This is a genomic window from Microbacterium sp. Cr-K20, assembly GCF_000708325.1.
In the GTDB taxonomy this organism is placed as follows: domain Bacteria; phylum Actinomycetota; class Actinomycetes; order Actinomycetales; family Microbacteriaceae; genus Microbacterium.
Window position 1 is genome coordinate 1 of sequence record NZ_JARE01000064.1, and the last position, 53,258, is coordinate 53,258.

General features: G+C 68.8%; 64 protein-coding genes and 1 tRNA gene (1 of these 65 running past the window's edge). 17 read left to right on the plus strand and 48 right to left on the minus strand.

Annotated features, from left to right (window positions below; translation table 11 throughout):
* The coding region (locus tag GZ67_RS0115375; RefSeq protein ID WP_029273939.1) for an LLM class flavin-dependent oxidoreductase at positions 1-495 on the minus strand (495 nt) is incomplete at its 3' end.
* Between the two features lie 177 nt (positions 496-672).
* Here GZ67_RS0115375 and GZ67_RS0115380 point away from each other — a divergent pair.
* Complete coding sequence (locus tag GZ67_RS0115380) at positions 673-1,071, plus strand: VOC family protein (RefSeq protein WP_029262386.1); 399 nt, start codon at positions 673-675, stop codon at positions 1,069-1,071.
* Between the two features lie 4 nt (positions 1,072-1,075).
* Positions 1,076-1,378: a hypothetical protein gene (locus GZ67_RS0115385; RefSeq protein WP_029262387.1), complete on the plus strand. Its 303-nt coding sequence runs from the start codon at positions 1,076-1,078 to the stop codon at positions 1,376-1,378.
* Between the two features lie 12 nt (positions 1,379-1,390).
* Here the strand turns inward: GZ67_RS0115385 and GZ67_RS0115390 are convergent, their stop codons facing one another.
* The 3 genes from GZ67_RS0115390 to GZ67_RS0115400 are packed head-to-tail and all read right to left on the minus strand — an operon-like array spanning position 1,391 to position 2,846.
* Positions 1,391-1,852 (minus strand): SRPBCC domain-containing protein, encoded by a 462-nt coding sequence (locus tag GZ67_RS0115390; protein WP_029262388.1) that lies wholly within the window; start codon positions 1,850-1,852, stop codon positions 1,391-1,393.
* 9 nt (positions 1,853-1,861) lie between these two features.
* Positions 1,862-2,506 carry a dihydrofolate reductase family protein gene (locus GZ67_RS0115395; RefSeq protein WP_029262389.1) on the minus strand — a complete coding sequence of 215 codons (645 nt, stop codon included), beginning with the start codon at positions 2,504-2,506 and terminating at the stop codon, positions 1,862-1,864.
* Position 2,507: 1 nt separating this feature from the next.
* Positions 2,508-2,846 (minus strand): ArsR/SmtB family transcription factor, encoded by a 339-nt coding sequence (locus GZ67_RS0115400; RefSeq protein ID WP_029262390.1) that lies wholly within the window; start codon positions 2,844-2,846, stop codon positions 2,508-2,510.
* 62 nt (positions 2,847-2,908) lie between these two features.
* On the opposite strand from GZ67_RS0115400, the gene GZ67_RS0115405 reads away from it, so the two are divergent.
* Complete coding sequence (locus GZ67_RS0115405) at positions 2,909-3,274, plus strand: cupin domain-containing protein (protein WP_029262391.1); 366 nt, start codon at positions 2,909-2,911, stop codon at positions 3,272-3,274.
* Between the two features lie 14 nt (positions 3,275-3,288).
* Here the strand turns inward: GZ67_RS0115405 and GZ67_RS0115410 are convergent, their stop codons facing one another.
* The 6 genes from GZ67_RS0115410 to GZ67_RS0115430 all read right to left on the minus strand — a co-directional run bounded on the left by GZ67_RS0115410 (position 3,289) and on the right by GZ67_RS0115430 (position 7,651).
* A complete protein-coding gene (locus tag GZ67_RS0115410) occupies positions 3,289-4,521 on the minus strand; it encodes an ATP-binding protein (protein ID WP_029262392.1) in 1,233 nt (410 codons plus the stop codon).
* Positions 4,522-4,656: 135 nt separating this feature from the next.
* Positions 4,657-5,463, minus strand: coding sequence for a hypothetical protein (locus GZ67_RS0115415; RefSeq protein WP_029262393.1), 807 nt, complete (start codon positions 5,461-5,463; stop codon positions 4,657-4,659).
* Positions 5,464-5,511: 48 nt separating this feature from the next.
* Entirely contained in the window at positions 5,512-5,970 is a 459-nt protein-coding gene (locus tag GZ67_RS0115420) for an anthrone oxygenase family protein (protein WP_029262394.1), read from the minus strand.
* A 10-nt stretch (positions 5,971-5,980) separates the two neighbouring features.
* Positions 5,981-6,091 (minus strand): CGNR zinc finger domain-containing protein, encoded by a 111-nt coding sequence (locus tag GZ67_RS21235; RefSeq protein ID WP_197021053.1) that lies wholly within the window; start codon positions 6,089-6,091, stop codon positions 5,981-5,983.
* A 37-nt stretch (positions 6,092-6,128) separates the two neighbouring features.
* Entirely contained in the window at positions 6,129-6,848 is a 720-nt protein-coding gene (locus tag GZ67_RS0115425; RefSeq protein ID WP_051662567.1) for a GOLPH3/VPS74 family protein, read from the minus strand.
* The gene (locus tag GZ67_RS0115430; protein WP_051662568.1) at positions 6,848-7,651 is read right to left on the minus strand and encodes a helix-turn-helix domain-containing protein; all 804 of its coding nucleotides are present in this window, start codon (positions 7,649-7,651) and stop codon (positions 6,848-6,850) included. The genes GZ67_RS0115425 and GZ67_RS0115430 overlap by 1 nt, the downstream gene beginning before the upstream one ends.
* 202 nt (positions 7,652-7,853) lie before the next feature.
* On the opposite strand from GZ67_RS0115430, the gene GZ67_RS0115435 reads away from it, so the two are divergent.
* Positions 7,854-8,444, plus strand: a complete 591-nt coding sequence (locus GZ67_RS0115435) for a hypothetical protein (RefSeq protein WP_029262397.1) — start codon at positions 7,854-7,856, stop codon at positions 8,442-8,444.
* Here the strand turns inward: GZ67_RS0115435 and GZ67_RS0115440 are convergent, their stop codons facing one another.
* From GZ67_RS0115440 to GZ67_RS0115465, 6 genes are read right to left on the minus strand one after another with little or no spacing between them, the layout of a single operon-like run.
* Positions 8,445-9,305 (minus strand): MurR/RpiR family transcriptional regulator, encoded by an 861-nt coding sequence (locus GZ67_RS0115440; protein ID WP_029262398.1) that lies wholly within the window; start codon positions 9,303-9,305, stop codon positions 8,445-8,447.
* Positions 9,286-10,158 (minus strand): phosphonate ABC transporter, permease protein PhnE, encoded by an 873-nt coding sequence (gene phnE, locus GZ67_RS0115445; RefSeq protein WP_051662569.1) that lies wholly within the window; start codon positions 10,156-10,158, stop codon positions 9,286-9,288. Before phnE (GZ67_RS0115445) ends, GZ67_RS0115440 begins: the two co-directional genes overlap by 20 nt.
* On the minus strand, positions 10,155-10,964 hold the full coding sequence (gene phnE, locus GZ67_RS0115450; protein WP_029262400.1) for a phosphonate ABC transporter, permease protein PhnE: 810 nt from the start codon (positions 10,962-10,964) through the stop codon (positions 10,155-10,157). Before phnE (GZ67_RS0115450) ends, phnE (GZ67_RS0115445) begins: the two co-directional genes overlap by 4 nt.
* Positions 10,961-11,785, minus strand: a complete 825-nt coding sequence (gene phnC / locus GZ67_RS0115455; protein WP_029262401.1) for a phosphonate ABC transporter ATP-binding protein — start codon at positions 11,783-11,785, stop codon at positions 10,961-10,963. The genes phnE (GZ67_RS0115450) and phnC overlap by 4 nt, the downstream gene beginning before the upstream one ends.
* 17 nt (positions 11,786-11,802) lie before the next feature.
* Positions 11,803-12,813 carry a phosphate/phosphite/phosphonate ABC transporter substrate-binding protein gene (gene phnD, locus GZ67_RS0115460; RefSeq protein WP_029262402.1) on the minus strand — a complete coding sequence of 337 codons (1,011 nt, stop codon included), beginning with the start codon at positions 12,811-12,813 and terminating at the stop codon, positions 11,803-11,805.
* Positions 12,806-13,516, minus strand: coding sequence for a hypothetical protein (locus GZ67_RS0115465; RefSeq protein ID WP_051662570.1), 711 nt, complete (start codon positions 13,514-13,516; stop codon positions 12,806-12,808). The genes phnD and GZ67_RS0115465 overlap by 8 nt, the downstream gene beginning before the upstream one ends.
* Before the next feature lie 131 nt (positions 13,517-13,647).
* On the opposite strand from GZ67_RS0115465, the gene GZ67_RS0115470 reads away from it, so the two are divergent.
* The gene (locus GZ67_RS0115470; RefSeq protein WP_231481826.1) at positions 13,648-14,280 is read left to right on the plus strand and encodes an amino acid deaminase; all 633 of its coding nucleotides are present in this window, start codon (positions 13,648-13,650) and stop codon (positions 14,278-14,280) included.
* 12 nt (positions 14,281-14,292) lie between these two features.
* Here GZ67_RS0115470 and GZ67_RS0115475 read toward each other — a convergent pair whose 3' ends face one another.
* From GZ67_RS0115475 to GZ67_RS0115490, 4 genes are all read right to left on the minus strand, one after another.
* The gene (locus tag GZ67_RS0115475) at positions 14,293-14,586 is read right to left on the minus strand and encodes a DUF7882 family protein (protein WP_029262405.1); all 294 of its coding nucleotides are present in this window, start codon (positions 14,584-14,586) and stop codon (positions 14,293-14,295) included.
* Between the two features lie 21 nt (positions 14,587-14,607).
* Positions 14,608-14,934 (minus strand): hypothetical protein, encoded by a 327-nt coding sequence (locus GZ67_RS0115480; protein WP_029262406.1) that lies wholly within the window; start codon positions 14,932-14,934, stop codon positions 14,608-14,610.
* Positions 14,935-15,026: 92 nt separating this feature from the next.
* Positions 15,027-16,064, minus strand: a complete 1,038-nt coding sequence (locus GZ67_RS0115485; protein ID WP_029262407.1) for a methionine synthase — start codon at positions 16,062-16,064, stop codon at positions 15,027-15,029.
* 20 nt (positions 16,065-16,084) lie between these two features.
* The gene (locus GZ67_RS0115490) at positions 16,085-17,086 is read right to left on the minus strand and encodes a DUF1852 domain-containing protein (protein ID WP_029262408.1); all 1,002 of its coding nucleotides are present in this window, start codon (positions 17,084-17,086) and stop codon (positions 16,085-16,087) included.
* Positions 17,087-17,211: 125 nt separating this feature from the next.
* Between GZ67_RS0115490 and GZ67_RS0115495 the strand changes: the two genes are divergently transcribed.
* Positions 17,212-18,153: a LysR family transcriptional regulator gene (locus GZ67_RS0115495; protein ID WP_029262409.1), complete on the plus strand. Its 942-nt coding sequence runs from the start codon at positions 17,212-17,214 to the stop codon at positions 18,151-18,153.
* Between the two features lie 82 nt (positions 18,154-18,235).
* The gene (locus GZ67_RS0115500) at positions 18,236-19,021 is read left to right on the plus strand and encodes a CPBP family intramembrane glutamic endopeptidase (RefSeq protein WP_051662572.1); all 786 of its coding nucleotides are present in this window, start codon (positions 18,236-18,238) and stop codon (positions 19,019-19,021) included.
* A 105-nt stretch (positions 19,022-19,126) separates the two neighbouring features.
* Here the strand turns inward: GZ67_RS0115500 and GZ67_RS0115505 are convergent, their stop codons facing one another.
* Positions 19,127-19,705, minus strand: coding sequence for an ankyrin repeat domain-containing protein (locus tag GZ67_RS0115505; RefSeq protein WP_029262411.1), 579 nt, complete (start codon positions 19,703-19,705; stop codon positions 19,127-19,129).
* Positions 19,706-19,753: 48 nt separating this feature from the next.
* On the opposite strand from GZ67_RS0115505, the gene GZ67_RS21170 reads away from it, so the two are divergent.
* On the plus strand, positions 19,754-19,882 hold the full coding sequence (locus tag GZ67_RS21170) for a hypothetical protein (RefSeq protein WP_269319689.1): 129 nt from the start codon (positions 19,754-19,756) through the stop codon (positions 19,880-19,882).
* 19 nt (positions 19,883-19,901) lie between these two features.
* Here GZ67_RS21170 and GZ67_RS21175 read toward each other — a convergent pair whose 3' ends face one another.
* From GZ67_RS21175 to GZ67_RS0115525, 3 genes are all read right to left on the minus strand, one after another.
* A complete protein-coding gene (locus GZ67_RS21175) occupies positions 19,902-20,036 on the minus strand; it encodes a hypothetical protein (RefSeq protein ID WP_269319690.1) in 135 nt (44 codons plus the stop codon).
* Positions 20,037-20,156: 120 nt separating this feature from the next.
* Positions 20,157-20,510: a cupin domain-containing protein gene (locus GZ67_RS0115520; protein WP_029262412.1), complete on the minus strand. Its 354-nt coding sequence runs from the start codon at positions 20,508-20,510 to the stop codon at positions 20,157-20,159.
* A gap of 22 nt (positions 20,511-20,532) precedes the next feature.
* Positions 20,533-20,952: a rhodanese-like domain-containing protein gene (locus tag GZ67_RS0115525; protein ID WP_029262413.1), complete on the minus strand. Its 420-nt coding sequence runs from the start codon at positions 20,950-20,952 to the stop codon at positions 20,533-20,535.
* Between the two features lie 93 nt (positions 20,953-21,045).
* On the opposite strand from GZ67_RS0115525, the gene GZ67_RS0115530 reads away from it, so the two are divergent.
* Positions 21,046-21,504 carry an Lrp/AsnC family transcriptional regulator gene (locus tag GZ67_RS0115530; RefSeq protein ID WP_029262414.1) on the plus strand — a complete coding sequence of 153 codons (459 nt, stop codon included), beginning with the start codon at positions 21,046-21,048 and terminating at the stop codon, positions 21,502-21,504.
* A 93-nt stretch (positions 21,505-21,597) separates the two neighbouring features.
* On the opposite strand, the gene GZ67_RS0115535 is transcribed toward GZ67_RS0115530, so the two are convergent.
* Positions 21,598-21,688, minus strand: a tRNA-Ser gene (locus GZ67_RS0115535).
* 51 nt (positions 21,689-21,739) lie between these two features.
* Positions 21,740-22,786, minus strand: a complete 1,047-nt coding sequence (locus GZ67_RS0115540) for a hypothetical protein (protein ID WP_029262415.1) — start codon at positions 22,784-22,786, stop codon at positions 21,740-21,742.
* 142 nt (positions 22,787-22,928) lie between these two features.
* On the opposite strand from GZ67_RS0115540, the gene GZ67_RS0115545 reads away from it, so the two are divergent.
* From GZ67_RS0115545 to GZ67_RS0115555, 3 genes are read left to right on the plus strand one after another with little or no spacing between them, the layout of a single operon-like run.
* On the plus strand, positions 22,929-23,705 hold the full coding sequence (locus GZ67_RS0115545; protein WP_029262416.1) for a hypothetical protein: 777 nt from the start codon (positions 22,929-22,931) through the stop codon (positions 23,703-23,705).
* Positions 23,706-23,743: 38 nt separating this feature from the next.
* The gene (locus GZ67_RS0115550) at positions 23,744-24,220 is read left to right on the plus strand and encodes a MogA/MoaB family molybdenum cofactor biosynthesis protein (RefSeq protein WP_029262417.1); all 477 of its coding nucleotides are present in this window, start codon (positions 23,744-23,746) and stop codon (positions 24,218-24,220) included.
* Positions 24,217-24,651 carry a molybdenum cofactor biosynthesis protein MoaE gene (locus GZ67_RS0115555; RefSeq protein WP_029262418.1) on the plus strand — a complete coding sequence of 145 codons (435 nt, stop codon included), beginning with the start codon at positions 24,217-24,219 and terminating at the stop codon, positions 24,649-24,651. Before GZ67_RS0115550 ends, GZ67_RS0115555 begins: the two co-directional genes overlap by 4 nt.
* A gap of 2 nt (positions 24,652-24,653) precedes the next feature.
* Here the strand turns inward: GZ67_RS0115555 and GZ67_RS0115560 are convergent, their stop codons facing one another.
* Genes GZ67_RS0115560 through GZ67_RS0115585 form a run of 6 tightly spaced genes read right to left on the minus strand, consistent with a single transcriptional unit; the run spans position 24,654 to position 28,572 of the window.
* Positions 24,654-24,887 carry a MoaD/ThiS family protein gene (locus GZ67_RS0115560; protein WP_029262419.1) on the minus strand — a complete coding sequence of 78 codons (234 nt, stop codon included), beginning with the start codon at positions 24,885-24,887 and terminating at the stop codon, positions 24,654-24,656.
* Complete coding sequence (locus GZ67_RS19880) at positions 24,887-25,168, minus strand: DUF6457 domain-containing protein (protein WP_036303578.1); 282 nt, start codon at positions 25,166-25,168, stop codon at positions 24,887-24,889. Before GZ67_RS19880 ends, GZ67_RS0115560 begins: the two co-directional genes overlap by 1 nt.
* On the minus strand, positions 25,165-25,773 hold the full coding sequence (mobA, locus tag GZ67_RS0115570) for a molybdenum cofactor guanylyltransferase (protein WP_029262421.1): 609 nt from the start codon (positions 25,771-25,773) through the stop codon (positions 25,165-25,167). The genes GZ67_RS19880 and mobA overlap by 4 nt, the downstream gene beginning before the upstream one ends.
* Complete coding sequence (gene moaC / locus GZ67_RS0115575; RefSeq protein WP_029262422.1) at positions 25,770-26,243, minus strand: cyclic pyranopterin monophosphate synthase MoaC; 474 nt, start codon at positions 26,241-26,243, stop codon at positions 25,770-25,772. Before moaC ends, mobA begins: the two co-directional genes overlap by 4 nt.
* Positions 26,240-27,466, minus strand: coding sequence for a molybdopterin molybdotransferase MoeA (locus GZ67_RS0115580; protein WP_029262423.1), 1,227 nt, complete (start codon positions 27,464-27,466; stop codon positions 26,240-26,242). The genes moaC and GZ67_RS0115580 overlap by 4 nt, the downstream gene beginning before the upstream one ends.
* Complete coding sequence (locus tag GZ67_RS0115585; protein WP_029262424.1) at positions 27,463-28,572, minus strand: HesA/MoeB/ThiF family protein; 1,110 nt, start codon at positions 28,570-28,572, stop codon at positions 27,463-27,465. Before GZ67_RS0115585 ends, GZ67_RS0115580 begins: the two co-directional genes overlap by 4 nt.
* Before the next feature lie 155 nt (positions 28,573-28,727).
* Between GZ67_RS0115585 and GZ67_RS20865 the strand changes: the two genes are divergently transcribed.
* Genes GZ67_RS20865 through GZ67_RS0115605 form a run of 4 tightly spaced genes read left to right on the plus strand, consistent with a single transcriptional unit; the run spans position 28,728 to position 31,472 of the window.
* Positions 28,728-29,117 (plus strand): TOBE domain-containing protein, encoded by a 390-nt coding sequence (locus tag GZ67_RS20865; RefSeq protein WP_029262425.1) that lies wholly within the window; start codon positions 28,728-28,730, stop codon positions 29,115-29,117.
* The gene (gene modA / locus GZ67_RS20870) at positions 29,114-29,884 is read left to right on the plus strand and encodes a molybdate ABC transporter substrate-binding protein (RefSeq protein WP_029262426.1); all 771 of its coding nucleotides are present in this window, start codon (positions 29,114-29,116) and stop codon (positions 29,882-29,884) included. The genes GZ67_RS20865 and modA overlap by 4 nt, the downstream gene beginning before the upstream one ends.
* 50 nt (positions 29,885-29,934) lie before the next feature.
* Positions 29,935-30,744, plus strand: a complete 810-nt coding sequence (locus GZ67_RS0115600) for an ABC transporter permease (RefSeq protein ID WP_051662576.1) — start codon at positions 29,935-29,937, stop codon at positions 30,742-30,744.
* Positions 30,741-31,472, plus strand: a complete 732-nt coding sequence (locus tag GZ67_RS0115605) for a sulfate/molybdate ABC transporter ATP-binding protein (protein ID WP_136025618.1) — start codon at positions 30,741-30,743, stop codon at positions 31,470-31,472. The genes GZ67_RS0115600 and GZ67_RS0115605 overlap by 4 nt, the downstream gene beginning before the upstream one ends.
* A gap of 43 nt (positions 31,473-31,515) precedes the next feature.
* Here the strand turns inward: GZ67_RS0115605 and moaA are convergent, their stop codons facing one another.
* The 12 genes from moaA to GZ67_RS0115665 form a co-directional block, all read right to left on the minus strand.
* Positions 31,516-32,532, minus strand: a complete 1,017-nt coding sequence (gene moaA / locus GZ67_RS0115610; RefSeq protein WP_081860024.1) for a GTP 3',8-cyclase MoaA — start codon at positions 32,530-32,532, stop codon at positions 31,516-31,518.
* Positions 32,533-32,635: 103 nt separating this feature from the next.
* Positions 32,636-33,940, minus strand: coding sequence for an MFS transporter (locus tag GZ67_RS0115615; RefSeq protein WP_029262430.1), 1,305 nt, complete (start codon positions 33,938-33,940; stop codon positions 32,636-32,638).
* Positions 33,941-33,961: 21 nt separating this feature from the next.
* Entirely contained in the window at positions 33,962-34,720 is a 759-nt protein-coding gene (gene narI / locus GZ67_RS0115620; protein WP_029262431.1) for a respiratory nitrate reductase subunit gamma, read from the minus strand.
* Positions 34,717-35,421, minus strand: a complete 705-nt coding sequence (gene narJ, locus GZ67_RS0115625; RefSeq protein WP_029262432.1) for a nitrate reductase molybdenum cofactor assembly chaperone — start codon at positions 35,419-35,421, stop codon at positions 34,717-34,719. Before narJ ends, narI begins: the two co-directional genes overlap by 4 nt.
* Entirely contained in the window at positions 35,418-37,103 is a 1,686-nt protein-coding gene (gene narH / locus GZ67_RS0115630) for a nitrate reductase subunit beta (RefSeq protein ID WP_029262433.1), read from the minus strand. Before narH ends, narJ begins: the two co-directional genes overlap by 4 nt.
* Positions 37,103-40,849, minus strand: a complete 3,747-nt coding sequence (locus GZ67_RS0115635) for a nitrate reductase subunit alpha (RefSeq protein ID WP_029262434.1) — start codon at positions 40,847-40,849, stop codon at positions 37,103-37,105. Before GZ67_RS0115635 ends, narH begins: the two co-directional genes overlap by 1 nt.
* Before the next feature lie 23 nt (positions 40,850-40,872).
* Positions 40,873-42,183 (minus strand): MFS transporter, encoded by a 1,311-nt coding sequence (locus tag GZ67_RS0115640; protein ID WP_051662577.1) that lies wholly within the window; start codon positions 42,181-42,183, stop codon positions 40,873-40,875.
* A gap of 226 nt (positions 42,184-42,409) precedes the next feature.
* Positions 42,410-44,077 (minus strand): thiol reductant ABC exporter subunit CydC, encoded by a 1,668-nt coding sequence (gene cydC, locus GZ67_RS0115645; RefSeq protein WP_029262436.1) that lies wholly within the window; start codon positions 44,075-44,077, stop codon positions 42,410-42,412.
* Entirely contained in the window at positions 44,074-45,741 is a 1,668-nt protein-coding gene (cydD, locus tag GZ67_RS0115650; protein ID WP_029262437.1) for a thiol reductant ABC exporter subunit CydD, read from the minus strand. Before cydD ends, cydC begins: the two co-directional genes overlap by 4 nt.
* Positions 45,738-46,766, minus strand: coding sequence for a cytochrome d ubiquinol oxidase subunit II (cydB, locus tag GZ67_RS0115655; RefSeq protein ID WP_029262438.1), 1,029 nt, complete (start codon positions 46,764-46,766; stop codon positions 45,738-45,740). Before cydB ends, cydD begins: the two co-directional genes overlap by 4 nt.
* Positions 46,767-46,780: 14 nt before the next feature.
* Complete coding sequence (locus GZ67_RS0115660) at positions 46,781-48,196, minus strand: cytochrome ubiquinol oxidase subunit I (protein ID WP_029262439.1); 1,416 nt, start codon at positions 48,194-48,196, stop codon at positions 46,781-46,783.
* Positions 48,183-48,851, minus strand: coding sequence for a helix-turn-helix domain-containing protein (locus tag GZ67_RS0115665; RefSeq protein ID WP_231481828.1), 669 nt, complete (start codon positions 48,849-48,851; stop codon positions 48,183-48,185). Before GZ67_RS0115665 ends, GZ67_RS0115660 begins: the two co-directional genes overlap by 14 nt.
* 148 nt (positions 48,852-48,999) lie before the next feature.
* Here GZ67_RS0115665 and radA point away from each other — a divergent pair, with 148 nt between their 5' ends.
* The gene (radA, locus tag GZ67_RS0115670; RefSeq protein WP_029262441.1) at positions 49,000-50,367 is read left to right on the plus strand and encodes a DNA repair protein RadA; all 1,368 of its coding nucleotides are present in this window, start codon (positions 49,000-49,002) and stop codon (positions 50,365-50,367) included.
* Positions 50,368-50,409: 42 nt separating this feature from the next.
* Here radA and GZ67_RS0115675 read toward each other — a convergent pair whose 3' ends face one another.
* The 4 genes from GZ67_RS0115675 to GZ67_RS0115690 form a co-directional block, all read right to left on the minus strand.
* A complete protein-coding gene (locus GZ67_RS0115675) occupies positions 50,410-50,820 on the minus strand; it encodes a hypothetical protein (protein WP_029273937.1) in 411 nt (136 codons plus the stop codon).
* A gap of 341 nt (positions 50,821-51,161) precedes the next feature.
* Positions 51,162-51,806, minus strand: a complete 645-nt coding sequence (locus GZ67_RS0115680) for a hypothetical protein (protein ID WP_029262443.1) — start codon at positions 51,804-51,806, stop codon at positions 51,162-51,164.
* 66 nt (positions 51,807-51,872) lie between these two features.
* On the minus strand, positions 51,873-52,373 hold the full coding sequence (locus GZ67_RS0115685) for an amino-acid N-acetyltransferase (RefSeq protein ID WP_029262444.1): 501 nt from the start codon (positions 52,371-52,373) through the stop codon (positions 51,873-51,875).
* Positions 52,374-52,485: 112 nt separating this feature from the next.
* A protein-coding gene (locus GZ67_RS0115690; protein ID WP_029262445.1) for an ATP-dependent Clp protease ATP-binding subunit crosses the window boundary here: on the minus strand, positions 52,486-53,258 show its final stretch. The gene runs 1,759 nt beyond the window's last position; the window shows 773 of its 2,532 coding nt (coding positions 1,760-2,532); the start codon falls outside the window, past its right edge; the stop codon is at positions 52,486-52,488.

Consider the following 53,258-nt stretch of genomic DNA (forward strand, 5'->3'; position numbering starts at 1 on the left):
CAGCGGGGGCGGCTCTGCCGGGCGGCTCCAGACCCTGGCTCGGTGCACACGCACGAGCCCGTCGTGGTCGACCTCTTCGCCGCCCATCAGGCGGCGGATCACGTCGACGCTCTCCCGCAGCCGTTCGTTGCGGACGGGTTTCGGGGGCCACCCCTCCCCCGTCACGTGCTCGTTGACTGCTTCGCCGCTCCCCATCGCCGCCCAGAAGCGCCCCGGGAACATCTCCTCCAGCGTCGCGAATGCCTGAGCGATCATCACCGGGTGATACCGCTGCCCCGGCGCATTGACCATGCCGATCGAGAAGCGGGTGCGCGCGAGCGCGGCGGCGATCCAGCTCAGCGCGAAGCCCGACTCGCCTTGACCCGGGGTCCAGGGCGCGAGGTGGTCGGAGCACATGGCCCCGTCGAACCCCGCCTGCTCCGCTGCGACCACGGCATCCAGGAGCGCGCTCGGCGGGAGCTGCTCGTGCGAAGCGTGGAATCCGATGAACACCATTCGCCGAGTCTTCCAACGAACGAGGTGACCCCGGTAGAGGTGGACACCCCGCGACCGGCCTGCGAGAATGTCCGCTACTTCGTCGCGTTCAGGTCATGGACGAATCGTGCGACAGTCCGGCGGTTGCTCGCTTCGCCCACGCATGGACCTCACAGAGTTCGAGAGCACGGTGGCTTGATGACGCTAGGCAACTACCCGGTCAGGGCCTCGATCGGGGTGACCGATATCGAACGGTCGGCGGCGTTCTACGAGCAAGTGCTGGGCCTCGTCCCCGCGAGCATCGGCCCGAGTGCCGGAATCCAAGGAGGCGCTCGGTTCTACGCCTGCGGGCAGGGGACCGGGCTCAACGTTTTCGAGACGCCCACTGCGGGTTCGACGCGCTCGACAGTGGCCACCTGGTACGTCGACGACATCGATGCGGTCCTCGCCGGCTTGAAGGCGGCGGGGGCGCAACCCGTCCGCTACGAGGGATTCGGGCAAGACGATCGTGGGATCGGACCGCGCGCGGGTGGTGGCCGCATCGCCTGGGTGGAAGACCCCGACGGAAACACCCTCGCCATCGAGACCGACGATTGACCCCGTGAGCGACCACGGGCATCGTGAGGCACTCCCCGCTCAGGAGCGGGCAGAGCTGGAGCGCCGTCTGGCCGACATCCAGGTCGAACTCGAGGTGATCGCGCGCGATCGACTGCGCGGGACACTCGCCACGTTCCCCCCGGACGATGGCGAGGAAGAACTCGAGGCCGAAGCCGACGCCATCCGCGTCCGACTGGGGACTTCTCCCGCGATGGGACGCCCGCCGCGGGAGAGCTGGCTGGGCTGGGCCGCGCTGGTCGTGGCGATTGCCGCCATCATCGTCGTGGTGGCACTGCTCACCCGCTGAGACCTGCGGAGGTCAGGCGAGGTGATCGGCCAGCGCGCCGAGGAGACCGCGGGTGCCGTCCTCACGCCCCTGCCCGTCCGCCCAGAACTGGTCGAAGAAGACGCCGTGCTCCGTGTGCGTGAAGCGGGTACCGTCATCGATCGGTTCGAACTCCAAAGACGCGACCGACGTCGACATGTGGGCCCCGTCGAGCCACATGTCGTACGTCGTGACGATGCGGACGTGTTCGACGATGTCGGTGTACATCGCCTCGTACCGTGAGACCGGACCGCCGTGGAACTTGCCCTCGTCGATGTCGCGGCCGCCGACGCGGAAGTCGAACACCCACTCCCGAGTGCGGATGCGGTCGGCGTCGCCCCACCAGCTCCGCTTGCTGTCCTCGTCGGCGAACGCCGCCCAGACGCGCTCGATGGGCGCCGCATAGTCGCGGGTCAGGGTGAATCCGGAGCGCGCGAGTCGGCGTTCGATCGTCATCCCCGCCTCCTATCGGGCCAGAGTGACGTGGATCGCGCCGCTCTCGGCGACTTCTGTCGTCACCTCGTGGGTGAGCTCGAAGCCGACCAGGTCGTCCCACAGTCGATGCCCTCGACCGAGGAAGATCGGGGCGACCATGAGGTGCAGGTCGTCGATCAGCCCTGCGCGCAGGAAGTCTCGCGCCGTTCGATACCCTCCGCCGACGCGCACGTCGAGGTCGCCGGCGGCCTCCTTCGCCTCGGCGAGCACCTCGTCGATCGGAGCGTTGCGGAAGTGGAAGGTGGTTCCGCCGTTCATCGGAAGCGGCGCCCGAGGTGCCGTGTGAGTGAGGACGTAGACCGGGGTGCCGAACGGGGGCGTGTCGCCCCACCAGCCCTTCCAGTCCGGGTCGTCGGGGAAGGAATGCAGTCCGAACATGCCGCCCCCCATGATCTCGGAGCCGATTCCGTCGAAGAACGCGGCCGCATGACGGTCATCGACGCCGGTCGTGCCCGCGCCACTCGTGTCCCCGAAGACGTTCTCGCGAAACGTGCGGGTGGCGGCATAGGCGGCGGTGAGGCGCGCCCAGTCCTCGCCCATCGGATTCTCGGGGGTCGCATCCGACGGCGTGTAGCCGTCCAGCGAGGCGAACAGGTCCATGCGGACACGTGTCATGTCAGTTCTCCTTCGGGGTCGTGAGAGCGAGATGGATGCCGAGTCGGTCGGCGTGGTGCTCCGCGGGGGTGCGCTGCTCGCCGAGCCACAGGTGCAGCACATCGAGGGCGCCGGGTCGCAGGCTCACGGTGCGCACCCGCCCGAGCTTCTCCGACGTGACGACTCCGGCACCCTCGAGCACGCTCAGGTGCTGCAGGAACGACGGCAACGCCATGTCGAACGGCGCCGCGAGATCCGAGACGACAGCGGGAGACTTCGCCAGCCGTTCCACGATGGCGCGACGCGTCGGATCCGCGAGAGCGCGGAACACGGCATCGATCTCGTCGTGATACTTAGGCATGCACCTAAGTATGCAGGGGGATCGATGGCCCGTCAACAGACGCCGCGGCTACGCTGAGATGTATGGCAGACGATGTTCGCAACGTGCTCGAAGCCCTCTCCACGATCGACGAGCACTGGCAGCCGCATCGGCTCACCAGCATCAACGACTACGACGTCAAGGTGGTCAAGCTGCAGGGCGAGTTCGTCTGGCACACCCACCCCGACACCGATGAGCTGTTCATGGTCGTGAGCGGTCAGCTGACGATCCAGCTCCGCGACCGCGATGTCGTTCTGAACCCGAACGACGTTTTCGTCGTGCCGCGCGGAGTCGAGCACTGCCCGAAGGCGACCGACGAGGTGCACGCGATCCTGTTCGAGCCGAAGGGCACGGTGAACACCGGAGACGCCGGCGGCGACATGACCTCAGACCTGCACGAATTCGACTGAGGTCTGTCCGTCTCTCAGACCCTCGGCCACTCGCTGGTCAGGTAGGCCTCGACGGCGCGGTGCCGGAAGCTGTAGGGCTTGCCCCTGTCGATGACGCCGCGCACGGTGTCCAGGCGTTGGGCTGTGGGGCCCACCTCGGTCACTTTCGAGAACCCCATCGCCTCGGCGATGCGGGTGGCTGTGCGCTCCGGGGCAGGCAGCTCTGACATCACCTGGACGAACTGCCGCTCTCGGGCAGGGAGTCGTTCGAGGATCCGTTCCACGTGCGCGGTCGCTTCCCGTTGCGCGCCCTGCCAGCCGCGGCGGACCTGGTCTGCGGTGATCGTCGGAGTGGAATCTGCGTACCAGGACTGCTCACCGGCAAGCTGGAACAGGAACGGCTCTCCGCGGCAGACGTCGACGATGAGCGCTGCCGCGTCGGGGTCCATCCGCACGCGAGTTGATCCGCCGGTGCCGTCGGGGACTGCCCACCCCTCGAGGACGAACTCCTGAAGCGCTTGGGCAAGATCCTCGTCGTCGATGGCCGACAGAGTGGTGGTCTTGAAACGGCGGGCAAAGGTCGCCCCCATGCGGGCACCAGCCATGTCTTCGAAATCCGGGAGGCCGGTGAGGTAGACGGCGATCGGCAACGAGCGGCTGACGCGTGCGCCACCGGGCACGGCGACCTCGACCTGGTGCGTGAGGGCGTCTCCGAGTGCGATGAGCAGCTGGGACAGCGCCTTTTCATCGGTGATGTTCTGCACCTCGTCGATGTGGATCAGCGCCATGGCACGGCCGTTGGCGATCGCGGCGAGACCGACTTCGATCAGCAGCTCGGTGAGAGCCGTGAAGGGCTCGGGCCCGTCGACACCGCGAAGCGTGAGGGAGATGCCGGAGACGGCGACGGCCTGCACGCGTGCGATGGCATCGCCGATGCGCTTCTCACGCGACGAGGAGAGTCCCGCGTCGGTCGCGAGCTTCAGCACGGCTCCGGCGACGAGCTTCAGAGGGTCAGCTCCGGTGGGGATGCGCAGCTGCGGGGTGACCCAGTCGCCGGCACGCGATGCTTCCTGAGCGATGCGTCGCACCAGCGTCGATTTCCCGAGCCCCGGCTCCCCGAGGATCGTTCTGCCGCGCTCCGGTAGACCCGCGAGGCGGCGAGGACGCACAACATCGCGCCAGTCACTCAACTGCGCGGTGCGTCCTGCCCACACCTCGGGGATGGTGTCAGAGCCAGGGCTGAAGGGGTTGTCGAGGGCATCACGCATGTTGATAACATTATCAACACACTGCAACCTTGATAAGGTTATCAGCCCAACTGGTCGCTCAGACCACGAGTGCCAGCACCGCGAGCACGATTGCTGCGACGGAGGAGAGGGAGCGCACGCTGAGGTCGCTCCGGCTCAGCTGTCCTGCTCTTCGGCGATGACGGTTCCCGACTCGTCGGTGACGGTGAAGCCTCCGTGCGTGCCTTCGAGAACGCGGTTGATCGTGGTGCCGTCGTGCGGGAAGGTGGAGCACGCCTTGCCCGAGAAGTCGAAAGTCGCCTCGCCCTCACCGTGATAGACGGCGTTGACGTCGTAGCAGGTCTCCACGAACGTGCGCCCCTCGACATCGAGGACGCTCGTCGACGACGGGGAGAGCGCGATCTGCGAGACTCGCGCGGCGTCGTCCCGTACGAGGGGCGTCGTGAACGGGGTCACCGTCAGCCCGCCGGTCGAGCCGTTGTCGTTCCACTCGGACAGATAGCCCGCACGCCAGTCCTCGCCGATGAGGTCGGTGCTCTCGATCCATGCGGAGTAGTCGTCGGCCGACAGCTCGATCGCCGGTCCGTCCAGGAAGTCGCCGACGACCCACTCCGCGCTCATGCGCTGCGACATCTCGATGGCCTCCGCGTCCAGAGCGGGTGCCTCGTCGCTCCATGTGATGCCCGTCTCGGATGCCCAGGTGCCTGCGCGGACATCCTCGAGGGGCGTGAATTCCACCTGAGCGAGATCGACCTCGAGATGGCAGTAGCCGCCCCGCTCGTCTGTGACGACCTCGGATGCTGCGGCAGCGCCGAGAGCGGACTCTTCCACATCGCAGCCGGCCCCGGCGGGATCCGTCGTCGGCTTCTCTTGCACATCAGCGGAAGGCGCGCACGCTGCGGCGAGGAAGGTGATGGCGGCGAGGGACACGCTCACAACGGCGGCGCGGCGAAGAGTCGTCATGCCCCGAAGCCTATTGGAGCGCGACACCGGGACTCCGCATCCTCGCGCTCAGACCACGAGAGCCAGCACCGCGAACACGATCGCGACGACCGACGAGAGCGAGCGCACGCCGTTCAGCACGTTCCAGCGCCGTTCGAACGCCGCGCGCGCAGCCGTCGATGACGACGTGGAGCCATCCAGGGCATTGTTCAACGGGACGTTGCCGGCGCCCGTGACGACGATCACCCCGACGAAGAAGACGACGCCCGCCGCGACCAGCATCCATCCGCGCGGGTCATCCAGATCGAGGAGCCCCGCCCACACGAGAGGGATCGGCGGCAGGAAGATCGGCAGCAGGAACAGCGGGTTCACGACAGCGCGGTTGATCGACCTCATCGACGAGACGAAGGTCTCATCGTCGGTACGCCCCAGCCCCGGCATCACCCCCGTCGAGAACGACCAGAACGTTCCGCCTCCGAGCGCGAGAAGGACGAGACCGAGGGCGGCGAGGATGTCGGAGAGGTCCACGTCCTGCAATCTACACACCGCGCGGCAGCGTGTGACCCGCGGCCGCACGATGAGCGCGCACCCGGCCGCGTGACGCGCATGCCGGGGCCGGGCACCAGCGCCGACGGCCGGACGGATTCAAGAGCGCCTTCAGCTCCCGCGTGAGCCGGTGTGCCCTGTCAGTTCTTGGGGAGGGCGAGGGCGGCGATGAGCGCGTTCGTGAGCACCGCGCTCATCGTGCGGGCCACGGCCTCAGCCGCGGCTGCGGCACCCCAGTCGCCGCGCTCGATCGCCTTGGCGCGCGTGAAGACGTCGCCGCTCCACGGGATCTCCCTGTGGAACTGCGGCAGGGTTCCGCTCGCGGACAGGAGGGCGATGCTCGCGGCGGTGCGGATGTCGGGTGTCTCGCCGTCGGTCAGCACGGAGCGCACCCGCTCGATCAACACGGCACGTCGGTCGCTTCCCAGGGCGAGCTTCGTCGTCGGGAAGATTCCGAGCGATCTGCCGTGTTCCCTGGTGAGATCGCCGCGCTCCACGAGGCGGTCGAGCACCGGTGCACGGAGGTTCGGACCGATCGCCGCGAGCACCGTCTGCGCATCGCGCGGCTTCCGTTCGATGTACTCGAGCCCGGGCACGAGCAGCTCGTCGGGCGCGGCGTGAGCGTCGAGCGCGTGGATGCGGCTCGTGAGCGCTCCCTCGTTGCGCACCTCGATCCGCTCCTGCAGCGCCAGGTCGCCCAGAGCAGCGCCGCCGAGGACGTAGAAGAGGATGTTCTCCCCCGCGATGGACCCCGAATCAGGCTGGAAGAGCAGAAGCAGCACGTCTTCGACGAGCAGGGGCTCGCCGAGGTGCGGGTCGGGCGAATCGTTCGTGGAGCGGGCGTCGGGCTGGTCCGTCATCATCTCTCTCCTTCTTCGGGTGCGGCATCGGCGAGTGCAGCGTCGGCTGATGCAGCGTCGTCGCTCGGTGCGGCGCTCGACCCGAACGCCTGCTCCCTGGCGAGCGCGGATGCTCGGCCGAGCACGTCGAGCTGCGCCTCGTTGTACAGCCCACCGACGGTCTCCAGGAAAGCCTGCGCCGTGACGCGCGGGCCCTTCGACAGATGCTCGGTCGGCTCGCTGAGCCACGGGTAGTCGGTGAGGTGCTGCGCGATCACCGGCGCGAACATCTCCGCCACGCGCTGACGCGTCTGGTCATCCGCCTCCACCGTGAGCGCTTCGAACTCTGCACTGCCGTCGTCGGATTCCGTCTCGACCATCGTGCGCAGATCCGCCATCGCCTCCGTGTCGTACAGCTGCTCGTAGACGAGCATGAGCGACCGCTCGGTGGTCGACAGTCTCCCCGCGACGTCCTCGAACCCGGCAGGCAGGTCGGTCGTCGATGCTCCGTCGACGATGGCGCGGATCTCGGCCCGTGCCCGCTGCAGCCGCTCGATGCTCGCGGCGAGGTCGGCATCGATCGCGAGCAGCGCCTCTTTCGTGGTGTCCCCCGCAGAGCCGACGGACTCGATCTGTGCCAACGGGACGCCGAGGTCGCGAAGCCGCCGGATCTGCAGCAGCCGGACGAGATGCCGAGCGCGGTACTGCTTGTAGCCGTTCGACATCCGCTCCGGCTCCTCGAGCAGGCCGGAGCGGTGGTAGTGACGCACCGTGTTCACGGTCGTCCCCGCGAGCTCGGCGAGTTCACTCGTACTCCAGGGCATCCGTCCATCCTTCTGTCGGCACTCAGGGCCGGGGTCTCGGTCGTGGCGCTCAGCACCATTCAAGACCCTGTTCTCGGAACAGGGTCAAGACCCGACGTCGATCTGCCGAGGTCGCTTGACCCTGTGCTGTGAACAGGGTCTGTACTGCTTCTCGTGCCCCGCGCCGGCTTCCGGCCGCGCCTGAAGAGAAAGAGACACCGCCATGGTGGACAACCCGTACGAGTGGCTGCAGAGTGCCATCGACCAGCTGCCGGAGTTCCTGCAGCCGCTTCTCGTCATGCTGGCGGGTGCGATCCCCTACATCGAGGGTGAAGGCGCCGCCGGCCTCGGCATCCTCGCAGGGATCAACCCGATCGTCGCCGCGGTCGCAGGGGCGGCGGGGAACATCCTGTGCGTCATCGGAGTGGTCTTCCTCGGCGCACGCATGAGAGAGGGCGTCGTGTCACGGAAAGCAGCCCGCACCGAGGCGATGCGCCTCGAGCCCTCCCTCGTCGGCGGATCTGGCACGGCGCCGGCTCCCGGCGGAACGTCGCCGAGCGACGCGGATCCGGAGAAGCCGTCACGGAAGACGAAGGGACGGGCCAAGCTCGGTCGCTGGCTGGTGCGCTTCGGCGTTCCCGGCGCGAGCATCCTGGCTCCGCTCGCCCTGCCCACGATGCTGACGGCGGCGTTCTTCGTCGCGTCCGGGGTGAGCAAGCGATGGGTGATCCTGTGGCAGGTCGTCGCGATCGTCCTATGGACGAGCCTCATCGCCGCCGCGGCAACCGGCGCACTCGCCCTCCTCGGCTGGTGATCACTCCGACAGCGAGTGGCCGAGCACGGAGAACGTCGCGACCTGGGCCGCGGTGGCGCTCGCCCCTCGTCTGCTCACCAGCAGACCCACGACCGACTCGGTGACGAGCATCAGCGCGGCGCGCGAGGTGTAGAGGAGCTCGTCGCGGAACGAGTCGTTGATCGGGGCGACGACCAGAGCCACATCGGCCATCTCGGCGACCGGTGAGCGCGGGAACGACGTGATCGCGAGCACCCGGGCGCCGCTCGCCCGGGCGGCCGTCATCACGTCGATCGATGCGCGATTCACCCCCGACCCGGACACGACCAGGCAGGCCGAGCCGGCGCCGAGCTGCGACGCGGTGATCTGCTGGCCGAGGGTGTCCGCCACGTACTCGGCGGGTCGACCGGCCGAGGTCAGGCGCATCGAGAGATCGGCGCCGACCGGCGCGGAGAGACCGTTGGCCGCGACGAGCAGCCGCGTCGCACCGTCGAGCTCGCCGACGAAGGCCGCCAGGGTCTCCTCGGTGACCGCGGAGACGGTGTGCGCCAGGCGGAACGCGAAGCGGTCGACCGCACCACGAAGCGCCCCGAGCATCGTGGCATCGGCCGCGGCATCCTGCGATGGCGCCGAACTCGCCCGCTCGCGCGCGAGCGCCACCCGCAGCTGCGGGTAACCGTCGTAGCCGAGGGTCTGGGCGGTGCGCACCACGGTCGTGCGACCGACCTCGACGGCATCCGCGATCTCCTGCGCCGTACGCTCGATCGAGAGGTCGACGTCGGCGGCGATCGCCTCGGCCACACGACGCTCGCTCGGCTGCATCGACGGAGCCAGCATCGCGATGCGCGCCGTCGGCGGCGTCTCAGCGGGTCCCTGCCACATCGGCGCGCTCCTTCTTCGGTTCCACGATCGCCTTGACCCGCGGGCCGCGCATGATCCGGCGGCGGATCGCACCGGAGACCGCATCCATCAGCATCGTCGCGATGACGACCACGATCAGCAGCATCCCGACCGTATCCCACTCGCGGAAGTTCGTGTAGTTCGCGAGCATGCTGCCGATCCCACCCGCACCGACGAGTCCGAGTACCGCCGAGGTGCGGATGTTGATCTCGAAACGGTAGAGCGCGAACGACAGCAGCGTCGGGGCCGCCGCGGGCCAGAGCGCCCACCGCGTCACCTGCGCCGTGTTGCCCCCTGCAGCCTTGACGGCCTCGGATGCGCCCTCCTGAACCGATTCGACCGTCTCGTAGACCCACTTGGCCTGCGTGCCGATTCCGGCGATCGCCAGCGCCAGCGCACCCGTGAAAGGGGTGAGGCCGGTGACGGTGAGCAACAGCAGCGCGATGATGACTTCGGGCACGGCGCGGATCACGGCGAACAGCCCGCGGAGCGGCAGCCGCACCCAGACCGGTCCGACGTTGTTCGCGGCGAGCATGCCGAGCGGGATCGACACGATCACGCAGCCGATCGCGCCGATCCAGGCCATCGAGATCGACCGCCACGTCTCGAACAGCGCCTGCGGCAGCTTCTCCCAATTGGGGTCGGCGAACATGAGCGTCAGGTAGTGCGCGATCTGTCCGGGCAGCGATCCGAGGTCGTTCCACGGGATCGGCAGTCCCGCTGCCGCGGCCAGGACCACGACACCGACGATGACGGCGACGACGGTCGGGACGAGACGGGACGGATGCCGGGGCAGCTCGAGCCCGATGCCCCGTGCGGTGGTCGAGAGCGTCATACCAATCGCCTCCGCAGGAAGTTCGAGAACACTTCGATCAGCACCACGACGACGAGGATCTCGAGCACGATCACCGCGACGTCGTCGTAGGCGTAGAACGCCCGCCGCTCGTCGAGGAGTCGGCCGATGCCGCCCGCGCCGACGATGCCGAGGATCGCCGAGATGCGCACGTTGAGCTCGAGCGTGTACAGCCACTGGTTCGCGAAGAGCGGCCAGGTCTGCGGCAGCACGACGCTGCGGTTGATCTGCGTCTGGCCGCCGCCGGTGGCGCGACCGGCCTCGATGACCGGCAGATCGGTGGAGTCGATCGCCTCCGACACGAGCTTGACGATGATGCCGATGTCGAACAGGAGCAGGGTGAGCAGGCCGGGCAGCGCGCCGACGCCGACCATCGCGACCAGGACGGTCGCGTACACGAGGTCGGGGACGGAGCGGATGACGTTGATGACGGTCCGCACCGCGATGCGGGTCGGACTGTTCGGGTTGGTCGGGGCAGCGGCCCACAGCGTCAGCGGCACGGAGATCACCGCGGCCACCGCCGCGCCGACCACGGCCATCTGGAGCGTCTCGAGCATGGGCCCGAACGTGCGCGGCAGGAACGAGAAGTCCGGCTGCAGGAACTGCACGAGCAGCGCGGACCCGTTGTCCCAGTTGCGGATGAGCGCACCGAAGTCGAGCTCGATGCCGCCGATCGCCGGGAGGCAGGTGGCGACGGTGAACGCGGCGAAGGCCAGGACGACGAGGCTGGTGCGCAGCCTCGATGTCGGCTTGGGCGGCACGACGAGGGGGCGGGGCTCGGTGGTCATGCGCCGAGCACATCCCTCGGCTGGATCGGACGCCCGTAGATCTGCTCGAAGTCGTGGTCTGCGGCATCCGCTGCCGGCCCGTCGTAGACGACCTCACCGGCCCGCAGGCCGATCATGCGCGTCGTATACTGACGAGCCAGGTCCATCAGATGGATGTTGACGAGCACGGTGAGGTGCTCCTCGACGTTGACGCGGCGCAGGTCGTGCATGACCGCGTGCGCGGTGGGCGGGTCGAGGCTGGCGACCGGCTCGTCGGCGAGCATGACGCTCGGCTGCTGCGTCAGAGCCCGGGCGATCGCGACGCGCTGCTTCTGGCCTCCGGAGAGCTGGCCGGCGCGGTTCCAGACCTTCTCGAGCATGCCGACCGAGTCGAGTGCGCGCAGGGCGAGCTCGCGATCCTGCACCGTGCTCAGGCCGAGCACGGTCCGCCAGGTCGCAGTGTGAGCGAACCGACCAACCAGCACGTTGCGGTAGACGCTGGCCCGATCGGCGAGGTTGAACCCCTGGAAGATCATTCCGATGTGCCCTCGGGTCTCACGCAGGCGTCGTCCGCGCATGCCGGTGACCGCATGCGGGCCGACGGTGACTGTACCGCTCGTCACCGGCACGAGACCGTTGATCGTGCGGATCAGCGTGGACTTGCCCGAGCCGGAGAGGCCGACCACGGAGACCATCTCGCCGGCGGCGATGTCGAGGGACACACCGCGGAGGGCGCGGGTGCCGTTGGGATAGGTGACCGAGACGTCGTCGAGACGGATCGACCACGACGCGGAGGCCGGGAGCAGGGCTCCGGCCTCCGCGCGCTGCGGATCAGTGTGCATGTTCTCAGTTCTGCGTGTCAGTTCGAGAACTCGGCGAGGATCTCGCCGTAGCGGGTGATCTCGTCCGGGGCGGTCTCGCTGGTCCAGTCCGAGAGCCCGACGAGGTCGAACATCACGGATGCGGCCTCTTCGGACGAGTCGGCGTAGCCGTCCAGCAGCTCGGTGAGCTCCGCGACGAGGTCGTCGGGAAGTGTCGAGGTGACCGCGACGCCGCCGTTGGGGATCATCTCCGTGTAGGCGAAGGCCACGACCTTCTCGGCGATGTCCGGGGCCTCTTCGGTCACGGTCGTGCGGGCGTCCCAGTATGCGAACGAGACCTCGGCGTCGCCGTTGTACACGGCGAGGACCGCGTTGTTGTTGCCTTCGACGGGCACCTGCGTGATGCCGGCATCCGTGTCGACGCCCTGTTCGCGCATCGCGACGACGGGGTACTGGTAACCGGCCGGCGACGTCGCCGCCTGCAGGGCGACCTTCGTGCCGTCGCCGATCTCACCGAGCGCCTCGATGCCGGCGGGACCGGAACCGGTCGCGTCGGCGGCGGCCTCTTCGATGCCGTTGCAGTAGGAGAGCTCGATGCCGCTGGCGGCGTAGGTCGACATGACCGGCTCGTCCTCGCAGTACTTGTCGGGGTTGTTCGTGTACGCCACCGAGGCGTACGAGGTGGCGCCGAAGCGCACGTCGCGGAGGATGAGCTCGGCGTCGTAGCGCTCGGTCGCGTTGTACAGCGATCCGGCGTCGGTGATGATGACCTGCGCCTGGTCGGTGCCGAGCGCCTCGACCGTGGCGGCGTAGTCGGAGGCGACGACCCCCTTCACCTCGATGTCGAGGTTCTCGGACAGGTACGTGGTGAGCGGGTCGAGGGCCTGGGCGAGGTCTTCGCCCTCGACCGACGGCACCAGCGAAAGGGTGATGGAGGACGGCCATTCGGTCGTCTCGTCTGCCGTCTCGTCGGGTGCGCTGCTGCTGCAGCCGGCGAGCGCCAGGATGGCGACGGCGGCGATGCCCGTGGTGAGCAAGGACTTACGCATTCGGATCGTGCCTTTCGGTGAGGGTGGTGCTGCGGGGGGTACTGGACGCCGCAGTCGCGGCCCAGGCTTCGATGTCGCCGTACAGGTCGGCGATGGTCCGGCCGCGCATCGTGACGGCGGCCGGGGAGCGTTCGGCGGTGGCGCCGACGAGCGCCGTGGCTGCGCCCTGCGCGGCGGCCGGTGCGAGGTCGAACTCGAAGATGTCACCGACCGAGAGCACCGGCCCCTCGGCGATCGCCGCCTGGATGATGGGGATGAGCCCCGAGGGCTTGCCGACCGTGAAGTGCAGGTCGTCGAACAGGGGGGTGATGCCCCACCCGTCCAGGACGGGGCGGATGCCGGCACCGGGCGCATTGGTCGCGAGCACCAGCCGGACCTGCGGGTGGACACGGGTCAGGAAGTCGGCGAGCCCTGCCGGTGGCGCGATCGCCGCATGCTCGGAGCCCAGCAGTGCCCGCGACGACTGGTAGGCGGCCTCGAGCGCATCGGCGGTCACTCCCTGCCCGGTGGCGAGTGTGCTGATCACGTCGTAGCCATCGCGGGCGTCGGTCTCGCCGCGTTCGAACGCGGCGAGGTCGGACATCGCGCGATCCGCGAACGTCGGGTCGTCGGCGGAGATGGCGACGGCGCGGGCGAAGGCTTCGAGCGGTCCCGCGCCGAGCGCGATGGTGCCGTCGAAGTCGAGGACGATGGTGGGGAGCACGGTTCTCCTGGTCAGGATCGGGACGATGCGTCCATAGTTGCATTCGTTTATGGACGATACGACCATCCTGTGTGAACAGTGCGTGAACTCCGGTTCCGATGCGGGCATCCGCGCCCGCTACGCTCATCGTCGTGATCGAACGACTGGATGCCGCGGCTACCGCGCACGACGCCGCCGACGTGCTGTCGATGTTCGACTGGCTCGGTCCGGCGATCGATGCCGATGCTCGGGACGAGCGCTTCGCCCGCTGGGGCCGATCCACCGCCGTGGACGAGAACGTCGGAGCGCCGGTGCTGTCACGGTCGACCTTCGAAGCGCTGCATGACCGCGCAGGTCTGGACTCGGCGTGGCCGGTCGGCAACGCCGGACTGCTGCACGTGTACGGCTATCTGCTCTCGACCACGCCCACTCCGTACGGCCTGAAGCGCGATCGCTGGCTCGGCGGTGAGCTGGCCCGCGCGTGCGGACTGGCCCCCGATGCCTTCGTCCCCTGGATCGGCGAGCGCACACTCCTCGACCGCGTGACCGAGGTCGCCGAGACCCTGATCGCCGGCGTGCCGGTGCGGCGGCAACGACTCGGCGACGTGGATGCCGTCGTCGCGGTCGCCGATCGGCAGCCGCACCCCTCGGCGCTCGCCTACGCGCTCGACTCCCCCGCACAGGGTCGCCGACTCATCACGATGTTCCCCGTCGCCGACCCGACCGCGCTGCTCGCCGACCTCGACGCCTCACCCCCGCGCCTCCGTTGGAACGCCGAGGGCTGACCGCGTGACGGTTCAGAGCTGATCGAGGACGAGCTCCCCGCGCGAGTTCAACTGCTCCATCATGTGCGTGACCCGGTTGGCCTCGACCCTCGGCAGCGTCGGCTTGTCGAACTCGAAGACCAACGGGATGCTCGGGTGCACCCAGATGCTCAACCGCCCCGACTGCACTTCAGGCTTCGGCAGCCAGGTCATCATGAAGCTCTCGTTGCGGCGGAGCTTCGTGCCGATCACGATCTTGAGGTGCGCCAGAGTGGCGTCGTCGATCTCGATCGCGGGGCGCGAACTGTTGTACTCCAGAGTTCCCATGAGAAGAACTGTACGCGCCGTCTAGCCGAGCTCGTAGTCCGGGCCTTCGGGTGCGTCGAGGGGCGGCCCCGAGGGGGACTCGACCGCGCGGGTGAGCGCCTGCAGACGACGGACCAGTTCGGGATCCTCCAGCTCCGGCCCGCTGCCGCTGATCGCCTTCGCCACGATCTGGCTGGCCGGACCGATCAGGAACTTCGCCGACACGACGGTGCCGTCCTGCTCCCGCACCGGTATCTCGATGATCTCCGCGCGCTCCTCATCGCCCAGCGCGCGCCCGTACGCCAGCAGAGCGTCCGCGATGTCGTCACCGGTCAGGAACTCTTCGCCGCCATACAGGATCGATTGCATAGTGCCGTTCTACGGCACCAGCGCTGCATCCCCGCGCCCCTTGCCCGCTCACCCGGCGGATGCTAGCGCCACGCGGCGCCGGTGCCGCGCAGTCAGTCCTCGACCACGGCGAGCTCTTCGCGCAGAAGAGCGGCACCCGCGCTGAGCGCGCGCAGCTTGCCTCGTGCGACGTCACGAGGCAACGGCGCCAGGCCGCAGTTCGTGCTCGCCACGAGCTTGTCGGCATCGACGAAGCGGAGCGCGTCGCGGAGGGTGTCCGCAACCTCTTCCGGCGTCTCGATGGTCTCGCTGGCCACGTCGATGGCTCCGAGCATGACCTTCTTGCCGCGGATGAGTTCGATGAGGTCGAGGGGGACGTGGGAGTGGTGACTCTCGAGCGAGATGGTGTCGATGCTCGAGCGCTGCAGCAGCGGGAACGACGTCTCGTACTGCCGCCACTCCGCGCCGAGGGTCGCCTTCCAGTCGGTGTTCGCCTTGATCCCGTAGCCGTAGCAGATGTGCACCACGGTCTCGGCGCGCAGCCCCTCGGCCGCCCGCTCGAGCGCCGCGACTCCCCAGTCCCGCACGTCGTCGAAGAACACGTTGAACGCCGGCTCGTCGAACTGGATGATGTCGACCCCCGCCGCCTCGAGTTCTCTCGCCTCCTGATTGAGGATCGTCGCGAACTCCCAGGCCAGCTTCTCGCGACTCTTGTAGTGGCGGTCGTAGAGAGTGTCGATCATCGTCATCGGGCCGGGCAGCGCCCACTTGATCGGCTGATCGGTCTGCTGGCGGAGGAACTTCGCGTCCTCGACGAACACGGGCTTCTCGCGACCCACGGCACCGACGACCGTCGGCACGCTGGCGTCGTAGCGGTCGCGAATGCGGACGGTCTCCCGCTGATCGAAGTCGACGCCGGAGAGGTGCTCGATGAAGGTCGTCACGAAGTGCTGGCGGGTCTGCTCGCCGTCGCTGATGATGTCGAGGCCAGCGAGGCGCTGCTCCTGGACGGCGATGCGCAGCGCATCCTGCGTGCCCTCGACCAGCGCCTCCCCCTCCAGCTTCCAGGGAGACCAGAGGGTCTCCGGCTGCGCGAGCCAAGACGGCTTGGGCAGGCTGCCGACGATCGAGGTGGGAAGGAGCGTGTTCACGATCGGCGATTCTCCGGTCATCATCCGACGGAGACCAGGGAGGCGACGGAGCCGGCGGCCCACTGCTCGAGCAGCTCACCGTGCGGCTTCATGAGGTGCTCCTCCGTGTACTTCCCCTGCTCAGCCGCGAGCCGGCTGCGCTCGTCGCGGTCGTAGGCGATCTTCGTCACCGAGTAGTCCTGCTGCTCCAGGCTCGGCTGATAGACCTTCGCTGCGGCCGAGTTCGCGTTGTAGATCTCCGGTCGGTAGATCTTCTGGAACGTCTCCATGGTGCTGATCGTGCCGATGAGCTGCAGGTTCGTGTAGTCACCGAGCAGGTCGCCGCGGAAGTAGAACGCCAGCGGCGCGACGCTGCCGCGCGGCATGAAGTACCGGACCGAGAGACCCATCTTCCCGAAGTACGCGTCGGTCAGCGACGGGTCCTTCTGCTCGTATTCGACGCCGAGGATCGGGTGGTGGTTCTCGGTGCGACGGTAGGTCTTGCTCGTCGAGACGCTGATGCAGATCACGGGCGACACCGCGAAGCGCTCCCGGTAGGCCTCCGAGTCGAGGAAGTGCTGGAAGAGCTTGCCGTGCAGGTCGCCGAAGTCGGAGGGAATGGTGAACCCTCCTGCCGCTGCCGTCGCCGCCGGAAGTCGCACGCTGAAGTCGTAGTCGCGGATGTAGGACGAGAAGTTGTTCCCCACGATCCCGTGGCTGCGCTTTCCGGTGAGACGGTCGACGATCTGAATGTCCAGGACCTCGAGCAGCGGGAAGTCCTGGTCCTCCCCCTCCGCGGCGAACTGGACCGCGACGGAGACGATCTCGAGTTCGACGGTGTAGCGGTCACCGTGCGGGTTGTCCCACTCGGCGAGATCGTTGAATCGACGGTCGATCATCGACAGGGCGTTGCGGAGGTTCTGCTGGCGGTGCTCACCGCGCGCCAGGTTGGCGAAGTTCGTGGTGATGCGGGAGTTCTCCGACGGCGAATAGTCCTCGTCGAAGCGGGTGGTCGTGATGCGGAACGTGAAGTCGTGGGCCATGAGGTTGCCAATCGGTGAGCTGATCGGCCGGGCTCGGCCTCGCGAAAGGGGGTGACTCCATGGTGCGGTGCGAGCCGCCCTATCGAGAAATGCGCTGTGACTATGCCGTGGCATAGTCTGAGGCTATGGCCAAGCGTTCAAGCGGCATCACCCTGCAGCAGCTCACCTACTACATCGAGGTCGCCGCGGAGGGATCGATCAGCGCCGCCGCCGACCTGCTCTACGTCGCGCAGCCCACGATGTCGGCGGCGATGAAAGACCTCGAGAGCCGGGTGGGCCGTGTGCTCCTCCTCCGCTCCGCGCGCGGCGTGACACTCACCACCGATGGTGTGGAGTTCCTCGGCTACGCCCGGCAGGTCGTCGAGCAGGTCGCGCTCCTCGAACAGCGCTACCTCGACCGGCCGCCGTCTCGACGCCTGCTCGGGGTGTCGACGCAGCACTACTCGTTCGCGGTCGACGCACTGGTGCGGATGGTGAAGGCGACCTCGGCGGCCGAGTACGAGTTCTCGCTGCGGGAGACGCGCACGTGGGACATCATCGAAGACGTCCGCACCCTGCGCAGCGAGTTGGGGATCCTCTACCGCAACGACTTCAACCGCAACGTCATCGACAAGCTGCTCCGCGACTCCGGGCTCGCGTTCCACCCGCTCTTCGTCGCGGAGCCGCACATCTTCATCTCCCGCAAGAACCCCCTCGCCTCGCGGGATCGCGTGACCCTCGACGACCTCGCCGAGGTGCCGCGCCTGACCTTCGATCAGGGCGCGAACAACTCCTTCTACTTCGCCGAGGAGATCCTCTCCACCCTCTCGAGCCCGCAGGAGATCCGGGTCTCCGACCGCGCGACGATCTTCAACCTCATGATCGGTCTCGACGGGTACACCATCTCGACGGGCATCATCAGTGACGACCTCGACCCCGAGATCGTCGCCATCCCGCTCGACGTCGACGAGCGCATCGAGATCGGCTGGATCGGCCACTCGGCGATCCCGCTCACCGAGCAGGCGCAGCGCTACCTCGCCGAGCTGCGCACCGTCGTCTCGGGATTCGGGGTGGAACTGCTCGGGTGAGCCTGTCCCTCGCTATGCGGCTTTCGGAGCGCCGCGCTAGGTTGAGCAGTCGAACCACTCCCTGACCGGAAGGCAACAGCACATGCGCGTCACTCCTCGCGTCTGGATCGGCTTGACGATCTACGTCGGTTACGTCGTCGTCATCTTCGTCGTGTCGAAGCTCAGCGGGGTGGCATACACCGACATCGGAAAGTCCGCCGAGTTCACCTGGCGCGGTGCGGTGCTCGATCTCGCTGTCGGCGCTGTCCTGCTCGCCATCACCACCTGGGCGCTGGGATGGTGGAAGCCTGCGCTGTTCGAGCGGAAGCGATCGCACCACAAGTGGCCGATCTTCGTTCCCGCGCTGATGCTCGTCGTCGCCGTGGTGAACCTGTTCAGCACCGACTGGTCCAAATTCGACGCGTCATTCCTCCTGTCCCTGCTCGCCCTCGGATTCGCCGTCGGATTCTGCGAGGAGCTGATGTCGCGAGGCCTCCTGCTGACAGCGTTCCGCTCACGCTTCTCCGAGGTCTGGGTCTGGCTGCTCACGTCGATCCTCTTCGGTGCGATGCACCTGCTCAACGCCGCCCTCGGGGCCCCCCTCCTGGGCACTCTCGGGCAAGTGGTGATCGCCGCCATGTCCGGCACCTGCTTCTACATCGTGCGACGCGTCACCGGCTCTCTCATCTGGGCCATGGCGCTGCACGGACTGTGGGACGTGTCCGTCTTCGCGGTCGGCTTCGCTCCGCTCGACGGCGCCGGCGGGGCGAGCATCCTGGCACCAGTCATCGGCATCCTCGCTGTCGTCGTCGTCCGCTGGGTGATCAAGGGAACAGACGAGAGGCCGGTCGAGGCGAAGACCACCGCGCCGGCACCCGCGCAGGCCTAGCCCGCCAGCTCGAATCGACACCCTCGATCAGCAGCTCGACCTGCGGCTGCGGCGGCCTCGGCCACGCGCGGGCGTGGCGATCTTCCGCCCCTGGGCATCATCCATCTACTCTTTCGCTGGGGTCTCGGGAGCCTGCTGGCCGCGCTCTGCGAGGTAGGCGGCCGCACGGCGCTTCAGGTCGGAACGATGCGGTTCGCGCATGAGCTGGATGCTCTCGTACACCGAGCGCCCATCCTTCGCCGTTGCCAGCAGATCGAGGTGCGGCTGTTCGAAGAACACGTCGTAGAACGGTGCCAGCGTGGCATCCGAGAACTTCGCCTGACGGGCGATCGTGAGCAGCGGAGTGCGGAACCGACCGGAGAAGTGATTGATGTCAGCGCCCGCCTCGATGAGCCGGCGCAGCAACGGCACCTCCGCCGGCACGTCGTGGTCACCCCGGCCGAGCAGGGCGTGCAGCACGGTGTTCCGCTCGTCACCGACCCCGGAGAGGGCGGTGGCATCGGCCCCCTCGTCGAGCAGGAACGAACTGATCGCCACGCGCGCAGACAGGTCGCCGTTGGTCAGAGCGCGGTGCAGCAGGGTCTGCCCCTCGCCGAAGTCACGCCCGGCATCGCCCGGCTGGAATGCGGCGACGAACTCGTCGAACGAGGCGTTCGCTGCGAGGAACCACACGTCGGTGCTCATGCGGCACCGCCTTCGATCTGGCTGTGGGAGACACGGATACGGGGATGCATGCGCACCACGCTAGCCGACCACCTCGAGGGCCCGACCACCCAAGCCACCCCGACCGCGAGCATCGAGCTCTACCTCAGAGATCGCGTGCACGCGGTCATCCTCGCGTACAAGCTCGAGGTGCTGTGAGGCCTTCTTCCGGCTGAATCTACGATTCCTGATCAGGATCCACGACGGCACTCGCCTCGAGCTCGCGAAGGCGTTTCAGCTGCGCCCACGGCCAGAAGGCGATCCACGCGATCGAGACGATCGAGGCCCCCATGATCATCGAAGCGATATCCATGCGATCCACGCTACGGAAACCGGATGCTCGCAAGCATCCCCCGAGCGACGGACTTGAGGACCTGCGTTCCTGCCAACCCGCGACGGCATGGATACTTCAGGCTGCCCAGCGGCAGATGCCTCACACCGCGTCGACGGGCCGTCTGTCTCCTCGGGTGTTCGGCGTGCTGATCACGAGGAATCGTGTCTCCATGTCCCCTGGATTGAAGAATCGATGCGCGAGTCCGGGCGGGATATCGACGCCTTGCCGGGGGGCGAGTTCCACGACCCCCTCGGCCGTCTGCATCTGAGGCGTTCCCTCGAGCACGTAGAAGAACTGCGTGGCGGTGTCGTGCACATGCCACTCTTCGCCGGCGCCGGCCGGCACTCGCTCCTCGATCACGGACAGTCCAGGACTGTCGAGCAATCGCCACCCATCGGAGACCTCGCCCCACACATAGTGATCAGCGTTCGAGACGTCGACGGGTTGGCGCATCTTCCGATCCTCGCAGACGCGCTCAGGCGACAGGGGCGGTCAACGGATCGGGCTCGAGCCGGCCGCGGCCGTTGTCGCTGACGGTGGACAGGCCCTCGCGGGCCCAGTACTCGAAACCGCCGATGAGCTCACGCACGTTCGAGTAGCCGAGGGTTGCCAGGGTCAGCGCTCCGCGCGTACTCCCGTTGCAGCCCGGACCCCAGCAGTAGACGACGATCGGAGTGCCCTTGTCGGGGGCGAGATCGGCGATGCGCCCCTCGAGTTCCGCGTTCGGGATGTGCACCGCGCCGGGGATGCGACCCTGGCTCCAGGATGCGGCCGACCGGGTGTCGATGACGAGCGGTGCGGTACCGGCCGCGCGGTCGGCTGCGAGGTCGGAGGGGTCGATCTCGAAGGCGAGTTTGGCGGCGAAGAAGTCGGCCGCGGAGAGGGAGAGGGTCATGGATCAATCGAAACATCCAGGCAGCGGCAGGTGAAGAGATGTTCGACGGCGTATGCCCGTCGCGACGCCGCTTCCAACGGTAGAATTGGTCGTATGCCCGCGAATTCACGGTTGGATCTGGATAAGACCGACCATGCCATCATCGCGACGTTGCAGGACGATGGACGGATGAGTGTCGCGCAGCTCGCGCGGGCAGTTGCCCTCTCGCCCAGTGCGACCGCGGACCGCTTGCGCCGCCTCACCGACGCTGGTGTCATCACCGGCTACTCCATCACGGTGGACCCCGAAGCGCTCGGCTACACGATCACGGCATTCGTACGACTCGCCTATCCCTCGGGTAATTACAAGCCGTTCCACGACCTCGTCGACAATCTCCCCGAGATCGTCGAGGCTCACCATGTCACGGGCGCTGACTGCTTCATCATCAAGGTCCTCGCCCGATCGATGCGAGACCTGGAGCGCATCACCGGCAGTCTCGCCACGCTCGGCGGCGTGACGACCAATGTCGTCTACTCCAGCCCGGTTCCCTCGCGGCACATCATCCCCGCGTGACGGGCGCCCGATTCACGAGCCCCGGCGCGTGGGTCGGGCACATGACGAAGGCCCCGCTTCCCTATTTTTACAAGGGAGTCGGGGCCTTCGTGGTGGCGGTGACGGTGGGATTTGAACCCACGGTAGGGGGTTACCCTACACAACTTTTCGAGAGTTGCACCTTCGGCCGCTCGGACACGTCACCGCGGAATAGCTTACGCGACGCGGGGCGAGCGCGCGAATCGAGCGATGCGGGTCACCAGGCGGCGGCGACCTCGGCGTGGGTGCGTAGGATGACGTCGGTCGAGCCGGCGGGTGCGCGACCGATGCCGCACTCGGTCGCGACACCGAACTCGGCGACGTACGGGGCGGCTGCGGCGATGCGGCGCGCGGCCCCTTCCGCGCCGTCCTCGCGGTGCACGAGCCCGAGATACAGCTCGTTCACGGGGGCGAGGCCGGCGAGCGGTGCGAAGTACGCCGCATCGTCGTGAGCGATCGGCACGGGCAGGTGCAGCCAGGTCAGCGAGCGAGCGGATGCCGCAGCCACGGCGTTCGCGTAGCGCACCAGGTTCGCAGCATCCGTCGGCTCGAAGAAGTGCTTCTCCCCCGCGTCGCCGTAGCAGAGGTGCACGCCCACCTCGACTCCTGCGGGCACGGCGTCGACCAGCGCGGCCAGGCGCTCGACGAGCCCGTCGAACGGATCGCCGGGCCACCACGCCTCCATGACCGCGCCGTAGCCGGCCGCGCGCTCGATGATGCCCATCTCGCTCGCGACGTCCCACTGCACGGCGAGGTCTTCATGCGGGATCGCGGCGAGGATCTCGTCGAGCTCGCGGAGGATGGCTGCGGTGTACACGGGTTCGATCGCGCCCCGGTCGTCGCCCTGGAAGAACGAGGAGATCACGGCCAGCGGGGTCGGCAGCGACACCTGGAATCGGATGCCGGCGGGCACAGCCCCCTCGGCGCGGAGGCGCGCGAACACGGCGTACGACTCGATCGCCGCGGCGGCGTAGCCGAGCGGCGGCAGCGCGATGCTCGCAGCATCCACTCCCTCGCCGATGCGCAGGCCACGCGCGTCGATCCCGGCCGGGAACGGGATGGGCTCGTCGCCGATGCGCTCGATGCCGTCGGCCCGGCCGATCACGTCGGGCTGGAACATGATCCAGTGGAACCGCTTGCCGACCTCGCCGTCCGGGATGCGACGGAGCCGATCGCCGAGCAGTTCCGCCGCGGTGCGCATCGTGGTCTCGGCGTCGTCGAAGTTCACACTGCCCACGAGGAGGGCGCCCTGCGGCTGAGTCATGCCCTCAGAATATCGGCGCGCAGGACCGGCGCCCTCGTGCTTTTGCACGGCAGCATCCCTCCACGAGAGCGGGAGATGCGGGTTAGGATTGCCTAAGAACCCGCCGCCTGTGGGGGCAGCGATGACGGGAAGGGTACTCATCATGGGCTTCATCACGTCCGAGGCACTGGCCGAGACGGGCTACGTCGTCCTCGACGACCACACGTCGGCCGCCGATCCGGCCGAATGGCTCGATCTGGAGTACGTCGGGTGGCGCTCCTCGGGCATCACGCGCTTCGCCCCGCTCACCAGCTACGCAGGCGACGTCGACTGCAACGGCTTCTGGAACCACACCCCGCCGCGGGCCGACAAAGACGGCGTCTGGGTCGAGTCGCAGATCGCGATCGCCCCCACGCTCCAGCGCCGGGCACAGGAGCCGGGCGCCGGCATCGGCCGCTGCCGCGTGATCGAGCTGCAGCCCAACGAGTACGCCGACGCGATCTACAACCTGCATCAGGACGACAACAACCGCCTCAACGAAGAGGGAACCGGGTGGGTGGTCCGCGGGTTCTTCAACCTCTCGGACGACACCGAGTCGATGCTGATCCTGCGCTCAGACCGCTTCGACCCGGCCACCGAGATCCGCCTGCCGCTGCGCGCGGGCTCGCGCATCATCGTCGACACCCAGCGCTTCTGGCACGCGGTCTGGCACCGCGGCACCGCCCCGCGCTACGCCCTCATCACGTCGTGGACGAGCGGACCCGAGCTCGACGCGTACATCGCCGCGAACCACGGCGACCCGCATCCGCCGACCGTCGACCTCGACCCGCAGTTCGTCGACGACGCGCAGGTCGAGCTGCACCGCCGCATCGAGGAGCGCCGCCGCGCCTTCGAGGCACAGGGCATCGTGATGGAACCGCCCGTCGACATGAGCGTCTGACCGCTCATGTCCGGCACGCTCGACGCTACCCTCGGCCTATGACCTCCGCCGCCGTGCTCACCGTGTCCGACCGCGGTGCGGCAGGCACCCGCGCCGACACGGCCGGTCCCCTCGCCGTCACCGCACTTCGCGACGCGGGGTTCGACTGCGCCGACCCTGTGATCATCCCCGACGGAGCGGATGCCGTTGAGCAGGCGCTGCGCGGACTCCTCGCCCGCGGTCTGCGGCTCATCGTCACCACCGGCGGCACCGGCATCGCCGCGCGCGACGAGACCCCCGAGGGCACCGCGCGCGTGCTCGAGCGACAGCTTCCGGGAATCCCGGAGGAGCTGCGGCGGCAGGGGGCCACGAAGTTCCCCGCCGCGCTGCTCAGCCGCGGCCTCGCCGGCACCGCTCACGGCGCGCTGATCGTGAACCTCCCCGGTTCGCCCGGCGGTGTCGCCGACGGCATGCCGGTCATCCTGTCGGTCGCGGAGCACGTGATCGCCCAGCTCGACGGAGAGGACCACCGATGACCGTCACCCTTGCCGCGATCAGCGACACGGCCCTGTCTCTCGATGCGCACCTCGCCGCGGTGGACGACGCCCGCGCGGGCGCGGTCACGACGTTCCTCGGACGCGTCCGCGACCACGACCCGGATGCCGCCGGCGAGGTCGTCGCCCTCGAGTACTCCTCGCACCCGGATGCCGAGCGCATCCTTCGCGACCTCGCCGAACGCGCCGTCGCCGCAGGTGTCAGCGGAGAGGCGATCGTCGCCGTGAGCCACCGCATCGGCCGCCTGCCCGTCGGCTCGGCCGCTGTCGTCGTCGCGGTCGCCGCCGCACATCGCGACGAGGCGTTCGTGGTGTGCCGCGAGATCATCGAAGCCATCAAGCGCGAGCTCCCGGTCTGGAAGCGTCAGGTCGAGGCCGACGGGACCACGGCGTGGAAGGGCATCGGCGGCTGAGCTCAGCCTCCGGCGAACGGAGGCAGCACGTCGACGGTCCCCACCCCCGCCAATACGAAGTCGTCGTCCACCCTGGCGCCGTCGACGAGCAGCGCACAGCGGTCGAGGATCGCTCCGAGTGCCGGATGCGCGTCCACCAGCTCGGCCCGCAGCGCGCCGAGGGTCACCGCATCCGTGGGCTCATTCGCCCGCCCCGCCGCATCCTCCGCTGCCGCGAAGTACCGCACCGTCGCCATCAGCTCTGCTCCTGCGCCGCATGCGCGTTCGCGAGCTCGACGATCGCGGCCACCGCCGCGCGCACGTCGTCGGGTGAGCCGCCCGCACGTCCGGCGACCAGGCCGGCGACGAAGGCACTGAACGGCGCAGCCGGGCGCGCGACCCCGTTCGCGACGTCTCGGGCGAGGTCGAGGATCAGCCCGACCGGCACATCCTCCTCACCCAGGTCGAATCGTTCACGCAGCTCGGCTGCCCAGGCGTCGAGCGCCTCCGGAGGAAGAGTGCGGCTGTTCTCGGTCATGGCGTCTCCTCGAATTCCTGTCGTGCACGAGCCAGATCGGCGGGCACGTCGATGTCGGCGGTGATGCCCTCCTGGTCGACGATCCACTCGATGGCGAGGCCACCGAGGAGGGCGCGGACGGAGGCATTCCGGTCGGTCTCGATCATGTCGAGCGCGCGGCGGACCGATTCCGTGCGATAGAGGCCGGCCAGCCACTGCGGCTGCCCGTCTGCAGAGAACACGACACCGTCGACGGATGCCGCTGCCCCCGCATCATCGGCGCGGTGGGAGAGCAAGCCGTGCACGACCGCATCCGGTCGCGCGAGGTCCCCGGCGAGGATCAGCACCCTCTCCGCCGGCATCCGCGCGAGTCCTGCCGCGATCCCCGCCACCGGACCGCCGAGCGGCGGCTCCTCCCTGGTCCAGACCACGTCGGCCGACTCCTCGAGCACCGGACCGACCGCCACGATCGGCCCGACCCCGCCTGCGACCAGCGCTTCCACGGTGCGGGCGAACAGCGATCGCCCCTCCAGCGTGAGAAGAGGCTTCGCGATGCCGCCCATCCGGCGACCCTCGCCGCCGACGAGCAGCACGGTGCCGACCCCGGCGTGCGACGACGTGGTCACTCCCCGGGCCTCCGCCAGGACCCGCTGCGCCCACCCTCCTTGGCGACGATGCGCACGTTCTCGATCGTCACGGCGCGATCCACACCCTTGATCATGTCGACGACGGCGAGAGCGGCGACCGAGACGGCGGTGAGCGCCTCCATCTCGACCCCGGTGCGGTCGGCCGTGCGCACGGTCGCGCTGATCCGGATCCCGGTGTCTTCGATGTCGAGGTCGACGACCGCGCCGTGCACGCCGATGACATGTGCGAGCGGCAGCAGTTCCGGCGTGCGCTTGGCTGCCTGGATGCCGGCGATGCGCGCCACCGCGAGCACATCACCCTTGGGCACGGTGCCGTCACGGAGCAGTGCCACCGTCGCCGGCGCGCAGCGCACGAAACCCGCGGCGGTCGCTGCGCGCACGGTCGGCTGCTTCTCGGTCACATCGACCATGCGCGCATGGCCGGCCGAATCCAGGTGGGTGAAGGTCATGACAGCTCCAGCACGTCGATGAGGTCGCCGACTGAGACCTGTTCGGTCTCGGCGGCGACGATGGCATAGGCGGTGGCGGCCCCGAGGCCGACCGCGAGGTGCGAGCCGGATCCCCCGCGGGTCGCCGGATGCACGCGGCCCTCCGCGTCGATCACGGCGGGCAGATACTGACGTCGCCCGGGAGGGGTGCGCCATCCGGCGCCCGCGGCGAGACGTCTCCGTGGGCGATGGATATCGCGGCGACCCTGCAGGCGCAGCAACGCCGGCCGCACCAGCACCTCGAACGAGACGGCCACGCTCACCGGATTGCCGGGCAGGCCGAACAGCAGCATCCCCTCAGCCGTCGCCCCGAACCCCTGGGGCTTGCCCGGCTGCATCGCGACCTTCACGAACTCCATCGCGTCGCTCAGCCCCTGCCGCACCGGCTCGTATGCACCGGCGCTCACGCCCCCGGAGAAGATCACGGCATCGAGCCCGAGCGCGGTCGCACGGGCCACAGCCTCAGCAGGACCCGCGCCATCATCGCCGACGACCTCGCGGAACACCACCTCGGCCCCGGCCTCGGCCACGAGTCCAGCGAGAAGCAGGCCGTTCGATTCGGGAATCTGCCCTCGGGAGAGAGGCTCCCCCGGAGGAACGAGCTCGGCACCGGTCGAGACGATGGCCACCCGCGGCCGCGGGGCGACGCCGACCCGGGCGATGCCGACGGATGCCAGTGCGGCCAGCTGCCGGGCGCCGAGCAGCGTGCCCGGTTCGAGGACGACGGCGCCGACCGCGGCATCCGCCCCCGCCCGCCGCACATGCGCGCCCTCCGCCGCCGGTGCGCGAACCACCCGGATGTCCCCCAGGGAGTCGGCGAGGCCACCCACGGTGTCTTCGAAAGGAATGACCGTATCGGCCGCAGCCGGCACCGGCGCGCCGGTCATGATGCGGGCGGCCGTGCCCCGAGCAAGTGGTGGATCCTCCGCGCTGCCCGCCGGCACGTCCGCCACGACCCGCAGCACGGCCGGATGCTCCGAGGATGCCGTGGCGACGTCGGCGAAACGCACCGCGAAGCCGTCCATCGCGGAGTTGTCGAACACGGGGGCGGGGTTCTGCGCGCGAGCAGGCTCCGCCAGCGTGAAGCCGATCGCCTCGTCCAGAGTCCGGGTGACCGCCGGACGGGTCCGCACGGCGGCGAGCACCACGGCGAGCTGCTCTTCGACCGTGCGCATGCCGCTCATCGCGCGCTCCAGGCGTCCATGCCGCCGGTCAGCACCACGGCGTCGACCCCGGCGTCCCGCAGGGCTGCCGCAGCGCGCACTGCCCGTGGTCCGCGCTGGCACACGACCACGATCCGGCCCTCGGCGGAAAAAGCCCCGGGACGACCGAGCACTTCCGCCAGCGGAGCGTGCCGGGAGCCGGGGATCGCGCCGGTGGCGATCTCATCCGCCTCCCGCACATCGAGCACGAACGCTCCGGCGGCGACCTCGTCGTCGAGTGCGTCCGCGGCGACGTGAGGTACCGCCGGGCGCGCGGGAACCGAGGTCGCCTCGCTGGTCGCCGCCGCACCGGCGGTCTCCGCGCGCCCGCGCAGCGGAACCTCACTCATCCGTCCCCGCAGCGCGTCGATCAGCAGCACGCGACCGAACAGCGGCTCCCCGATGCCGGCGATGAGCTTGATGGCCTCCATCGCGAGCACCGAACCCACCTGGAGGCAGAGCGCCCCGAGCACTCCCACCGCCGCGCAGCTCGGCAGTTCGCCGACCCCCTCGGGCGGGTACAGGTCGCTCAGCACGACCGGCGGCACTCCCTCGGGCGGAGCCGACCAGAACACCGTCACCTGGGCCGCGAACTCCTGCACGACACCCCACACCAGCGGCACCCCGAGCCGCTCGCAGGCCGCAGCCACCAGCGTGCGGGTCTCGAACGTGTCGGACCCGTCGATCACGAGGTCGGCCTCGGACAGCAGCGCCTCGGCATTGGCCGTGGTGAGTCGTTCACGCACGGGAAGCACGGTCGTCTCGGGTGCGAGATCGGCCGCGACGCGCACCGCGCTGTCGACCTTGGGCGCGTCGACGTCGGCCAGGCGGTGCAGCACCTGACGCTGCAGGTTCGAGAGCTCGACCACGTCGTCGTCGATGACCGTGAGGGTGCCGACGCCGGCTGCGGCGAGCGCGAGCACGACGGGAGATCCGAGCCCGCCCGCGCCGACGACGGTGACGTGGGCCGCGCGCAACCGTCGCTGTCCGATTTCGCCGAGGTCGGCGAGGACGAGGTGCCGGGCGGTCCGCTGTGCTTCCGCGGCGCTGAGTGCTGCGACGGGCTCGACGAGCGGAGGCAGCGGCATGCGCTCAGGCTACCCCGGGACGCGTGGCAGCGGGCCCTCCGAGCGCCGGAGAAATCCCCCGCCGAGGGACCGATGATGCGGCAGATCTCCGCGGATGCGGAATATGCACGGCAGATGGCCTGGATCTGCGGAACTCGCGCCTTTAGGCTCGGTCTGTGACCACCTATCGCATCGCCGAAGCCGCACGGCTGCTCGGCGTGAGCGACGACACGGTGCGACGGTGGATCGACCAGGATGCACTGCCGGTCACCGCCGACAGTCCCGCCCGCATCCCCGGCGAGGCTCTTGCCCAGCACGCGGTCGCCCTCGCCGCCGCGCCACCCACTCCGGGCGATGTGCTCTCCAGCGCCCGCAACCGCTTCACAGGACTCGTCACCCGCGTGCAGATCGACGGCGTCATGGCACAGGTCGACATCCAGGCGGGTCCGCATCGATTCGTGTCGCTGCTCTCGGCCGAGGCCGTTCGCGAGCTCGATCTGCAGCCGGGGTCTCTCGCCGTCGCGGTGATCAAGGCCACCACCGTGATCGTGGAGACGCCGCGGTGAACCACCGGCTCCTCACCGGGTCGGCAGCGCTGGTCCTCGCCCTGCTGCTGGGCGGCTGCTCTGCCGTCTCCTCCGCCGATCCGTCGCCCTCCCCCGCCGAGGGAGAGCTCACCGGCGAGGTCACCGTCTTCGCCGCGGCCTCGCTGAGCCCGGTCTTCGACGAGATCGCCGCGGCCTTCACCGCGGAGCACCCGACGGTCGACGTGGCTCCGATCGTCTACGACGGGTCGAGTGTGCTCGTGACGCAGCTCGCCGAGGGCGCACACGCCGATGTCCTCGCCACCGCCGACGAACGCACGATGCAGACGCTCATCGACACCGGACTCGCCGACGCCCCGGAGCCGTTCGCGACGAACACCCTCGTGGTTGCGCTCCCCGCAGGAAACCCCGCCGGCATCACCTCTCTCGCCGACCTCGCAGACGCGACCACCGTGCTGTGTGCGCCCGAGGCGCCCTGCGGGGCGGCATCGCAGACGCTGCTCGACAACGCCGGCGTCTCGGTCGCGGCGGCGAGCCTCGAGCAGAACGTCTCCGCCGTCTTGCAGAAGATCGTCGCCGGGGAAGCGGACGCCGGCCTGGTCTACGCGACCGACGTGGTGGGCGAAGACGTCGAGAGCTTCGCGCCGGAGGGCAGCGACGAGGTCGTGAACCGCTACCCGATCGTCGCACTCGACGGAGCCACGGATGCCGGAAGAGCATTCACCGAGTTCGTGCGGGGTCCGGTCGGCCGCGGGATCCTCGCCGACCACGGATTCGGTACGCCGTGATCGGGGATCGGCCCGCACGGCTGAGTATGACGAGGACGAGCATGACGCGGATGCGACGGGTCGACACGGGCGCAGCGCCCCCGTTCCTCCTGGTCGCGCCCGCCGTGCTCGGTGTCCTCCTGCTCGCGCTGCCGCTGGTCGCCCTGCTCACGCGCGCGTCCTGGTCGACCTTCTGGACCGACATCACCTCCACGGTGGCGCTGGATGCCCTCCGCCTCTCACTCACCACCGGGCTCGCCGCGACCGCGCTGTGCGTCGTGCTCGGCCTGCCGCTCGCGCTGCTCATCGCCCGCTCGGGACCGCGGACCTCCGCCCTGTTGCGGGCTCTCGTCGCGGTGCCGCTCGTGCTCCCGCCGATGGTGGGCGGGGTCGCACTGCTGTTCCTCCTCGGCCGTTCCAGTCCGCTCGGGGGGCTGATCGCCGCGTGGTTGGGCACGGGCATCCCGTTCACCCCGGCGGCCGTGGTGCTCGCGCAGGCGTTCGTGGCGCTGCCGTTCCTGGTGCTCGCCGTCGAGGGGACGATCCGCAGCACGGGGAGCCGGTACGAGCGCACGGCTGCCACACTCGGGGCCTCGCCGAGCACCGTGCTGTGGCGGGTCACGCTGCCCCTCGCCGCGCCCGGCATCGTGGTCGGGGTGATCCTGTGCTTCGCCCGCGCCATCGGCGAGTTCGGGGCCACGGCCCTGTTCGCCGGCAACGCCCCCGGCGTGACGCAGACCATGCCGCTCGCGATCTACACCGCCTTCAACGGGGCCGGTGCCGGCCGCGAGACGGCGGTGGCCCTGTCGATCCTGCTGCTGGGGACCGCCGTCGTCGTGCTGCTGCTCGTGCGGGCGTGGCGGCCGGGGGCCCTCCGATGACCGGCGACGTCGGCTCCGAGGCCGCATCCCTCGACGCTCACGTCGTCGTGCGACATGCGGGGCTCGATGCCGCACTCCGCGTCGCCGCGGGCGAGTTCGTCGCGATCATGGGCCCGAGCGGCGCCGGCAAGACCTCCCTCCTGGAGGCGGTCGCCGGGCTCGTGCGACTCGACGAGGGGCACGTCGACCTCGATGGGATCCGCCTCTCCGGACCGCGGCAGCACACGCCGCCGTCACGCCGTGCGATCGGCCTGCTCGGGCAGGACGCCCTGCTGTTCCCGCACATGACCGCGGCAGAGAACATCGCGTTCGCCGCCAGGGCCGCCGGACGCACCCGCGAGGAGTCCACCCGACGCGCGACGGAGTGGCTGAACCGCATCGGCCTCGCCGGGTATGGCGATCGGCGGCCCGACGAGCTCTCCGGCGGACAGCGCCAGCGCATCGCCCTCGCCCGAGCCCTCGCCGCCTCGCCGCGGCTGCTGCTGCTCGACGAGCCGTTCACCTCGCTCGACGTCGAGGCCGCGGCCCAGCTGCGCGAGGTCGTGCGCGAACAGCGCGGAGCCACCACGACGATCCTCGTCTCCCACGGCATCCTCGACGCCCAGGCTCTCGCGGAGCGGCTGGTGATCGTGCAGGCCGGACGCATCGTTCAGGATGCCGCCGTCGCCGAGGTGCTCGCCTCCCCGGCGACTCCCTTCGCGGCCGCCGTCGCCGATTCAGCACGCTGACTTCAGCACGCGCCGCGCCTGCCGAGAGCTGAGCGGCGAGCGATCAGCCGCCGATGGCGTTCATCCCGCGTGCGGGCTGCAGGAATGAGGGGTCGTTGATGGCGTGACCGGGGAGCTTCGCCCACACGCATCCGCGGAGCACAGCGTCGATCGCCGCGTCGGAGTCGCCGACCCCAAGCCGGTCCGCGCGCAGGACCGGGAGGAGGTCGAACTCATCGGCGGAGAACAGGCAGTTGCGCAACTGTCCGTCGGCCGTGAGCCGCAGGCGGTCGCAGTCTCCGCAGAACGGGGCCGTCACCGACGCGATCACGCCGACCGTGTGCTCGCCGTCCAGCAGCCACCGCTCGGCCGGCGCACCCCCTCGGCCCGGCATCTCGGACAGCTCCCACCGCTGCGAGAGCGCGGCGAGGATCTCGTCTCGCGTCACCATCGTGCCGCGATCCCACTCATGCCCCGCGTCGAGGGGCATCTGCTCGATGAAGCGCATCTCGGCACCGTGCGCGATCGCGAAGTCGACGAGGTCGCAGAGCTCGTCGTCGTTCACCCCCCGCATGGCGACCGCGTTCAGCTTGAGTGGACGAAGGTCCGATGCGGCCGCCGCTTCGATACCGCGGCGCACATCATCGAGCCGGTCGCGGCGGGTCAACGCGGCGAACCGCTCGGGCCGCACGGTGTCGATCGAGATGTTGAGACGCTGCAGCCCGGCCGCGATCAGGTCGTCCAGCGCGTCGTCGAGACGGATGCCGTTCGTCGTCATCGCCACCTGCACCGGCCCGTCGATCGACTCGATCGCGCTGAGGCGTCGAACCACCTCGACGATGTCGCGTCGAAGCAGCGGCTCCCCGCCGGTGAGGCGGAACGTGGTGATACCGGCCGCGGCGGCGACGCGGGCGACCTGCACGATCTCGTCGACCGAGAGGATCGACTCGCGCGCGAGCCATTCGTTCCCCTGCTCCGGCATGCAGTAGGTGCAGCGCAACGAACAGCGATCGGTGAGCGAGATCCGAAGGTCGCGATGGACACGGCCGTGCGTGTCGACCAGGGGCCCGTCGGCGCGCATCTCGGGCGCGACGGGAACGCGACGGCCGATCTGCACCGGGATCGCGCTCACGGCCCCTCCCTTCGTGGACGGAGTGATCTTCTTCCGAGCGTACGCCGCCTGCTCACGCGAGCTCCCCGGACTCGAGGCGGCCCGCGAGCTGCGGGGCGTGCGTGTGCAGCATCCGCCATACCGTCAGATGCATCCATACGGCGCACGCCGCGGTCAGGACGAAGAGGATCGCGAAGGTGCTGGTCGGAAGCCCCGTGAGCGCCAGGGTGTAGGCGAAGACCGGCGGGAGGATGAAACCGCCGAGCCCACCGAGCATGCCCACGAGCCCGCCGACGGAGCCGACATCGGCGGGGAAGTAGTCGGGAATGTGCTTGTACACGGCGGCCTTGCCCACCCCCATCGCGCATCCGAGCACGAAGACCAACGACGCGAAGGCCGCAAGCGGCATCGTGAACGGCAGCGCCGTCGCCGACCCGTCGACGGTCTGCACGACCAGGTGCCCCGAGGGCAGCGACAGGAAGAAGAGCACCGCCAGCATCACGGTGAAGGTCGCGTACATGACGCGTCGCGCCCCGAAGCGATCGGAGAACCAGCCGCCCAGCGGACGAAGCAAGGAGGCCGGGAAGATGAAGCTCGCCGTCAGGAGCGCAGCCACCGCCAGATCCAGACCGTAGTTGTCGACGTAGTACAGCGGAAGCCAGGCCGAGAGGGCGACGTACGCGCCGAAGACGACCACGTAGTAGAGGCTGAAGCGCCAGACGCGCAGATGCTTCAGCGGTCGCAGCTGCGAGCGCAGCGACCGCCCTTGCCCTGGGAGCAGATCGGGACGGGGCGCGAGGAACCACACCAGCACCGCCATGATCACCAGGAGCACGGCGTACAGCACGGGCACGAGTCGCCATCCGCCCACGATCCAGCCGAGGTAGGTGGAGCCGGCCGTCGCCGCGATGAGCCCCGGGCCGATGAGCTTCGTCACCGACGCCCCGACGTTGCCCGCACCGAACACGCCGAGGGCGAACCCCTTCCGCGCATCGGGCCACCAAGCGTTGTTCCACGAGACACCGGCGCTGAACGAGTTCCCGGCGATGCCGACGAAGAACGCGAGCACGAGGAGGATCCCGTAGTCCTGGGCGAACGAGACGAGGAACGTCGGCACCGCGGCGGCCAGCAGCATGACGGCGAACACCCGACGCCCACCGAAACGGTCGGTGATGATGCCGGCCGGCAGTCGCCAGATCGATCCGTTGAGCACCGCGACCGCGGTGAGCCAGGAGAGCTGCACATCGGACAGCCCGAACTCGTCTCGGATCGGGATGCCGAGGATGCCGAACATCAGCCAGACGGCGAACATCAGCGTGAAGGCGATGGTGGAGAGCGTCAGGACGCTCACAGCACCCGGACGCGGGGTGACAGACACAGCGGTGGTCCCTTCCGAGGCCTAGAGCTTGCGGAGCTTGTCGGGATCCGGTGCCTGCACGGGGTCCCAGCCGCGGCGCACCTGCCGCGCACCGCGCTGGTCGTCACGGGACCGGTACACGATGTAGGGGCGGAACAGGTACCCGACCGGTGCCGAGAACACGTGCACGAGACGCGTGAACGGCCACAGTGCGAAGAGCGCGAAAGCCGTGACGACATGGATCTGGAAGAGCAGCGGCACGTCGGTCATGAGTTCGGGCTGCGGCTGGAAGAAGAGGATCGACCGGATCCACGGCGAGATCGTCTCGCGATAGTGGAAGCCGGAGCCGAACACCTGGAACACCACCGTCGCGAGGGTGCCGAAGCCGAGCGTCGCCCCGAGGAACACGTACATCACCTTGTCCATCGCCGTGGTGGCGAGGAACACGGGCCCGACCGTCCGCCGTCGGTAGATGAGGATCGCCAGGCCGGCGAGCGTCAGGATCGCGGCGATCGTTCCGAGCGACGTCGCGCCGAAGTGGTAGATCTCCTCGGAGATGCCGATCGCGTAGAGCCATTCGCGTGGGATGAGAAGCCCGACCACATGTCCCGCGATGACCATGAGGATGCCCAGGTGGAACATCGGAGATCCCCAGCGGAGAAGCCGGTTCTCATATGTCTGAGTGGAACGCGTCGTCCAGCCGAACTTGTCGTACCGGTAGCGCCAGATGTGGCCGACGATGAAGACGGCGATCGCCGCGTACGGGATCGCCACCCAGAGGATGAAGCCCGCCGCGTTCATGACTCTCCTCGCTGCGACACCGGCGCGAAGGGCGCGAGGTTACCGAGGAAGCTCAGCCCGACGGTCTCGGTGGGAGGCCCCTCGCTCACGAGCGCGAGGAATCGTTCCCGGGTGCGGGCGTCGACGGGCGGAAGCGACAGCGTGATCGCACGCACCACGGCGGCCCATTCGCTGCCCATCGCCTCGAGGGCGGCCCGCAGCACCTCGATCCCCTCACGGTGCGAGGCGATGAGTGCCTCCGCGATCGGCGAATCACTCAGGGCCGAGAACTCCAGCACGGCCGGCAGATAGTCCGGCAGCTCCTGCGCGTCGAACTCCCACCCTGCCGCACGATAGGCCTCGAGGAACGTGACGAGCGCTGTCCCTCGTTTACGGGTGTCCCCCGTGGCGTAGTAGCTCAGGTAGAGACTGCATTTGCGCTTGAGGTCGAACGTGACCACGTACCGTCGCTGCCACTCGGTCGTGCCCGCGGCTGTCGCAGCCGCGATGAACCCCGTCAGCGCTTCCGCGATCGCTGTGGGCAGAGCGGCCGCACGCTCCTGCAGGAGCGGGAGCCGGGCGAACCAGGCATCGTCGGGATAGTCGAGCAGCAGCGACGCGATCATGTGCGCGGTCGCACGCCGATCGGCGGAGAGCGCCACCGGGGCGATCTCCGCCGGCAGCTCGCGCCGCGGGGTCACGCGCGGCAGGATCGTGCTCATGACTCGTCCCCTCCGTCGGGATCGCCCTTGCCCGTCGTGCGCACGGGCCCTGTCGACTGCGGAGGGAACAGCCCATCCGTGCCGCCGTTGCCATCCCAGTTGAGGAGGTTCACACGGCCGGGCGTCGACGGCCGGTCCGCGCTCTGCCGGTCGGCCAGCATGTGGAAGTTCTCCACGGCGACCGGAACGGATTGCCCGCTGGAGAGTCCGAACGGCCCCGCCCCGCCCATGCCGGGTCCGCCGTCGAAGTCGAGCGAGCACGCCATCTCCTCCAGCGAGTGCGCCTGCTCGGCATGGGCCGAGGGGATGACGTAGCGGTCCTCGTACTTCGCGATCGCGAGCAGGCGGTACATGGCCTCCACCTCTTCGCCGGTCATACCGACCGCCTTGGCGATGCGCTCATCGCGGACATCGTCGATGCTGACCCCGCGCATGTAGGAGCGCATCGCCGCGAGCCGCCGGAGCGCATGCTCGACCGGCCCTCTCTCCCCCGCGCTGAAGAGCTCGGCGAGGTAGCCGAGCGGGATCCGGAGCTTGTCGATCGCCGCGAACAGCGTGCGCGCGTCTTCACCGTCGTTGCCGGAACCCGAGATCACGTCCACGACGGGAGAGAGGGGCGGGATGTACCAGACCATCGGCATCGTCCGGTACTCGGGGTGCAGCGGCAGCGCCACCTCGTACTCCTGGATCAGCCGCCAGATCGGGCTGCGCTGGGCGGCCTCGATCCAGTCCTCCTGGATGCCGTCCCGTCGCGCCTGCTCGATCACGGCCGGATCGTTCGGATCCAGCAGGATGCTGCGCTGCGCCGCGAGGAGCGCCTTGTCGTCTTCCACACTCGCCGCCTCTGCCACGCGGTCCGCGTCGTAGAGCACGAGCCCGAGATAACGGAGCCGCCCCACGCAGGTCTCGGAGCACACGGTCGGCAGGCCGACCTCGATGCGCGGGTAGCACATCGTGCATTTCTCGGCCTTGCCCGTCTTGTGATTGAAGTAGACCTTCTTGTACGGGCAGCCGGACACGCACATCCGCCATCCGCGGCACTGGTCCTGGTCGACGAGGACGATCCCGTCTTCCGCACGCTTGTACATCGCGCCCGAGGGACAGGAGGCGACACACGACGGGTTGAGGCAGTGCTCGCAGATGCGCGGCAGGTAGAACATGAACGCCTTCGAGAACTCCGCCTCGACCTGCTCGCTCATCTTCTGGAGGATCGGGTCGTCCTGCATGGTCTCCATCGAGCCGCCGAGGTCGTCGTCCCAGTTCGCCGACCACGAGATCTTCATGTTCTCGCCGGTGAGGAGGCTCTTCGGCCGAGCGACCGGCACCTGCGCACCCTTCGGCGCGTTGATGAGCATGTCGTAGTCGTAGGTCCACGGCTCGTAGTAGTCGTGGATCTCGGGGAGCTTCGGGTTGGAGAAGATGCGCGCCAGCTTCGCCAGACGACCGCCGCTACGCAGCTTGAGGCGCCCCCGCTTCGTCCGCGTCCACCCGCCGCCCCAGCGCTCCTGGTCCTCGTAGCTGCGGGGGTAGCCGACGCCGGGGCGGGTCTCGACGTTGTTGAACCAGACGTATTCCACACCGGTGCGATTGGTCCAGGCCTGCTTGCATGTGACCGAGCAGGTGTGACATCCGATGCACTTGTCGAGGTTCATCACCATCGACATCTGCGCCATGACCTTCATCAGTACTCGACCTCCTGGTCACGACGACGGATCGTCGTGATCTCATCTCGCTGATTCCCCGTCGGGCCGAGGTAGTTGAACGCCCACGCCAACTGCGCGTAGCCCCCGATCAGATGGCTGGGCTTGAGCAGGATGCGCGTGAGGGAGTTGTGGATACCTCCGCGCTGACCGCTCGTCTCGGCGATCGGCACATCCACCGTGCGATCCTTCGCGTGGTACATGTACACCGTGCCCTCCGGCATCCGGTGCGACACGTTCGCCCGCGCGACGACGACGCCGTTGCGGTTGTACGACTCGATCCAGTCGTTGTCGCGCACGCCGATCTTGTCGGCGTCCTGCGGGCTCATCCAGATGGTGGGACCTCCCCGCGACAGCGACAGCATGAAGAGGTTGTCCTGGTACTCCGAGTGGATGGACCACTTGGAGTGCGGAGTCAGATACCGCACCGCGACCTCGGCCTGGCCCGTCGCACCTCGTTGGGTGCTCCGCCCGGTCGCGCCGACCTTCGGGTCGTCGAACAGCCGGTGCATGTCCAGCGGAGGGCGGAACGTCGGCAGGTTCTCGCCGAGCTCCTCCATCCAGTCGTGATCGAGATAGAAATGCTGGCGCCCGGTCAGGGTGTGCCACGGCTTCAGATGCTCGACGTTGATCGCGAAGGCCGTGTAGCGCCGCCCGCCATGCTCCGATCCGGACCACTCCGGCGAGGTGATAACGCTCCGTGGCTGCACCTGCACGTCGGCGAACGTGATGCGCTTGCCCTCCTCCTCTTCGGCGAGGAAGGCCATCTGCTGTCCGGTGCGCTTCTCGAGTTCGCGGAACCCCTGCACCGCCAGCCGGCCGTTGCTCGTTCCGGAGAACGCCAGGATCATCTCGCACACGCGCTTGTCCGTGTCGAGCCTCACACGTCCGGCGGCCGGCCCGGACGGGAACACCCCGTTGGACTGCGCCAGTGACGCGATCTCCTTGTCGGGCCGGTAGGTGATCGCCTTCGTCGTCATGCCCAGCTTCGCGGTGAGCGGTCCGAGCGACTTCCAGCGCGCGGCGAGCGCGGGATAGTCGCGTTCGACGGGGACGAGCTTCGTCATCGTCACGCCCGGCACGAGAGGCACGTCCTGCGGGACCACGCCGTGCGCGTACGCCATCACGTCGGGGGTGTCGTGCTGCAGCGGGGAGGCCACGATGTCGCGGCGCACACCCAGATGCCCCTCGCAGAGCTCGCTGAATCGCTCGGCGAGCTCGCCGAACAGGTCGTAGTCCGTCTTCGTCTGCCACGGCGGGTTGATGGCCGGGTTGAACGAGTGCAGGAACGGATGCATGTCGGTCGACGACAGGTCGTACTTCTCGTACCAGGTCGCCGCGGGGAAGACGAGGTCGGAGAACAGCGTCGTCGAGGTCATGCGGAAGTCGGCCGTCATGAGCAGATCGAGCTTGCCGACCGGTGCGTCCTCCCGCCACACGATGTCGCGCGGACGAGAGCCTTCCTCCGTCTCGGAAGCGCGGATGGCCGAGTCCGTCCCGAGCAGGTGCTTGAGGAAGTACTCGTTGCCCTTGCCCGACGACCCGAGGATGTTGGCCCGCCACACCGACACGACCCGGGGGAAGTTCTCCGGTGCGTCCGGGTCTTCGACGGCATAGTGCAGCGATCCGTCGTTCAGTGAGTCGACGATGTGCTGCGCGGGCTCCTTGCCCGCGGCTTCGGCCTCGTCGCACAGGTCGAGCGGATTCCGGGAGAAGGTCGGGTAGCTCGGCATCCATCCGCGCTTGACCGACTCGACCAGGCAGTCGGCCGTCGTGCGGCCGGCGAAGGCCCCGCGTGCGAGAGGCGACGAGAGCTGATCCGCGGGCAGCCCGTCGTAGCGCCACTGGTCGGTCGCGAGGTACCAGAAGGCCGTGCCGATCATCTGCCGGGGCGGGCGGTTCCAGTCACCGGCGGTCGCATACTGCGAGTACCCGGTGATGGGCCGCACCTTCTCCTGACCGACGTAGTGCGCCCACCCTCCGCCGTTGACGCCCTGACACCCCGTCATCGTCGTCAGCGCCAGGAACGTGCGGTAGATCGTGTCGGAGTGGAACCAGTGGTTCGTCCCGGCCCCCATCAGGATCATGGATCGACCCCCGGAGCGTTCGGCGTTGTCGGCGAACTCCCGACCGATGCGCGTCGCCTGCTCGGCGGGCACCGCGGTGATCTCCTCCTGCCACGCCGGTGTGCCCGGAGACGTCGGGTCGTCGTAGCCGGTCGGCCAGTGGCCGGGGATGCCGTCGCGACCGACACCGTACTGCGCGAGCATGAGGTCGAACACGGTCGTCACGAGCTTGCCGGCGACTTCGCGGGTCGGTACTCCGCGGACGACGACTCCGGAACCGCCCGCATGCTCGGCGCCGGCCTCGGGCGGGAGGTCGAACCGAGGAAGGGCGACCTCGGCGGCCGCTCCATCCCACGACGCGAGGTCGGCGATGGAGAGCGGAGGTTCGACGCCCTCGAGGTCGAGGTTCCACTTCCCCTCGTCCTCGGGCGTGAACCGGTGTCCGAGCGACCCGTTCGGCACGACGGCGTCGCCGCGCTCGTCGAGGAGCACGGTCTTGAAGTCCGCGCGAACGGCGGCGGCTTCCGCGCCACCCAGGTCGCTCGCGGTGAGGAACTTGCCGGCGACGAGCTGCTCACCGTGCCGCTCGAGCGTCACCAGATACGGGGCATCCGTGAACCGGCGCATGTAGTCCTCGAAACGCTCGGTGCGCTTGTGCACGAAGTGCTCGGTGAGGATGACATGGCCCATCGCCAATGCCAGCGCCGCATCCGTCCCGGGGTGCGGCGCGACCCACTCGTCGGCGAACTTCGTGTTGTCGGTGTAGTCCGGCGAGACAGTGACGACCTTCTGACCGCGGTAGCGCGCTTCAGCCATGAAGTGCGCATCCGGGGTTCGCGTGACGGGCACGTTCGAGCCCCACATGATCAGATACCCCGCGTTCCACCAGTCGGCGGACTCGGGCACGTCGGTCTGGTCGCCGAAGACCTGAGGGCTCGCGACGGGCAGATCCGCGTACCAGTCGTAGAAAGACAGGATCGACCCGCCGAGCAGGTTGAGGAACCGGGCACCGGCGCCGTGCGACACCATCGACATCGCCGGGATCGGAGAGAAGCCCGCGACGCGGTCAGGGCCGTAGGTCTTCACCGTGTGCACATGAGCCGCCGCAGCGATCTCGAGCGCCTCGTCCCAGGTGGTGCGCACGAGCCCGCCCTTGCCGCGCGCGCTCTTGTAGGACCGCGATGCCTCGGGATCGTCGACGATCGACGCCCAGGCCGTCACGGGGTCGCCGTGCTGCGCTTTCGCGGCGCGATACAGTTCGGCGAGCGTGTCGCGGATGTAGGGGTAGCGCACGCGGGTCGGCGAGTAGGTGTACCAGCTGAAGGCCGCGCCACGCGGACAACCGCGCGGCTCGTACTCCGGCGAGTCCGGACCGACCGACGGGTAATCGGTCTGCTGCGCCTCCCACGTGATGATGCCGTCCTTGACATACACCTTCCACGAGCAGGAGCCGGTGCAGTTGACACCGTGGGTCGAGCGGACCACCTTGTCGTGCGCCCACCGGTCGCGGTAGAACACGTCGCCGGAGCGGCCTCCTTCGAGGAAGAGCGACCGGAGGTCTTCCGAGACCTCGCCGCGTCGGAGGAAGCGCCCCATGCCGAGCAGCGCGTCGGCGAGAGGACCATCGGTGGCCGGATGGATGTCATGCGTGGTCGGTGTCATGGCGCAACTCTCAGATCGTGCGGTCAGCTCTTGGCGGGCGCGCCCGGACGCGCGTAGTAGTACCAGGTCAGCGCCGTGCAGAACAGGCACCAGGCGCCGCAGATCACGAAGAACGCGAACGGGGCGACGGCCGACAACGACATCCCGACGATGAACGGTCCGAACGCCGCCACCGCCGAGGTGAAGCCCACGACGCCGCCCGCCTGGCGCTTCGGGAACAGCATCGGCATCTGCTTGAACGTGCCCGCATTGCCCAGGCCGGCGAAGAAGAAGATCGTGATCATTCCGGCCATGAATCCCCAGAACTCGTTCACGTCCGTCGGCGCGAGGAAGAACAGCGTGATGATGGTCCCGGCCGTCATGCCGATGCCCGAGATGAACGTGAACGGCGCCCCGCCGAACCGGTCGCACAGTGGGCCGGCGACTGCGCGCACGAGGGCCCCGAGTGCCGGACCGATCCACATGTAGGCGAGCGGATCGGGCGCGTTCTCGAACCCGCCGTAGACGTTGACGATGATGAGCCCCATCTGCGCCGCGAGCCCCGCATAGGCACCGAAGGTCATCATGTAGATCGCGGTCATGATCCACGTGTGCTTCAGACGGAAGATATCGAGCTGCTCCCGGAAGTTCGCCTGCACCGGAACGCGCCGGAGGAAGACGAAAGCGAGGATGCTCGCCAGCACCGCCCAGGGGATCAGGACGAGGCCGCCGTTGTGCAGCCACATGTTCGCACCGCCGTCGACAGTGGACTGCGGGTCGAGGAACCAGGTGCCCAGGAGCCCGAAACCGATCACCCACGGAACCAGCACCTGGACGACGCCGATGCCGAAGTTGCCGATGCCGGCCTGAAGCCCGAGCGCCGTGCCCTGCATGCGCTTCGGGAAGAAGTAGCTGGTCGACGGCATGTAGCCCGAGAAGACGCCGCCGCCGATCCCCGCCGCGAAGGCGAGCGCCAGGAGCACTGCATAGGGTGTCGACGTGTCGCGCACTGCGAGCGTCCACCCGAGCATGGGGAGGGCGAGCAGGAGCGAGCTCCATCCCACCAGCGCCCTGGTGCCCACGATGGGCGGGAGGAACATGAAGGCGAAGCGGAGGAGACCGCCGGCCAGACCGGGGATCGCCGCCAGCCAGTAGAGCTGCCCCTGGTCGAGGTCGAAGCCGATGGCGTTCAGCCGTGGGGCGATCGCGCTGACCAGGTACCAGGTCGCGAAGCCGAGCAGCAGCGAGTAGGTCGTGATCCAGAGCGTGCGCCAGGCGAGGGATCTGTCCCACGTGGCATCGTCTTCCGGATTCCAGTTGGACAGGTCCTTGGCGAGTGCTTCCCCGAATTTCACGTGCACGATCCCTTCAGAAGACGCAATGTAACGTGTTACATCCAGTATCGTCCGCAGTGTCGTCGTGAAGTGCACTCCGAACCGTGTTTAATCGACGCCCGCAGCAGATCTCCCGCGGTGACTCGTTCCCGGCTCGGGCCGGTCCGCCGCGGCAGTGCGCCCAGTATCCACCTGGCGCTGCCGCTCGACAAGGGGTTCTGCGTCGACCCCGGAGCTGCGCCTCGGCTCAGCGCGTGCGCCCACCCTCGAGCCGCACGACGCGATCGACCGTGCCCGCAGGCGGTGCCACGTGCGAGATCAACAGCACCGACTGCTCCCCCGCCGCCTCGAGCAGGTCGCGCAGCAGCGCGTCGGACGCGTCGGGGTCGACTCCCGCCGTGGGCTCGTCCAGCACCAGCACGGGGAACCCACGCAGCAGGGCGCGGGCGAGCGCGAGGCGCTGCGCCTGACCACCCGACACGAGCACGCCACGGTCGCCGACCCTCGCGTCGAGGCCACCGCGCTCCCGGGCCCACTCCCCGAGGCCGACCCGGTCGAGCACGGCATACAGTTCGTCGTCGGTCGCCGTGTCGCGCGCGAAGAGCAGGTTCTGGCGGATGTCCTCATCGAACAGCTGGGGGCTCTGCTCGCAGAGGCCGATGGTTCGACGCAGCGCCGGCCCCGACATCTCCGCTGCGTCCTGCCCGTCGATCAGGTACTCGCCCTGCACGCGGAGGAAGCCGACGAGTACGGCCGCCAGCGAGCTCTTCCCCGCGCCGCTCGGCCCTGCCACCAGCACCCGCTCTCCTGGATGCAGATCGAGGTCGACCCCCCGGAGCGCAGGAGCGCCGCCGGGCCAGTTCGCGTGAACGCCGCGCATCCGGATCGTCGGCGTGCCGTCGAGCTCGACGTCGTCGCCCGCGTCGGGCCGCAGCTCATCGGGCATCCGCTCCGGCAGCGTGTCGACGATGCGCTCCGCGCTCGAGCGGACGCTCCGCCACGACGCCGCGGCCACCGGAACCGCACCGAAGATCTCGAACACCACCATCGGCACCAGGACTGCGACGGCCAGCCAGGGCCCGTCGATGGAACCGTCGACGAGTCCGGGCGCGGCAGCGGCGAGCGCCCACACGGATGCCGCGCCGGCGACCGCCGAGACGACACCCGCGGCGATGGCCTGCGCGAATGAGGCGCGATCGACGACGCGTCGCAGGGCGGAATCCGCCGCCGCGATCCGCTCGCGCGCCTGCGCCTCGGCACCGTAGGCCAGGAGCACGTCGAGGCTGCCGAAGTAGTCGACCAGCGCGGCCGAGAGCTCGGCCCGTCGCACGGACACGAGCGCTTCGGCACGCGAGCCGAACACCCAACCGAGTCCGATCGCCGCGGCCGCAGCGGCCAACAGGCACACCGCCAGCGTGAGGGCGGCCGGCGGCGAGACGAATGCGATGAAGCCCACGGCCCCGACCGCCACGACCGCGGCGACCCCGAGCGGCTGCACCACACGCAGCGGCAGGTTCTGCAGGTTCTCGACGTCGTCCACCAGAGCCGTGAGCATCTGTCCGCGATCCGTCGCGCCGAGACCGGCCGGAGAGAGCGGGGTCAGCCGCCGCACCATATCGGCCCGCGTCGAGGCGAGTTGGCGCAGCGCCGCATCGTGGCCGCTCAGCCGCTCGAGATAGCGGGTGACGGCGCGGGACACCGCGAAGAACCGCACGCCGACGACCGCGATCGACAGCGGGACGAGCGAGTCGACGATGGACGCGCTCACGATCAGCCAGCCGCTGACCGCCAGCAGGCTCACGGCGGCGGCGGCCGACAGCACGCCCCAGACGAGTCCGGGGACGAAGCGTCCGATCGGCGGCTGCGCGAGCTGCAGGACACCGCGGATCCGTTCGCGACGTGTCGATCCGCTCATGCGTTCGCCCCCAGCACGACGACGTGGTCGGCGATGTGCCGCGTGGTCCGACGGTGCGACACCAGGAGGATGCTCGCCCCGGCATCCGCTCGTGCGCGCAGCGACCGCCAGAGCCGGTCCTCGGTGTCGGGGTCGAGAGCACTCGAGGGCTCGTCGAGCGCGAGCATCCGGCGCGGGTCGGACGCCTGACGGTACAGCGCTCTGGCGACAGCGACGCGCTGCGCCTGACCGCCCGACAGACCGCTGCCCTGCACGCCGAGTTCGAGGGCGGGGTCGATGCCCTCCGCACAGGCGTCGTCGAGCGCCACTCGGATGCGGTCGGCATCCGGTTCCGGATCGCCGAGTGCGACGTTCGCCGCCACCGTCCCCCGCATCAGCCCCGGAGTCTGCCCGGCCCAGGCGAGCCAGGCCGCCGGGGAGAGCCCACGGAGGTCGCGCCCGGCGAAGGCGGCCATCCCGTCGAAGTCGGCCGCGCCCCGGAGTGCCGCGAGCAGGGAGGACTTGCCCGCGCCGCTCGGCCCCTCGATCAGCGTGATCGTTCCGGGCTCGGCGGTGAACGACACGGGAGGCAGGTCCCGCACGCGCAGCCCTTCGACCACGAGCGCTCCCGCATGCGCCGGTCCCGCCGGTGCCACTTGCAGGATCGAATCACGGATGCCGGACGATTCGCCGGCGATTCCTCCTGCATCCGTGGAACCGTCCTGCATCTGTACCCGGGCCCGTGCCGCGTCGAGCACCTCGAACACGTCTTCGGTCGCCGCGACCCCCTCGGCGGCCGCGTGGAACTGCACCCCCACCTGCCTGATCGGCAGGAACGCCTCGGGTGCGAGCAGCAGCACGAACAGCCCGACCTCGAGTGTCAGGTCGCCTGACAGCAGCCGGAACCCGACCGACACCGCGATCAGTGCGACCGCGAGCGAGGCCAGCAGCTCCATCGCGAAGCCGGACAGGAACGAGAACCGCAGCACCTTCATGGTCTCGCGGCGGTACTCGTCGGCGGTGACCTCGATGCGGTCGGCCGCCCGCCGGTCACGACCGAACAGCCGCAGCGTCGACAGCCCCTGCACCGTGTCGGCGAAGCGGGCGGCGAGGCGCTGCAGCGTCTGCCACTGCCGCGTCTGCACGGTGCGGGTCGCCATCCCGATGAGGATGAGGAACAGCGGGATCAGCGGCAGGGTGATGATCGCGGTGAGCCCGCTCGGCCAGTCCTGCCACCACATCACGGCCACCACCACGGGCGTCGCGATCACGGTCAGCACGAGCTGCGGGATGTAGCGGGCGAAGTACGCGTCGAGCGCTTCCAGTCCGTGTCCCGCGGTCACGGCGAGCTCGGTCTGGTTCCGCTGCGCGAGCCACCCCGGTCCCAATCGACCGACTGCGGAGATCAGGGCCGAGCGCAGCTGCATCCCGGTCTTCGCGGCGGCCCGGGTGCCCGCGGCATCCGAGGCGGCGATCAGCAGCCCGCGCAGCAGCGCCGTGAGCAGCAACCAGATCAGGGATGCCGAGACGTCACGCCCCGCGATCGCCCCGGTGACGGCATCCGTCAGCAGCCAGGCGAAGACGATAACGACCGCCGTCTGGACGACGCCGATCAACGCGGATGCCGCGAGGAACCCCCTCGCGGCACCCGCGTAGCGCAACAGTCTCGGATCGACGGGTTTCACGCGTGCGCCGGAGCCCCCTCGATGGACTTCCGGGTGACGCGCTTACGGAACACCCAGTAGGTCCACGCCTGGTACGCGAGCACGAGCGGCATCGCGATCAGGGCGGTCCAGCTCATGATCTGCAGCGTATACGGGGTGCTGGATGCGTTGGCGATCGTGAGGCTGTAGGCCGGGTCGATCGTCGACGGCATCACGAACGGGAACAGGGCGGCGAACAGCATCACCACGGCGAACAGCACCGTGAGCATGCCGGAGAAGAACGCCCAGCCGTCGCGCCGAACGAGCGAGAGCCCGACAGCTGCGATGAGACTGACCGCCGCGAGCGCACCGGCACCGATGACGAGCCAGAGCAGCGGAGCCTCGCGCCCCATCGCGATCGCGACCGTCCAGATCACCGTTGCGGCCGCCACGAGGATGGTCGGGATGGCCGCCCTCTTCGCCAGACGCCGCGCATCCTCGTGCACCTGACCGTCGGTCTTGAGCGCGACGAAAAGCACGCCGTGCAGGAAGAACAGCAGCAGCGTGGTGACGCCGACCAGCAGGGCATACGGGTTCAGCAGCGCGAAGAAGCCGCCGACGTAGATGTGGTTCTCGTCGATCGCGACGCCCTGCACGATGTTGCCGAAGGCGACGCCCCACAGCAGCGCCGGCACGACCGAGCCGATCACGATCATCCGGTCGAAGCCGGCCTTCCACTTCGCGCTGTCGCGCTGGTGCCGGTACTCGAACGAGACGCCGCGCAGGATCAGCGCGAGCAGGATCAGCAGCAGCGGCAGGTAGAACCCGCTGAACAGCGTCGCGTACCACTCGGGGAACGACGCGAACAGCACGGCGCCGGCGACGATGACCCAGGTCTCGTTGAGATCCCAGACCGGACCGATCGTGTTGATGACCTGACGGCGCGAGACGTCGTCCTTGCCGAGGAACGGCAGCGACATGCCGACTCCGAAGTCGAACCCGTCGAGCACGAAGTAGCCCACGAAGAAGAAGGCGACGATGAAGAACCAGAGTGTTGCGAGATCCATGATGCTCCTCCCTCTCAGTAGACGACCGACGGCAGCTGGGCCGTCTCCTCGTGCGGTTGCTCGTCGGTGTCCGGTCCCTTCTGCGCGGCCCGGATGATGAGGCGGATCTCGACGACGGCGAGCGCCGCGTAGATCGCCGTGAACGAGATCAGCGAGATCAGCACCTCGAGGCCGCTGACTCCCGGCGAGACACCGTCCTGGGTGGTCATCAACCCGAACACGATCCAGGGCTGTCTGCCCATCTCGGTGAAGACCCAGCCCATGATGTTGGCGGCGAGCGCGAGCGGGAACGACCAGATCGCGAGCTTCCACATCCACTGCGCCGGCGGCTTCTTGGCGCCCTTGCGGGTGAGCCAGAGGCCGGCGACGGCGACGAGTGCGGCCGCGATGCCCAGGCCGATCATCCAGCGGAACGCCCAGTACGTGATCCACAGGACCGGGGCGAAGTCCTCGAGCCCCGTCGCGGCGTACGTCTGGGCGTACTCGGCGTTCAGGTCGTTGATGCCGTGCACGCACGCGTCGAGCGTGTGCGTCGACAGCAGCGACAGCAGGTACGGCACCCGGATCGAGAACAGCTCGGAGCTGCCGTCCGGCGTGCCCAGGGTGAAGAGGCTGAAGGAGGCATCCGGTCCGCAGACCGTGTTGAACGTCGCCTCCGCTGCCGCCATCTTCATCGGCTGCGCGGCATACATCGCGAGTCCGAGCTGGTCGCCCGTGAGCACGACCCCGGCGGTCGAGACGATCATCGCCCACAGCCCGAACTTGAGCGAGATGCGCATCGTGTCGAAGTGCTGGCCGCGCGAGAGATGCCAGGCCGACACCGAGATGACGACACCGGCGGCGAACATGAACGCGCCGAAGATCGTGTGCGGGAACGCGGCGAGCGCGACGGGGTTGGTCAGCAGGGCCCAGAAGTCGGTCAACTCGGCGCGGTTGGTCGCCTCGTTGAAGGTGTAGCCGACCGGGTTCTGCATGAACGCGTTGGCCGCGATGATGAAGTACGCCGAGAGGATGCTGCCGATCGAGACGCACCAGATCGTGGCGAGGTGGAGTTTCTGCGGGAGCTTGTCCCAGCCGAAGATCCACAGTCCGATGAACGTCGCCTCGAAGAAGAACGCGAGGAGCCCCTCGAAGGCGAGCGGGGCGCCGAACACGTCGCCGACGAAGCGGGAGTAGTCCGACCAGTTCATGCCGAACTGGAACTCCTGCACGATGCCGGTGACGACGCCCATGGCGAAGTTGATCAGGAAGATCTTGCCGAAGAAGCGGGTCAGGTGCAGGTACTGGACCTTGCCGGTGCGCACCCACGCGGTCTGGAAGATCGCGGCCACCAGGGCCATGCCGATCGTCAGCGGAACGAAGAGGTAGTGGTAGACGGTCGTCAGCCCGAATTGCCATCGGGCGAGAGCGAGCGGATCAAGCCATTCCATGCGCTACTCCTGTTCTGTGAGGCCGTTGCCCCGCGCCGTGACGCCGCAGCGTCGTTCCCTCAGCCGTCCGCGCCGTGGCGTCGCGCAGCTGGACGGTGCAATCCGATGCGAGGACCGCGTCGCGGACGCACTCGGCTTCGAGTGGTCCGCCGGCCTCGTTCAGCACGCTCTGCATGAGCTCGAGATGCACGCGGCACAGCATCGGACGGTCCTCCGACCGACTGGCCGCATGCGGGCACGGGCTGAGGTCGACCGAGAGGCTGCCGTCGTCGACGACCGGCTCGAAGCCGCTCTCTTCCAGGTGCTCCACCAGCGCGTCGAGCTGATACGTGGCCTCACGGCCGAGGTCGGACGCCGCGTCGGGAATCATGCTGCGCATCAGGTCGCCCCGACGCGCAGCCGCCTTGGCCTTGTCGCGCGCCACCGGGCTGGACGCCCCCGGCGCGCCCGTGGCGGCCCGGTAGAGGGTGCGCGGTCGTCCGCGCGTCTTGCGGTGCTCGACGGTCGGGATGACGTGGCCGCCTTCGATCAGGCGCTGCAGGTGCTCGCGGACCGTGTTGGGATGCAGACCCGTGGCCTCGCACAGCTCCGCGATCGTCAGTTCGGCGCGCGCCCTCGTGCTTCCCGCCTCGAAGAGCAGGTGCAGTATCTGCACCCGGGAGTAGCTCGATATCGGCCCGCAAACGGACCCGCCGTTGGCCATGGTCCCAGTATCCCGTGATACCGGGACTTTGCACCGGTGTCCGGCCGTGAATAAACACCTGGTCGATAGGGATGTCCGATCCCGGCGATAGCCTGGCAGCATGGCCACCCGAAAACCCGCTCCTCCAGCCTACGTCTGCACGGAATGCGGGTGGACCACCGCCAAGTGGGTCGGCCGCTGCGGCGAATGCCAGCAGTGGGGCACGGTCCAGGAGCAGGCGGCGCAGACCGGCATCCTCCGACGCGTCGGCCCCGTCGCTCCGACGGCGGATCGCGCGGCACGACCGATCACGCAGATCACGACGCAGGATGCTCCGCGGCGCTCGAGCGGCGTCGGGGAGTTCGACCGGGTGCTCGGCGGCGGCATCGTGCCCGGAGCCGCGATCCTGCTCAGCGGCGAGCCGGGCGTCGGCAAATCGACGCTGTTGCTCGAGGTCGCGGCCCAGGCGGCTCGCGGCGGTCGCCGTGTCCTGTACGCGAGTGCCGAGGAGTCACCGGGCCAGGTGCGCCTGCGCGCCGAACGTACCGGCGCCCTGCACGACGAGCTGTACCTGGCGAGCGAGACCGACCTGGCGACCATCCTCGGCCACATCGACGAGGTCAAGCCGCAGCTCGTGATCGTCGACTCGGTGCAGACCGTCTCGTCGTCGCTGATCGACGGTGCCGCCGGGCAGCCGAGCCAGGTGCGCGAGGTCGCGGCGACACTGATCCGCATCGCGAAGGACCGCGATCTGCCGATCATCATCGTCGGCCACGTGACGAAAGACGGCCAGGTCGCCGGCCCCCGCGTGCTCGAGCACCTGGTCGACGTGGTGTGCCATTTCGAGGGCGACCGGCAGACGTCGCTGCGCTTCATCCGCGCGCTCAAGAACCGCTTCGGTCCGACCGACGAGGTCGGCTGCTTCGAGATGACGGGTGACGGAATCGCCGAAGTCCCCGACCCTTCTGGGCTCTTCCTCTCGCAGGGTGCCACCGAGCCGGGAACCTGCGTCGCGATCTCCCTCGAGGGGCGCCGCGCGCTGCCCGTCGAGGTGCAAGCACTCACGGTGCCCAGCAACGCTCCGAATCCCCGCCGCATCGTGCACGGGGTCGACTCGTCGCGCGTGGCGATGGTGCTGGCGATCCTCGAACGGCGCGCGAACATCAAGACGAGCACGCTCGACGTCTACGTGTCGACCGTGGGCGGGGTGCGCTTCACCGAACCGGCAGCCGACCTCGCGATCGCCATCGCGGTGGCCGGCTCCATCCAGCAGTTCTCGGTGCCGCGCACGGTCGCCGCCGTGGGCGAGCTCAGCCTCGCCGGCGAGATCCGTCCGGTCACCCAGGCGGCGCAGCGTCGGTCCGAGGCCGCCCGGCTCGGCTACGAGCAGGTCGTCGACGACCGGTCGAAGACCCTCCGCGCCGCGCTCGGGGACGTGCGCGCACGCAACACGTCACGCCGTTCCGATCACGACGTCCCGCCGTTCTGATCGACCCCGGCGGGTCGCTGCAGCCCCCGAGGGTCTCGGCTCTCAGGCGTCGAGCGCCTTGAGCAGCTCGACCGGGTCCGCCTGCATCGGATGCGGGCCCGCGATGTCGAGGAACACGGTCGTGATCGGATGCGCCGCCAGGAAGCTCCGGAGCCAGTCTGACGTGTAGATGCCCACGCCGGGCGGGAGGTTGGCGGGCTTGTTCTTCGCGTCACTGAACAGCAGCAGCGCGAGGTCGCCGGTCTTCGCGTCACGGTAGGTCCATACCTCTCCGCTGTCGAGCGGATTGTCGCGGGCTCCCGGCTTGATCAGCGGCACGACCGTGGTGCCGTTACGGAGGGCGAGGGCGACCGCTGCGACGTCCTGCTTCTCGAGCGCCAGGGCCAGAGCCTCCGAACGGAAGTCCTCGGGGGCGGGCTTCTTCTTCCCGGGTTTCGCCTTTTTCGCTGCCATGCATCCAGCTTATGCAGACGGCGAGGCGCCGCGCGCGGAATCGACAGCGGAGACGTAAGGGGCCCTCTCGAGTCCTCCATTGGGGACTGGGGTACTCGAGAGGGCCCTCGGACTCTCGGTGCGGCGATGTCGAAGCGCTGGGGACGCTGTAGTTCGACGCCACTGGGGATGGCATGTTGCCGCATGATGCGGAGAGTCACCTCAATGGTATCCCAAAGATCCGCGCCTGTCTGCCTCAGACAGCCGAGGATGCCAAGGTCGCGCCTTTCCGCATGGGAAGCCGCTCAACGCGACGCATTTCGAAGGCGCTGCGGCGCGTACGCTTCGAACTCCGGGACGGATCAGTACAGGAGGATCTGCGTGGTCGTGAGGCTCGTGAACCCGCCGATGGAAACCTCGACGTGGTACGAGGCTCCCCCGCCGGGAGCGCGCTGACGGTTCTCCTGGTCGCAGGTCTCGACGCTCGAGCGGGTGCGATCCCAGGTCACCGGGTCTTTGCTGGTGACGGTCGTGCCGGCGGTGAGCGTCGCGATCATGCTGCTCGGGTTCTCCTGGCAGTCCGTCGACCGCCACCAGACGTCGGCGCCGCTGGAGATCGTGAAGACCTGCGTCGTCGAGCCGACATCGAGCGTGCAGTCCTTCGTGCCCTTGTTGGTCAAGGAGATGGAGAGCTTCGGCAGGACACCCGCGGCATAGGTCTCCGCATCCGTGACCGCCGAGACCTCGACGTCTTTCGCCTCGCAGGCGACGATCGCCGGCGTCTGCTCGGACGAAGGGCTCGGCGACGGCGACTCGGCGTCGGTCGTCGGGGTCGTGGTGGGTGTCTGCGACGACGAGGATGTCGGCTTCGGAGAGGCATCCGCGGCTGCCCAGGGCTTCGCGATCAGGAGCCAGATCCCGATGCCGATCGCGGCGACGAGCAGGATGAGCCCGATCACCACGACGAGTCGCCGACGACGATAGACGGCAGCGGAAGGACGGGGCATGGTTCCAGGTTAAGCGATCGTGCCCGTGCAGCCTGGGAGGCCGCGGCGGTGGTCTGCGGTGCGCCCTCAGAGCACCTTGAGCATGCGCGTGTTGCCGAGCGTGTTCGGCTTGACGTGCGCGAGATCGAGGAACTCCTCGACACCCGCGTCACCGCTGCGCAGCAGCTGGGAGTACACGTCGGGGTCGACGACCTGCTCGCCGATCGGAGTGAAGCCGCGGCGGCTGAAGAACTCGACCTCGAACGTGAGGCAGAACAGGCGCGACAGCCCGAGCGTGCGCGCGTTCTCCTCGAGACGATCGACGATGGCCCGGCCGACCCCGTGGTGCAGCCAGTCATCCTGCACGAGCAGGGTGCGCACCTCGCCGAGGTCTTCCCAGAACACGTGCAGCGCGCCGCATCCGATCAGCACACCGTCAGCCTCGGCGACGACGAACTCCTGCACCGCGCCGTAGAGGACCGCCAGGTCTTTGCCGAGCAGGATGCGCTGCTCCACAAGAGGCTGCAGCAGGTTGCGGATGCCGACGATGTCGGCGCTGCGGGCCGGTCGGACGATGTACTCGCTCACGGGACAAGCCTAGAACCCACGACCCGTCGCCGTCTGTGCCGGACACAGGAAAGGGGCGGATGCCGCAGCATCCGCCCCTTTCGCGATTCAGCCTTCGTGATTCAGCCGGAGGTCACTCCCCGCTGGCGACCGCCAGGTCGGGGGTGCCGGCGATCGCGCCGCCGCCGGTGTTGGCACCGACCGCGACCTTCTCGCCGCGCGGGCCGTGCTCGAACAGGAACTCCCCGTCCTTCGCGTCGACCTTGACGTGGTCGCCCGAGTTGAGCTCACCGTGCAGGATCTTCTCCGACAGACGGTCCTCGACCTCGTGCTGCATCGCGCGACGCAGCGGTCGGGCGCCGAGCGCCGGGTCGAAGCCGATCTCGATGAGACGCTCCTTGGCGGCCTGCGACAGCTCGATCGTCATGTCGCGGTCCAGCAGACGCTCGCCGAGGCGCTTGGCGAACAGATCGACGATCTGCACCAGCTCGGTCTTGGACAGCTGCGGGAACACGATGATGTCGTCGACACGGTTGAGGAACTCGGGCTTGAAGTGCCGCTTGAGCTCTTCGTTCACCTTGCCCTTCATCCGGTCGTAGCTGGTCGAGTCGTTGCCCTCGATCTGGAAGCCGACGGGACCGCCCGCGATGTCACGTGCACCGAGGTTGGTAGTCATGATGATGACCGTGTTCTTGAAGTCCACGATCCGACCCTGGCCGTCGGTGAGCCGACCCTCTTCGAGGATCTGCAGCAGCGAGTTGAAGATGTCGGGGTGAGCCTTCTCGATCTCGTCGAAGAGCACCACGCTGAACGGCTTGCGGCGCACCTTCTCGGTGAGCTGGCCACCCTCTTCGAATCCGACGAATCCGGGAGGGGCGCCGAACAGACGCGAGACCGTGTGCTTCT

What these genes read in the sequence shown, in the direction of transcription:
- GZ67_RS0115380 (WP_029262386.1), top strand. Translation starts at nt 673, where the DNA reads ATGACGCTAGGCAACTACCCGGTCAGGGCCTCGATCGGGGTGACCGAT.
- GZ67_RS0115390 (WP_029262388.1), bottom strand. Translation starts at nt 1,852, where the DNA reads ATGACGATCGAACGCCGACTCGCGCGCTCCGGATTCACCCTGACCCGC.
- GZ67_RS0115395 (WP_029262389.1), bottom strand. Translation starts at nt 2,506, where the DNA reads ATGACACGTGTCCGCATGGACCTGTTCGCCTCGCTGGACGGCTACACG.
- GZ67_RS0115400 (WP_029262390.1), bottom strand. Translation starts at nt 2,846, where the DNA reads ATGCCTAAGTATCACGACGAGATCGATGCCGTGTTCCGCGCTCTCGCG.
- GZ67_RS0115405 (WP_029262391.1), top strand. Translation starts at nt 2,909, where the DNA reads ATGGCAGACGATGTTCGCAACGTGCTCGAAGCCCTCTCCACGATCGAC.
- GZ67_RS0115410 (WP_029262392.1), bottom strand. Translation starts at nt 4,521, where the DNA reads ATGCGTGATGCCCTCGACAACCCCTTCAGCCCTGGCTCTGACACCATC.
- GZ67_RS0115415 (WP_029262393.1), bottom strand. Translation starts at nt 5,463, where the DNA reads ATGACGACTCTTCGCCGCGCCGCCGTTGTGAGCGTGTCCCTCGCCGCC.
- GZ67_RS0115425 (WP_051662567.1), bottom strand. Translation starts at nt 6,848, where the DNA reads ATGACGGACCAGCCCGACGCCCGCTCCACGAACGATTCGCCCGACCCG.
- GZ67_RS0115430 (WP_051662568.1), bottom strand. Translation starts at nt 7,651, where the DNA reads ATGCCCTGGAGTACGAGTGAACTCGCCGAGCTCGCGGGGACGACCGTG.
- GZ67_RS0115435 (WP_029262397.1), top strand. Translation starts at nt 7,854, where the DNA reads ATGGTGGACAACCCGTACGAGTGGCTGCAGAGTGCCATCGACCAGCTG.
- GZ67_RS0115440 (WP_029262398.1), bottom strand. Translation starts at nt 9,305, where the DNA reads ATGTGGCAGGGACCCGCTGAGACGCCGCCGACGGCGCGCATCGCGATG.
- phnE (WP_051662569.1), bottom strand. Translation starts at nt 10,158, where the DNA reads ATGACGCTCTCGACCACCGCACGGGGCATCGGGCTCGAGCTGCCCCGG.
- phnE (WP_029262400.1), bottom strand. Translation starts at nt 10,964, where the DNA reads ATGACCACCGAGCCCCGCCCCCTCGTCGTGCCGCCCAAGCCGACATCG.
- phnC (WP_029262401.1), bottom strand. Translation starts at nt 11,785, where the DNA reads ATGCACACTGATCCGCAGCGCGCGGAGGCCGGAGCCCTGCTCCCGGCC.
- phnD (WP_029262402.1), bottom strand. Translation starts at nt 12,813, where the DNA reads ATGCGTAAGTCCTTGCTCACCACGGGCATCGCCGCCGTCGCCATCCTG.
- GZ67_RS0115475 (WP_029262405.1), bottom strand. Translation starts at nt 14,586, where the DNA reads ATGGGAACTCTGGAGTACAACAGTTCGCGCCCCGCGATCGAGATCGAC.
- GZ67_RS0115480 (WP_029262406.1), bottom strand. Translation starts at nt 14,934, where the DNA reads ATGCAATCGATCCTGTATGGCGGCGAAGAGTTCCTGACCGGTGACGAC.
- GZ67_RS0115490 (WP_029262408.1), bottom strand. Translation starts at nt 17,086, where the DNA reads ATGGCCCACGACTTCACGTTCCGCATCACGACCACCCGCTTCGACGAG.
- GZ67_RS0115495 (WP_029262409.1), top strand. Translation starts at nt 17,212, where the DNA reads ATGGCCAAGCGTTCAAGCGGCATCACCCTGCAGCAGCTCACCTACTAC.
- GZ67_RS0115500 (WP_051662572.1), top strand. Translation starts at nt 18,236, where the DNA reads ATGCGCGTCACTCCTCGCGTCTGGATCGGCTTGACGATCTACGTCGGT.
- GZ67_RS0115505 (WP_029262411.1), bottom strand. Translation starts at nt 19,705, where the DNA reads ATGAGCACCGACGTGTGGTTCCTCGCAGCGAACGCCTCGTTCGACGAG.
- GZ67_RS21170 (WP_269319689.1), top strand. Translation starts at nt 19,754, where the DNA reads ATGCGCACCACGCTAGCCGACCACCTCGAGGGCCCGACCACCCAAGCC.
- GZ67_RS21175 (WP_269319690.1), bottom strand. Translation starts at nt 20,036, where the DNA reads ATGGATATCGCTTCGATGATCATGGGGGCCTCGATCGTCTCGATCGCG.
- GZ67_RS0115520 (WP_029262412.1), bottom strand. Translation starts at nt 20,510, where the DNA reads ATGCGCCAACCCGTCGACGTCTCGAACGCTGATCACTATGTGTGGGGC.
- GZ67_RS0115525 (WP_029262413.1), bottom strand. Translation starts at nt 20,952, where the DNA reads ATGACCCTCTCCCTCTCCGCGGCCGACTTCTTCGCCGCCAAACTCGCC.
- GZ67_RS0115530 (WP_029262414.1), top strand. Translation starts at nt 21,046, where the DNA reads ATGCCCGCGAATTCACGGTTGGATCTGGATAAGACCGACCATGCCATC.
- GZ67_RS0115540 (WP_029262415.1), bottom strand. Translation starts at nt 22,786, where the DNA reads ATGACTCAGCCGCAGGGCGCCCTCCTCGTGGGCAGTGTGAACTTCGAC.
- GZ67_RS0115545 (WP_029262416.1), top strand. Translation starts at nt 22,929, where the DNA reads ATGGGCTTCATCACGTCCGAGGCACTGGCCGAGACGGGCTACGTCGTC.
- GZ67_RS0115550 (WP_029262417.1), top strand. Translation starts at nt 23,744, where the DNA reads ATGACCTCCGCCGCCGTGCTCACCGTGTCCGACCGCGGTGCGGCAGGC.
- GZ67_RS0115555 (WP_029262418.1), top strand. Translation starts at nt 24,217, where the DNA reads ATGACCGTCACCCTTGCCGCGATCAGCGACACGGCCCTGTCTCTCGAT.
- GZ67_RS0115560 (WP_029262419.1), bottom strand. Translation starts at nt 24,887, where the DNA reads ATGGCGACGGTGCGGTACTTCGCGGCAGCGGAGGATGCGGCGGGGCGG.
- GZ67_RS19880 (WP_036303578.1), bottom strand. Translation starts at nt 25,168, where the DNA reads ATGACCGAGAACAGCCGCACTCTTCCTCCGGAGGCGCTCGACGCCTGG.
- moaC (WP_029262422.1), bottom strand. Translation starts at nt 26,243, where the DNA reads ATGACCTTCACCCACCTGGATTCGGCCGGCCATGCGCGCATGGTCGAT.
- GZ67_RS0115580 (WP_029262423.1), bottom strand. Translation starts at nt 27,466, where the DNA reads ATGAGCGGCATGCGCACGGTCGAAGAGCAGCTCGCCGTGGTGCTCGCC.
- GZ67_RS0115585 (WP_029262424.1), bottom strand. Translation starts at nt 28,572, where the DNA reads ATGCCGCTGCCTCCGCTCGTCGAGCCCGTCGCAGCACTCAGCGCCGCG.
- GZ67_RS0115600 (WP_051662576.1), top strand. Translation starts at nt 29,935, where the DNA reads ATGCGACGGGTCGACACGGGCGCAGCGCCCCCGTTCCTCCTGGTCGCG.
- GZ67_RS0115605 (WP_136025618.1), top strand. Translation starts at nt 30,741, where the DNA reads ATGACCGGCGACGTCGGCTCCGAGGCCGCATCCCTCGACGCTCACGTC.
- moaA (WP_081860024.1), bottom strand. Translation starts at nt 32,532, where the DNA reads ATGCGCGCCGACGGGCCCCTGGTCGACACGCACGGCCGTGTCCATCGC.
- narI (WP_029262431.1), bottom strand. Translation starts at nt 34,720, where the DNA reads ATGAACGCGGCGGGCTTCATCCTCTGGGTGGCGATCCCGTACGCGGCG.
- narJ (WP_029262432.1), bottom strand. Translation starts at nt 35,421, where the DNA reads ATGAGCACGATCCTGCCGCGCGTGACCCCGCGGCGCGAGCTGCCGGCG.
- narH (WP_029262433.1), bottom strand. Translation starts at nt 37,103, where the DNA reads ATGAAGGTCATGGCGCAGATGTCGATGGTGATGAACCTCGACAAGTGC.
- GZ67_RS0115635 (WP_029262434.1), bottom strand. Translation starts at nt 40,849, where the DNA reads ATGACACCGACCACGCATGACATCCATCCGGCCACCGATGGTCCTCTC.
- cydC (WP_029262436.1), bottom strand. Translation starts at nt 44,077, where the DNA reads ATGAGCGGATCGACACGTCGCGAACGGATCCGCGGTGTCCTGCAGCTC.
- cydB (WP_029262438.1), bottom strand. Translation starts at nt 46,766, where the DNA reads ATGGATCTCGCAACACTCTGGTTCTTCATCGTCGCCTTCTTCTTCGTG.
- GZ67_RS0115660 (WP_029262439.1), bottom strand. Translation starts at nt 48,196, where the DNA reads ATGGAATGGCTTGATCCGCTCGCTCTCGCCCGATGGCAATTCGGGCTG.
- radA (WP_029262441.1), top strand. Translation starts at nt 49,000, where the DNA reads ATGGCCACCCGAAAACCCGCTCCTCCAGCCTACGTCTGCACGGAATGC.
- GZ67_RS0115675 (WP_029273937.1), bottom strand. Translation starts at nt 50,820, where the DNA reads ATGGCAGCGAAAAAGGCGAAACCCGGGAAGAAGAAGCCCGCCCCCGAG.
- GZ67_RS0115680 (WP_029262443.1), bottom strand. Translation starts at nt 51,806, where the DNA reads ATGCCCCGTCCTTCCGCTGCCGTCTATCGTCGTCGGCGACTCGTCGTG.